The organism is Methanobrevibacter arboriphilus (assembly GCF_019669925.1).
Lineage (GTDB): Archaea > Methanobacteriota > Methanobacteria > Methanobacteriales > Methanobacteriaceae > Methanobinarius > Methanobinarius arboriphilus_A.
The window spans coordinates 1-57,671 of sequence record NZ_AP019779.1 but is presented as its reverse complement, the minus strand read 5'-3'; the positions used below and the strand labels follow the sequence as shown (position 1 = coordinate 57,671).

The 57,671-nt window shown below is 26.7% G+C and carries 44 protein-coding genes and 1 pseudogene; 6 read left to right on the top strand and 39 right to left on the bottom strand.

Annotation, left to right across the window (positions count from 1 at the left end):
* Window positions 1-278: 278 nt before the first annotated feature.
* From MarbSA_RS00225 to MarbSA_RS00205, 5 genes are all read right to left on the bottom strand, one after another.
* Complete coding sequence (locus MarbSA_RS00225) at window positions 279-980, bottom strand: ABC transporter ATP-binding protein (protein WP_221061588.1); 702 nt, start codon at window positions 978-980, stop codon at window positions 279-281.
* 19 nt (window positions 981-999) lie between these two features.
* Window positions 1,000-2,181, bottom strand: coding sequence for an ABC transporter permease (locus MarbSA_RS00220; RefSeq protein ID WP_348531737.1), 1,182 nt, complete (start codon window positions 2,179-2,181; stop codon window positions 1,000-1,002).
* A gap of 335 nt (window positions 2,182-2,516) precedes the next feature.
* Window positions 2,517-3,278: an MJ1433 family protein gene (locus MarbSA_RS00215; protein WP_221061586.1), complete on the bottom strand. Its 762-nt coding sequence runs from the start codon at window positions 3,276-3,278 to the stop codon at window positions 2,517-2,519.
* 63 nt (window positions 3,279-3,341) lie between these two features.
* Complete coding sequence (cbiT, locus tag MarbSA_RS00210; protein ID WP_054835428.1) at window positions 3,342-3,905, bottom strand: precorrin-6Y C5,15-methyltransferase (decarboxylating) subunit CbiT; 564 nt, start codon at window positions 3,903-3,905, stop codon at window positions 3,342-3,344.
* A 63-nt stretch (window positions 3,906-3,968) separates the two neighbouring features.
* Window positions 3,969-4,517 (bottom strand): UbiX family flavin prenyltransferase, encoded by a 549-nt coding sequence (locus tag MarbSA_RS00205; RefSeq protein WP_221061585.1) that lies wholly within the window; start codon window positions 4,515-4,517, stop codon window positions 3,969-3,971.
* Window positions 4,518-4,888: 371 nt separating this feature from the next.
* On the opposite strand from MarbSA_RS00205, the gene MarbSA_RS10290 reads away from it, so the two are divergent.
* Window positions 4,889-5,860 (top strand): transposase, encoded by a 972-nt coding sequence (locus MarbSA_RS10290; RefSeq protein ID WP_231624340.1) that lies wholly within the window; start codon window positions 4,889-4,891, stop codon window positions 5,858-5,860.
* Between the two features lie 258 nt (window positions 5,861-6,118).
* On the opposite strand, the gene MarbSA_RS00195 is transcribed toward MarbSA_RS10290, so the two are convergent.
* The 19 genes and pseudogenes from MarbSA_RS00195 to MarbSA_RS00105 form a co-directional block, all read right to left on the bottom strand.
* Complete coding sequence (locus MarbSA_RS00195) at window positions 6,119-7,366, bottom strand: HD domain-containing protein (RefSeq protein WP_042703772.1); 1,248 nt, start codon at window positions 7,364-7,366, stop codon at window positions 6,119-6,121.
* A gap of 286 nt (window positions 7,367-7,652) precedes the next feature.
* The gene (locus MarbSA_RS00190; RefSeq protein WP_054835244.1) at window positions 7,653-8,525 is read right to left on the bottom strand and encodes an Rpn family recombination-promoting nuclease/putative transposase; all 873 of its coding nucleotides are present in this window, start codon (window positions 8,523-8,525) and stop codon (window positions 7,653-7,655) included.
* A gap of 416 nt (window positions 8,526-8,941) precedes the next feature.
* Window positions 8,942-10,423 (bottom strand): IMP dehydrogenase, encoded by a 1,482-nt coding sequence (gene guaB, locus MarbSA_RS00185; RefSeq protein ID WP_042703770.1) that lies wholly within the window; start codon window positions 10,421-10,423, stop codon window positions 8,942-8,944.
* 96 nt (window positions 10,424-10,519) lie between these two features.
* Window positions 10,520-11,236: a (5-formylfuran-3-yl)methyl phosphate synthase gene (locus tag MarbSA_RS00180; RefSeq protein ID WP_042703769.1), complete on the bottom strand. Its 717-nt coding sequence runs from the start codon at window positions 11,234-11,236 to the stop codon at window positions 10,520-10,522.
* Between the two features lie 397 nt (window positions 11,237-11,633).
* Complete coding sequence (locus MarbSA_RS00175) at window positions 11,634-11,861, bottom strand: hypothetical protein (protein ID WP_042703767.1); 228 nt, start codon at window positions 11,859-11,861, stop codon at window positions 11,634-11,636.
* Between the two features lie 564 nt (window positions 11,862-12,425).
* Complete coding sequence (locus tag MarbSA_RS00170; protein WP_054835368.1) at window positions 12,426-13,736, bottom strand: LUD domain-containing protein; 1,311 nt, start codon at window positions 13,734-13,736, stop codon at window positions 12,426-12,428.
* A gap of 189 nt (window positions 13,737-13,925) precedes the next feature.
* A pseudogene (locus MarbSA_RS00165) lies at window positions 13,926-14,666 on the bottom strand ((Fe-S)-binding protein); the annotation flags it as partial.
* Window positions 14,667-15,146: 480 nt separating this feature from the next.
* Window positions 15,147-15,545: a DUF2304 domain-containing protein gene (locus MarbSA_RS00160; protein ID WP_042703763.1), complete on the bottom strand. Its 399-nt coding sequence runs from the start codon at window positions 15,543-15,545 to the stop codon at window positions 15,147-15,149.
* A gap of 204 nt (window positions 15,546-15,749) precedes the next feature.
* Complete coding sequence (locus tag MarbSA_RS00155; protein ID WP_054835367.1) at window positions 15,750-16,487, bottom strand: glycosyltransferase family 2 protein; 738 nt, start codon at window positions 16,485-16,487, stop codon at window positions 15,750-15,752.
* Between the two features lie 341 nt (window positions 16,488-16,828).
* The gene (gene ribC / locus MarbSA_RS00150) at window positions 16,829-17,287 is read right to left on the bottom strand and encodes a riboflavin synthase (RefSeq protein ID WP_042703758.1); all 459 of its coding nucleotides are present in this window, start codon (window positions 17,285-17,287) and stop codon (window positions 16,829-16,831) included.
* 294 nt (window positions 17,288-17,581) lie between these two features.
* Window positions 17,582-18,445, bottom strand: a complete 864-nt coding sequence (locus MarbSA_RS00145; protein WP_197272547.1) for an ATP-binding cassette domain-containing protein — start codon at window positions 18,443-18,445, stop codon at window positions 17,582-17,584.
* A gap of 392 nt (window positions 18,446-18,837) precedes the next feature.
* On the bottom strand, window positions 18,838-19,950 hold the full coding sequence (locus tag MarbSA_RS00140) for a DMT family transporter (RefSeq protein WP_221061583.1): 1,113 nt from the start codon (window positions 19,948-19,950) through the stop codon (window positions 18,838-18,840).
* Between the two features lie 272 nt (window positions 19,951-20,222).
* Entirely contained in the window at window positions 20,223-20,897 is a 675-nt protein-coding gene (gene cbiQ, locus MarbSA_RS00135) for a cobalt ECF transporter T component CbiQ (RefSeq protein WP_231493735.1), read from the bottom strand.
* 60 nt (window positions 20,898-20,957) lie between these two features.
* Window positions 20,958-21,254: an energy-coupling factor ABC transporter substrate-binding protein gene (locus tag MarbSA_RS00130; RefSeq protein ID WP_042703753.1), complete on the bottom strand. Its 297-nt coding sequence runs from the start codon at window positions 21,252-21,254 to the stop codon at window positions 20,958-20,960.
* A 21-nt stretch (window positions 21,255-21,275) separates the two neighbouring features.
* Window positions 21,276-21,974, bottom strand: coding sequence for a cobalt ECF transporter S component CbiM (gene cbiM / locus MarbSA_RS00125; protein WP_042703751.1), 699 nt, complete (start codon window positions 21,972-21,974; stop codon window positions 21,276-21,278).
* A 670-nt stretch (window positions 21,975-22,644) separates the two neighbouring features.
* Window positions 22,645-23,292 (bottom strand): orotidine-5'-phosphate decarboxylase, encoded by a 648-nt coding sequence (gene pyrF, locus MarbSA_RS00120; protein ID WP_221061582.1) that lies wholly within the window; start codon window positions 23,290-23,292, stop codon window positions 22,645-22,647.
* Between the two features lie 154 nt (window positions 23,293-23,446).
* A complete protein-coding gene (locus tag MarbSA_RS00115) occupies window positions 23,447-24,430 on the bottom strand; it encodes an ATP phosphoribosyltransferase (protein WP_221061581.1) in 984 nt (327 codons plus the stop codon).
* 266 nt (window positions 24,431-24,696) lie between these two features.
* Window positions 24,697-29,007, bottom strand: coding sequence for a DUF11 domain-containing protein (locus MarbSA_RS00110; protein ID WP_221061580.1), 4,311 nt, complete (start codon window positions 29,005-29,007; stop codon window positions 24,697-24,699).
* Window positions 29,008-29,506: 499 nt separating this feature from the next.
* Window positions 29,507-30,955 (bottom strand): MFS transporter, encoded by a 1,449-nt coding sequence (locus MarbSA_RS00105; protein ID WP_054835275.1) that lies wholly within the window; start codon window positions 30,953-30,955, stop codon window positions 29,507-29,509.
* 505 nt (window positions 30,956-31,460) lie between these two features.
* On the opposite strand from MarbSA_RS00105, the gene MarbSA_RS00100 reads away from it, so the two are divergent.
* Both MarbSA_RS00100 and MarbSA_RS00095 read left to right on the top strand, forming a co-directional pair.
* Window positions 31,461-31,625, top strand: a complete 165-nt coding sequence (locus MarbSA_RS00100; protein ID WP_042703744.1) for a TIGR04165 family Cys-rich peptide — start codon at window positions 31,461-31,463, stop codon at window positions 31,623-31,625.
* Window positions 31,626-31,680: 55 nt separating this feature from the next.
* Window positions 31,681-32,835: a TIGR04083 family peptide-modifying radical SAM enzyme gene (locus MarbSA_RS00095; RefSeq protein WP_221061579.1), complete on the top strand. Its 1,155-nt coding sequence runs from the start codon at window positions 31,681-31,683 to the stop codon at window positions 32,833-32,835.
* A gap of 5 nt (window positions 32,836-32,840) precedes the next feature.
* Here MarbSA_RS00095 and MarbSA_RS00090 read toward each other — a convergent pair whose 3' ends face one another.
* From MarbSA_RS00090 to MarbSA_RS00075, 4 genes are all read right to left on the bottom strand, one after another.
* A complete protein-coding gene (locus MarbSA_RS00090; protein ID WP_280636283.1) occupies window positions 32,841-33,581 on the bottom strand; it encodes a class I SAM-dependent methyltransferase in 741 nt (246 codons plus the stop codon).
* Between the two features lie 203 nt (window positions 33,582-33,784).
* Window positions 33,785-34,762: a UDP-glucose 4-epimerase GalE gene (gene galE, locus MarbSA_RS00085; protein ID WP_054835272.1), complete on the bottom strand. Its 978-nt coding sequence runs from the start codon at window positions 34,760-34,762 to the stop codon at window positions 33,785-33,787.
* Window positions 34,763-35,134: 372 nt separating this feature from the next.
* Complete coding sequence (locus MarbSA_RS00080) at window positions 35,135-35,905, bottom strand: MIP/aquaporin family protein (protein WP_221061578.1); 771 nt, start codon at window positions 35,903-35,905, stop codon at window positions 35,135-35,137.
* 214 nt (window positions 35,906-36,119) lie between these two features.
* Window positions 36,120-37,619 (bottom strand): DUF2193 domain-containing protein, encoded by a 1,500-nt coding sequence (locus tag MarbSA_RS00075; RefSeq protein ID WP_042703736.1) that lies wholly within the window; start codon window positions 37,617-37,619, stop codon window positions 36,120-36,122.
* A gap of 471 nt (window positions 37,620-38,090) precedes the next feature.
* Here MarbSA_RS00075 and MarbSA_RS00070 point away from each other — a divergent pair, with 471 nt between their 5' ends.
* Genes MarbSA_RS00070 through MarbSA_RS00060 form a run of 3 tightly spaced genes read left to right on the top strand, consistent with a single transcriptional unit; the run spans window position 38,091 to window position 38,932 of the window.
* Window positions 38,091-38,252, top strand: a complete 162-nt coding sequence (locus tag MarbSA_RS00070; RefSeq protein ID WP_156314629.1) for a hypothetical protein — start codon at window positions 38,091-38,093, stop codon at window positions 38,250-38,252.
* A 58-nt stretch (window positions 38,253-38,310) separates the two neighbouring features.
* Window positions 38,311-38,541 carry an AbrB/MazE/SpoVT family DNA-binding domain-containing protein gene (locus MarbSA_RS00065; protein WP_221061577.1) on the top strand — a complete coding sequence of 77 codons (231 nt, stop codon included), beginning with the start codon at window positions 38,311-38,313 and terminating at the stop codon, window positions 38,539-38,541.
* Between the two features lies 1 nt (window position 38,542).
* On the top strand, window positions 38,543-38,932 hold the full coding sequence (locus MarbSA_RS00060) for a type II toxin-antitoxin system VapC family toxin (protein WP_054835065.1): 390 nt from the start codon (window positions 38,543-38,545) through the stop codon (window positions 38,930-38,932).
* A gap of 638 nt (window positions 38,933-39,570) precedes the next feature.
* Here the strand turns inward: MarbSA_RS00060 and MarbSA_RS00055 are convergent.
* The 11 genes from MarbSA_RS00055 to MarbSA_RS00005 form a co-directional block, all read right to left on the bottom strand.
* Window positions 39,571-45,357 carry a beta strand repeat-containing protein gene (locus MarbSA_RS00055; RefSeq protein ID WP_221061576.1) on the bottom strand — a complete coding sequence of 1,929 codons (5,787 nt, stop codon included), beginning with the start codon at window positions 45,355-45,357 and terminating at the stop codon, window positions 39,571-39,573.
* A 630-nt stretch (window positions 45,358-45,987) separates the two neighbouring features.
* Complete coding sequence (locus MarbSA_RS00050; RefSeq protein ID WP_221061575.1) at window positions 45,988-47,169, bottom strand: NAD(P)/FAD-dependent oxidoreductase; 1,182 nt, start codon at window positions 47,167-47,169, stop codon at window positions 45,988-45,990.
* A gap of 51 nt (window positions 47,170-47,220) precedes the next feature.
* Window positions 47,221-47,385, bottom strand: coding sequence for a 4Fe-4S binding protein (locus tag MarbSA_RS00045; RefSeq protein WP_221061574.1), 165 nt, complete (start codon window positions 47,383-47,385; stop codon window positions 47,221-47,223).
* Between the two features lie 342 nt (window positions 47,386-47,727).
* Window positions 47,728-48,876, bottom strand: coding sequence for an RNA-guided endonuclease TnpB family protein (locus MarbSA_RS00040; RefSeq protein WP_221061573.1), 1,149 nt, complete (start codon window positions 48,874-48,876; stop codon window positions 47,728-47,730).
* Window positions 48,873-49,277 carry an IS200/IS605 family transposase gene (gene tnpA / locus MarbSA_RS00035; RefSeq protein ID WP_221061572.1) on the bottom strand — a complete coding sequence of 135 codons (405 nt, stop codon included), beginning with the start codon at window positions 49,275-49,277 and terminating at the stop codon, window positions 48,873-48,875. Before tnpA ends, MarbSA_RS00040 begins: the two co-directional genes overlap by 4 nt.
* A gap of 127 nt (window positions 49,278-49,404) precedes the next feature.
* On the bottom strand, window positions 49,405-50,025 hold the full coding sequence (locus MarbSA_RS00030; protein ID WP_221061571.1) for an ABC transporter ATP-binding protein: 621 nt from the start codon (window positions 50,023-50,025) through the stop codon (window positions 49,405-49,407).
* Window positions 50,026-50,078: 53 nt separating this feature from the next.
* A complete protein-coding gene (locus MarbSA_RS00025) occupies window positions 50,079-51,065 on the bottom strand; it encodes an oligopeptide/dipeptide ABC transporter ATP-binding protein (RefSeq protein ID WP_221062025.1) in 987 nt (328 codons plus the stop codon).
* Between the two features lie 49 nt (window positions 51,066-51,114).
* On the bottom strand, window positions 51,115-51,993 hold the full coding sequence (locus tag MarbSA_RS00020; RefSeq protein ID WP_081720110.1) for an ABC transporter permease: 879 nt from the start codon (window positions 51,991-51,993) through the stop codon (window positions 51,115-51,117).
* Window positions 51,986-52,978, bottom strand: a complete 993-nt coding sequence (locus MarbSA_RS00015; RefSeq protein ID WP_221061570.1) for an ABC transporter permease — start codon at window positions 52,976-52,978, stop codon at window positions 51,986-51,988. Before MarbSA_RS00015 ends, MarbSA_RS00020 begins: the two co-directional genes overlap by 8 nt.
* A 137-nt stretch (window positions 52,979-53,115) precedes the next feature.
* Window positions 53,116-54,735, bottom strand: coding sequence for an ABC transporter substrate-binding protein (locus MarbSA_RS00010; RefSeq protein ID WP_221061569.1), 1,620 nt, complete (start codon window positions 54,733-54,735; stop codon window positions 53,116-53,118).
* 1,445 nt (window positions 54,736-56,180) lie between these two features.
* The gene (locus tag MarbSA_RS00005) at window positions 56,181-57,665 is read right to left on the bottom strand and encodes a hypothetical protein (RefSeq protein WP_054834862.1); all 1,485 of its coding nucleotides are present in this window, start codon (window positions 57,663-57,665) and stop codon (window positions 56,181-56,183) included.
* Window positions 57,666-57,671 lie beyond the last annotated feature (6 nt).

Sequence of the window (57,671 nt, the reverse complement as noted above, 5' to 3'; positions counted from 1 at the left end):
ACATCCATATAAATTTCACTAGTAAAGTATTATTAATAACATTAAAAATAATATAAATAATAACAAATAGCTATTATAAACTTTATAAAAACTTTATAAAAATGGATTTTTCAATAGATAAAATGAGAATTTTCATATATTTTCAATATAAATATTATTTGATGAAAATTCTTTATTATCTATTAAACAGTTTTTCAACTGCATTTTTGACATTTGAGGTTTTTAGTTTTTAGGTCTTTATTTTTATTTATTTAATTCATATTTTCTGCTTTTATTTGCTAATTATTTGAACAATCTTCCATGATTTTACCATCACGGATTTTTATTGTTCTATCTGCCATATTGGCTACATATTGCTCATGAGTAACTATTATAAGAGTTACATTATTTTCTTCATGTATTTTTTCAAGCACATTTAATATTATGTCTCCTGTTTTTGAATCTAGAGATCCTGTTGGTTCATCTGCAAGAATTATCGATGGATTGTTTACAAGAGCTCTTGCAATAGCTACTCTTTGTCTTTGACCCCCTGAAAGTTTTGTGGGCATTTGCTCAAGTTTATCTCCTAATCCAACTGATTCTAATAGATTTTTTGCTCTTTTTTCTATTTCATCTTCTGAAACTCCGGTTCCAATGAGAGGAATCTGCACATTTTCAAATACAGTTAAATTTGGAATGAGATTGTGTAGTTGAAATACAAAACCGATTTTTTTAGATCTAAATTGACTTAAATCCTTGCTTTTGGTTATTTCTACCCCATCTATCTTAATTGTTCCAGAACTAGGAATATCAAGAGCCCCTAACATGTTTAAAAGAGTTGATTTGCCAGAACCAGAGGGGCCAATGATTGAAATAAAATCCCCTTTGTTTATTTCTAAATCAATTCCATTTAGAGCTTTTATCTTTCCATCATCGTAACTTTTAATCAGATTTTTGATATTTATGAATGAATTATTATTAATGGTATCGTCATTATTCATTAAATTCACCTCATCCTACCTATTCATATCTTAATGCTTCTGTTGGAGCTAACTTACTAGCCCTATATGCAGGATAAATTCCTCCAATGATTCCAACTAAGATAGCTACTCCAAATGCTAATATGAATGTGTTTGCTGTGTAAGCTAATGAAAACATATCTGATCCTGGTCCTGAACCTAATAGGCGAATTCCAATTTCTGACATTAATATTCCAAATATTGTACCAACAACTCCTGAAACTAAGGTTAAAACTAAGGTTTCTCCAAGTATCATTCCAAGAACTCTGTTACTTGTCCATCCAACAGCTTTTAAAACACCTATTTCTTTTGTTCGCTCGTATACGACCATTATCATAGTGTTTATTATTCCTATCCCTCCAATAAGAATAGCTAGCGCTGAAATAGCTAATGATGCCATGTCCAATATTCCAATTGCATTATTGAGCATCTCTGCTTGTTCTTCTGCTGTTATTGTAGATAAATCATCCCCATATTTCTTCTCAATATTCTCACTTATTGTGGTGTCGTTAGCTCCTTCTGTAGTTTTTATTAATATTTGATTTACATAATTACTATCTGTTATATTTTGAAGTTTACTCAATGAGGTATATGCCCCACTATCTGTCATAATACTTCCAGTTTCAAATATTCCTGTAATTTTGAAGTTTGTACTAGCTATTGTGATATTGTCTCCAATTGTTTTATTTTGACTTTCTGCAGCACTTTTACCAAGAATTACTTCATTTGTTCCTTCTTTAAAAAAAGATCCATTTACATCTTTAATTCCAACTAAACTTAGCTTATCTCTATTTATTCCATTTAGCGAAAGTCCACTCATTGGCCCAAATTCGCCTCTACTTCCACTATTGATGCCTTGTGATTCCGATGAACTTGTATCCGTAATACTGAGTACTCCTGCTACACTACTAACTCCACTGATATTTGCAAGTGTGTCTATATAGGATTCGTTTAATCTTCCTGAGGAACTCATTCCTCCAACATTACCTGATTCAGTTACAGTTATTTCTGCTCCACCACTATTTAGTGTGGTTTGAACTGATTCTTGCATCCCTCCCGTAATAAGGCCAAGAGCTACTATTGTAGCTATTCCAATAGCTATTCCAACAATAGAAAGAGCAGCCCTTGCTTTATTTCTAAAAGGGTTTCTTAATATTAGATTGATATATTTCAATTTTTCCACCTTCTTAATAAAAATCAAAGTTGATTTATTTTTTTTATATATTAATTAACCTTTTCAGTTCTTAATTTGAAAACAGTATTTAAATAGCTATTTCAAAATTTGGTGTTATTGATATGCAAATCATATACAAATCTTATTATAGAAAATTATATTATATATAATTTTGAAAATAATGGAAAATATTTTATATATCAATTATTATTATAATAATAAAAATAAAGCAATTAAAATCATTGAAAATAAAAAACTAAAAAAATTAAAATAACTATTACAAAAAATAAACCGCTATCTAAGAAAAAAAATAATATAAGACTTAAAAAATAATTATAAACAAATTAAGATTCATTTACATATATACTTGCATTATCATCAAAAGGATTTGTACGAACAGCAATAGAGAACATATAAGGATAATGCAGTTTTAGATAGTATAAATAATTAACCCATTCATAAATTAAACTAGAATAAACTCTATTAATATCATTAGTAAGATGTTTATAATCACTCTCTATAAGATCTCTATTAAAATCTCTTCTTTCAAGCTCTTCATCTAAGTGGAAAATAGCTAAAAGAAGATTTGAAAACGTGTCTTTTTCAAGTAAATTTGGATTTTCTAATAATCTTATTAAAAACCCCCTATTTTCAACAAGTAATTGTTTTAAATCTGTGAGAAATTCTTTACGTTGGTCAATATCTAAATCAAGATTAATTTCTAAATCTGTTTTCTTTAAATCCTTTAAAAAATTGTTAAATTCTTTATCAGACCAAACATTAAGATCTTTTAATAATTTGTTAATTTTTTCATTTTTATTAGAAATATTAATAAATTTAGATAAAAATTCAGTTCCAAATTCTGAAAAGAAGACACTCATAATCATGTCAAGCTTTTCTAGTATATTTTCTTTCTCTTTTTTATTAATTATTCCTTCAACAACAAGAACAACTACAAGAACATCTAAGGGCATAAAAGCAAAATCAATTACCAAGTAAAATATAACTTTTTCATGTTCATTTAAAGCAAAAAAAGCAAAACAATACATAGCTATAGATGTTAAAAGCAAAATTATCCCTAATTTAATTTTCCAGTTGATTTTCAATGTGATCCTCCTTCAATACTTATATATTAACTAATATTATAATTTAATTATTAACTAAAATTATCATTTAATCTTTGAAGAAATAATAGATATAGGATTTTCAGCTAACATCATCATTCCAAGACCGATAGATTTACCTCTTGAAATATTAACCTCAACGATCTTAGGTTCTAAGCCTAAGCTCTTTAGTTTTTTAATAGCAACATACTTTGTTTCAATTAAAATCCCTGTTACTATTATTCTACCATTTTTATTCAATTTTGAAAAAACTAATTCTAAAATCTCATCAAGATCTCCACCACTTCCACCAATAATAGCTATATCAAAGTTTTCTATTGATTTAAGTGCAGAAATAGCATCATTTTCTATTAAATCCACATTTTCAAAAACATCATGCTTTTTAATATTTTTAGAAGTTAATTCAATAGCATTCGGATTTTTATCAATTGATATTACTTTTTTAGCTATTTTTGCAAAGTCTGTTGTTATTCCACCAGTTCCACAGCCAATATCAACAACTATATCATCACTTGAAACTTCACTTTTGCATAATAGTAAACATCTAATTTCTTCCTTTGTAGGTCCAGGAACATCTTTAGAACTTATAAATTCATGATCTTCAATCATAAAATCATCTTCTTAATTATAGATATAATATTAATCTTATTTAATAATCTTATTAATTGAAAATTATTCCCATCGTTTAAACAATTCATTTTCAATATTTAATGAATCCAATATTTTACCAACTACAAAGTTTATTATATCATCTATATTTTCAGGATTATGATAAAATCCTGGCATTGCTGGTAAAATTATTCCACCTTCTCTACTTATTTCAAGCATATTTTCAAGATGAATAGATCTAAGAGGGGTTTCGCGAGGAACAAGGATAGTTTTTCTTTTTTCTTTTAATGCAACATCTGCCACTCTTGTTATCGCATTGTTACCATATCCATTAGCTATAGCAGATAAAGTTTTCATGGAACATGGAACAATCACAAGAGAATCAAATTTAAAAGAACCACTGTTTATAGAGGAAGTTAAATCATTTGGTTCATAGAAATAATTAGCTAATTCTTTTATCTCATCTAATTTTATTCCTAACTCATAATCAAAAATTAATTCTGCTGGTTTACTTACCACAACACCAGTTTCTATATTCAATTTTTTAAGTGCTTCAAGTAGTTTTAAGCTATAAATAACACCACTTGCACCAGTAATAGCTATAATTATCATTTTAACCTCTATTAAATTATTTATTATTAAGAATTATTTATATTAAGGATTATTTATATTAAGAATTATTATTAAATATGAACTTTAAATATTAAAAGATATTTATATTATTTATACTATTTATAATAATTATATAACTAAACAATAATAATTAAACAATGATAAATTGAATAATAATAAATTAAATAATGGCTTTGTAGAAATCCTAATTTTTCTTAAAATTTTAAATTTCTTTTTTTCAATATTATTCTTTAATTTTAAAATAAACTATTTTTCATTCTTTAAATATTTATAAAAAGTATTTAATTTTGTTAATTCGAATTTTGTTAATTAAAAAGATATAAATATTAAAAAGGAGAATATATATTAATATGAAACGCAAAAATACATATTCTCCATTTAATAATTTAATTTCAAGACAGTTAAATCTTTCGGATTTTAACTTTGAAAAACCTGTTCAAAACTGTATTAAAAGATTTAAAAATCAATTTAAAATTGATTTAAATGAAAATAAACTTATAAATTTTATTTTTTACACTTATAATCACGCTGAAGAATGTATAAATAAGTATTCACACTATTTTTCTAATCATTTATACACACAACCTACTTTATTCACTATTTTAGCAATGAAAATTTATTTAAAATTAACTTATCGTGAAATAAGCTTTCTAATAGACTTATCTGATAATTTAAAGAAATTTTTCCATATAAAAAGGGCACCACACTACACAACTCTTCAAAAATTCTTTAAAAGGTTACCTGCAAGAATTTTAAATAAAATAAATCAATTAATCCTGATTGAAAATGATATAAAACCAGAAATGATTGTTTTAGATGGAAGTGGGTTCACAAATGATAATGCAGATAAATATTATGCTCAAATACGCAAAAAAGAGCGAAAAAGCTACATTAAGAATCATATTGCAATTGATGTTAAATCTCGTTTAATATTAAACTATCAAACACAAAAAGGTCCAAAATACGATACACAATTTGCAATAGCTTCAATTAGAAAAATAAAAAAATATAAACCTCATTACATATTAGCAGACAGAGCGTACGACACAGAACCAATTAGAAAATGTATAAACGAAGAAATTGAAGCTTTTGACCAAATACCATTGAAAAAAAGAGCTAAAAAGGGAAAATATAGATTAAATAGCCCTACAATTTTTCGAAATAAAATTTATAGAAAAAGAAACAACGTTGAAAGTGTATTCAGCGTAATAAAAAGATTATTTGATGGAACAAATCAAAGTAAAAGTACAAAACTATCAATCAAAGAAACCAAACTTAAAAACACAATTTACAATATACACAGATCAATACAAATCAACTAAAAAAAGGATTTCTACAAAGCCTAAATAATTAAATAATTAAATAAATAATTAAATAAAATATCTTTAAGAATAATGAAATAAATTATTATCTTAAAGCTAATAATGTTAGTAATATTTCAATAATATAATTTAAATGATGAAAAATTTAAATAATAAAAAAGTTTAAACAATGAAAAGTAGTTTAATAAGCAATAATAATGGTAAATAATATTTTAAGTAATAATTCTAATTATTGTAAGCTAATAACAAAATAATTGTTTAATCAAATAATTTAGATTGTTCAAAATGAACTTTATCAAATTTATTCTCTGCTCTTTTTGGAAGATTTAAATAATTATCCAATTTAAAATTTTTAAATTTATCCTTATCTTCTTTTGGAACATATAAACAAATATCAGGATAATTGAATCTTGCACTTTGAAGTGCTTTAACAATACTTGAAATCTCATTAAGATGGAAAAGTTCATCACCAAGAGCGATTTGAGTTTTCATCTCATCAAATCTAGGATATTCTGGAATATTTAAAATAACGTAATCCCTATCAATGTCCATATCCTCACTAATCTCTTCCTCACACTTATCAAGAGCCCTTTTTTTTATATCAAAAATTTCAGGAGGATTTTCAAACTCATTCAATCGAGTTGAACATACACTTTTAAGTAAATTTCTATTATCTAACCTTGTTACAATATCTTTAATAAAAGCATTATCCTTAGATTCCTTTTCATCAACATTTCTACATATACAAAGCATATCAGCATCATCATATTTGTATATATCATTACTGCTAATAATATCTGCCTTGAAAACTTTTTTAAGACATCTTCTAAACATAGCATTAACAATACGAGTAGTATGGTGTTGATAAACGCTAGGATACATTTGATATCTAGCTACAAGTGCTTCTTCAGCAGCTTGTACACCTTTAATATCCAAAATAAGATATTGTTTAAGTTTTAAGTTAGCTATAATCCTATCAACATCTATTACTCCATAAGCCACACCAGTATAATGAGAATCACGAATTAAATAATCCATACGATCCACATCAAGTTCTCCAGAAATAATAGGTCCAAGAGAACCCTTACCATTAATAATATCAATAATTTCCTTTGAATCAAATTCTTTAGTTATTATATCATTTAATGAAGTTTCTTTAATAACTTTAGCTGTTAAAACTTCATGTTTAACACCTAAAACTGCCTCTGAAACATGAGAAAATGGTCCATGACCAATGTCATGAAGTAATGCAGCAATTCTAACTAAATTTTTATCATAATCAGATAATTCAAGATGATCTGCTAATTTAGATCCTAAAAACATAGTTCCTGTTGAATGTTCAAACCTAGAGTGATTTGCACCAGGATATATTAAAGATATAAATCCAAGTTGTTTTATTCTTCTTAATCTTTGAATTTGAGGAGAATCCATTACTTCAACTTCAAATTCATTTAATGGAAGATTTCCATGAACACTATCTCTCAGAAATTTAGTTGGATTAGACATTATAACACTTTTTAAATCTTCTCAATAAGTTTTAGTAAATTTTAATAAGTTTTTAAAATAAATCAAAATATAATAATAAATCAATGAACACTTAAATCAATATATTAAATCAATGAACTTCAATAAATGATTAACTCAATTATTAGTTTTATTAATAATATTTATGAAAATAAAATGTAATAAGTTTTTCTATGAAGTTAAGAAAAACATATAAAAAAATTCCATAAAAATAATAAAAAATAATAAAAAACAAGCATTCACTACTATAAAAAAATATAAAAAAAGACTACAACTTTTCAAGTTTAGCTATAGAAAGACCAGTAGTTTTAGCTATCTCTTCAATAGACATACCTGCTTCAATCAATTTTTTAGCTATATTTAACTCACCTTGCTCAATACCTTTTTTCTTTCCTTTCTTTATACCTTTATCTTCAGCATAAGCCATTTCACTTTCATATTTTAACTCGCGTTGACTTTCAATATTCATTTTATGCAAAAATTTTTCATTTTTTAACAATTCTTTTACTTTTTCATGAGCTAATTTAATTGCTTCATCTTTGCTCATAACCATTTCAACCATCTCAATTGTACTATTTTTATCCAAAAACACTAACCATCTATGTAAATGATTATTAAAATCAATCTTTTTTATCTTTCTAAAAGGAACAAGACTAATATTAATTATTTTTATACATTGACTATATTCACATTTAATGTCTGTTTTATCAATTATATTAAATTTTCGGCTGATTTTTTCATTTTCACAAAATTTAAACCCTAATATATTAATTTGAATATGTTCTTTTAAAAACCTAAATTTTCCTTCGTCAGCTGAATTAGAAAATTCTCTAGATATATAAAGTTGATTTCTCCTTTTAAAAAATTTTTCATTCTGCCTTTGAACTTCGATATTAATTATTCTACCATCTAATGCAACAGAGCGAAGATCGAGAATACAAGACTTTTTACCCATAATATTAGCAGGCAAAGATTTATTATCAACAATTTCCAACTCAGAAACTAAATTTTCATCATTTTCAACTAAAATAGCGTTGATTAAACTAGTCAATTGCCTTTCACATCCAGAACTTGCCATATAACCCATAAAAAGAAAATCATACAAAGGATCATAATTCCTAATTTCATTATTAAAGCTCAAAAACAAATCTCTCCATAAAAATTATTTTAAAACTATACTTAAATAATTATTTAACCAAAATAAATATAAAACCTTTACTAACACCAAAAAAGAAAATTTATCCCAAATAGCTAAGTTATAATGAAATAAACAAATTGTAACTAAAATCCAAAAATAAAATCCAAAAAAACTAATAAAAAACTAATAAAAAAACTAATAAAAGATAAATGATAAAAAATAATTAAATACAACCAACAATAATGGAAAAAATTACTAATTAAAAATTAATTATTCATAAAAAAAGATTAAAATTGAATAAAATAAATTAACAAAAAAAAGATTAAATAAAAAATAAAAAACAAAAATTAACACTAAAAATAAAACAAGAAATAATACTAAAAATAATAAAATAAAAATAGTAAAATAAACCCTAAAAATCAATCTAAAGTAGGATAATTAGGACTTTCATTAGTAATCAAAAGATCATGAGGATGGCTTTCTTTTATACCACTAGAAGTAATTCTAACAAATTTAGCTACTTCCTGCATTGATTTAATATCTTTAGCACCACAGTAACCCATAGATGCTTTAAGACCACCAACAAGTTGGAATACAACTTCATTAACAGTTCCTTTATAAGGTACAGCACCTTCAACTCCTTCTGGAACAAGTTTTGAATGTTTCATTGGACCTTTGATTTCTTGGAAGTATCTATCAGCTCCACCACCAAAACCACCAGTCATAGCTCCCATTGAACCCATACCACGATATTGTTTGTATTTTCTTCCATTCATAACAACAACATCACCAGGAGATTCATAAGTACCTGCAAGTAAATTTCCAAGCATGACTAAATCAGCACCAGCACCTAAAGCTTTAGCTATATCTCCAGAATAACGAAGACCACCATCAGCAATTACAGGAACACCATAGTCACTAGCTACATCAGCAACAGATGAGATAGCTGATAATTGAGGAACACCAACACCAGCAATGATTCTTGTTGTACACATTGAACCCGGACCAATTCCAACCTTTAAACCATCAATACCCTGAGCTATTAAGTCTTCTGCAGCCTCACTAGTTGCAATATTGCCCATAATAAGGTCAGCATCAAGATTCTCTTTCATTGTCTTTGCGAATTTAACAACATTCATATTATGAGCATGAGCACAATCAACAGCAATAATATCAGCACCAGCTTCATCAAGTGCCATAGCTCTTTCTAAATCAAATGGTCCAGCAGCAGCAGCTACTAAAAAGTTTCCATTTTTATCACGAGCAGCATTAGGATATTTTTTATGATTTAAAATATCACGAATAGTAACAATTCCCGCTAATTTACCATCACGAATAACAGGAAGTCTTTCAACCTTATTTTCATAAGCAAGTTCAAGAGCTTCAGATGGAGTAATTGGTTCTTCGATTGTTACAACATCAGAAGTCATTATATCTTCAACTTTTTTATCAGAATTATTATTTAAGAAGGGTTTAATATCCCTTTTACTAATAATACCAACTAATTTTTCATCTTTAATAACAGGAAGCCCACTAACTTCTTCCTCTTCCATGATAGTTTTAACTGTGGAAATAGATGAGTTTGGAGTAATAGTAACAACATCTTTAATTGTTAAATCTCCAGACATTTTTACTTTTTTAACCTCTTTAACTTGTTGTTCTAAGGTCATATTACGATGTATGACACCAAGACCTCCTTCTTGAGCTAAAGCAATAGCCATGTCTGATTCTGTTACAGTATCCATAGCTGAACTAATAATCGGAATATTTAATTCAAAATTCCTAGATACTTTAGCTTTAGTATCAACATCTTTTGCTTCTGTATATGATGCATTTGGAACAAGTAAAAAGTCATCATACGTAAACCCAAGTTCAGCTTCTTTTAATTTTTTTGAATACACTTCCCTCACACCTATTTATTATAAATAATAATCAATTTTTAACTTTAATATTTAAATGTTTAATTTTTCAATCAAAACCTATTAATTTCTTTATGACTAATCAAAGGAATTAACTAATTCTTTCAATTCAGCTACAGCAGTTCGACTGATTTTGCCATTATTTCTATCTCCACCAGTACAAGCAGCACCTCTAACACCAACAACATCACAACCAATATCATGAAGTTGTTTTAATTGTTCTTTTTTAACAGAACCTGCAAGAGCTGATTTTAAACCATAGCTATGAGTTTCCTCAACAAATTTTTCTAAATCATCAATATTTAAATAATCAAACAAAGTTTTGCCATCTTTAACTGCCGTATCCAACATAGCTAAATCACTTCCAGACTCTTTAGCTACTTTTGGAATATCCCATGGTGAAACTGCTCCAACTCTATGAGCATCCCCGTAACCAGATGCAACAACAGTAGCATCAGGATTATTACTCTTAACAGTTTTAACAACATTAGTCATAACTTCTAAAGCCTCATCATAATTAGATGTACCATACAATCCTACTTTAATATAATCTGCACCAGATGCTAAAGCACCCATCGCTGCAAGAGACACCGTTCCAGGTTTATAGGGAACATCTCCAAGAGTTGCACTTACTAACATATCATCAGGAGTCATTTTTCTAATTTCACTAATCACCCATGGGAAATTAGCTCCGAGAGATCCTTCTTTAGGATTTTTAACATCGACTATATCTGCACCGCCTTCAATAGACTCTAGTGCTTCTTCATTGTTTATAGGGCTTATTAATAGAAGCAATACATTTCCTCCATAAATTTACTTTCTAACTTAAAATAGCTAAATTAAAATGAATATATTTAAAAAATATCAATTTACATTATTTATTAAATCTATAATATAAAAACTTTTAGATTAAATAAATTAATAACATAATTTTATAAAAAAATAAGTTATTTTATGAAAATAAGTTATTTTATCAAATAAATCATTTATTAAAATAAATTATTTTATAAAAATTAGCTATTTTATAGAAATGAGTTATATTATAAAAATAATTTATAAAAATAATATAAAAATTCCTATTTAATAAATAACTAAACTTAATTATTAAACTTAAAAACATTAAGATAAATACACTCTATGATTAATAAATTAACATTAATTAATACTTAACTAAAAATCTTCAAAACATTAATTAAATGTTAAAAGACAAAAATTGGATATCATTCAAAGAATACCATAAAAAGTTGTCCTCATTAGTTTTAATTTCAATAAATCCAGTCTTTGTATTAATATTAATATAATTTATAGGACTATCAACCGTTAAAAGTTCAAATTTATCAGATGTTAAAGTTTGTCCTACTTTAAATGTCAAAGAGTCCTTTGAATTTTTTGTTTGGATTATTAAAGTATTAACTTTCATTTTAAATCTTCCTTTAGCATATCCTCATTATAATATTTATCTATTTTAATATATTATATAATAATATATTATAAAATATATTCTATAATTACATTATAATAAGCTATTATAAAATACAATATGATTACATTTAATAAGCTAATAAATATATTACAATTATTAATATTATATTAACTATTAATATTATATTATAATAAGCTTATATAATTTATAAGAAACTTATTAATAATTCTTAAGAAATTTGTATAATAATTGATTATAATAGATTATATATTTAATGATTTTAAATATTTAATTATTTTTAAATTGTTGCGAAATATACCATTAAAATTTAATTTTTCAATTAAAATCGCAACTTTTAACTAACATTATAATTTTTAATAATATTACAATTTTTTATTTAATATATATTTAATCCATATTTAATTTTTTATTTAATCTTTTATTTAATTATTATTCTATTTATCTTTTATTTAATAATACCTTTTTATTTTTTAATTATCTTTTTAACTATAATTTATTAATAAAGAATTTATATAAGTTTGATTAAATTATTACAATAAATTAATAAGGAGAACCTTTATTCTTAATATTATCCTTGAATTTCCCATGTTTTTCAGGATATAAACTCTTTTTAAGAGTTTCAGCACGAATATTTTCAATAATATCAGATGTAGAAATAGTTACAGGACAGTTAATTTTACAAAGACCACATAATGTACATTTATAAAGTCCAGAAGAAATACTAGTTTCAGTATCCTGAATAAACTTACTCATAGCTACTCCACGACCACCTAAATAATTATTAAAACCAAATTCATTACCTATAGCATTATAAACAGGACAAGTAACAATACAACTACCACAACCAATACAATAAAGACATTCAGCAATTGATTCAATAGCTTCTAAACGCCCATTGTCTAGAATAATGACAAAGACTTTTTCTGCACCATACATATTTTTAAGTAGCTTTTTCTCAATATCAGCAGTTTTTGAAGGTCCTGAAACAATATTAATATAAGAAGTTACCTTACTTCCAGTAGCATATATGGTTTCAAGTTTAGCTATTGAAATAGCGTCTTCAATAGTCCTAACAAGCTTTTCTATACCCACCACAATAATATGGGTCTTCATGAGAGAAACAAGAGATATATTACCTTCATTATGAACAAAAACTAAAGATCCATCTTCACAAGCTACTGCATTAGCTCCACTTAATCCAATATCAGCCTCAGATACTTTATTTAAAACATCCTTTTTCACAACTTCCATAATAGATTTAGGATCACAAGCAACATCTACATCCAACCCTTTGCTTACAATTTTTGAAATTTCTTCAACATTTAAATGGGATGCAGGGCCTGTTGGATGTGTAGGTTTATTATCTTTTCCTTTTAATTGTAATATCCTATCTCCCAAGTCTGTTTCAATAACATCAATACCTTTTGATTGAAGAAATTTAGAAGCTGCAATTTCTCCAAGAGTATTAGATTTAGATTTAGCTACAACAATTGAACTTTCATCATTAAAACTATCACCATCATTAAAATCATCATAATTATTAAAATCATTATTAATATTATAATTTGATTTATCATCCTTCAAATCTTCATTAATTTCAATTTTAATAACATCATAAATAATATTTCTAGCCTCTTCAGCATTGTCTGCAAAAGCATAATCAATGTCATTTTTTTTGAAAGATTCTTTAAGAGTTTCGATTAACTTCTCATTGTTATCAATAGAATCTTTTCTAATATCAATGACTTTTTCTTGAAGATTTTTAACTTGAGGATCGTTTAAAATATTTTTACGTTTATTATAAACAGTTTTAAATGAATTTCTCATTGATTCTAATTCATTTTCATTCATTTAAAGACCCTCCACTTTTTCATCAATCAATTTTTGTTTGTTTTTATCTTCTTTATTTTCCTCTTTTCTATTTTCCTCTTTTTTACCTTTCTCTTCTTTTTTATCATTTTTTTGTTTATTTTTCCCTTCTTCTTTAGATTTTTCATGTTTATCTTTTAACAATTTATCAATATTACCTTCAATACAAGCTAAAATAAATTCTGAAAGATCTAAAACTTCCATAGAAGAATTTTCATTTAAATTTAATTTACAAAAAGGACAAGAAGTTATTAAAATCTCAGCTCCAGTATCTTCCGCTTCTTCACCTCTTCTAGAAGCTATTAAATTTGAAATTTCTGGAAAAGCAGATTTGACTCCTCCACCAGAACCACAACATAAAGAGTTCTCACGAATATTTTCCATCTCAATAAGATTTGAAAAACTCTTTATAACTTCTCGCGGAGCATCAAATTCACCACTATGCCTACCTAAATGACATGGATCATGATATGTAACTGAAATATCTTTATTTATAAAAGAATCAAAATTATTACTATAATTATTATTACTATTATTATTACTATTATTATTACTATTAATATTACTATTAGTATTATTATTAATATTATTATTAGATATTATTTCATTAAGTAACTGTGAAATATGAATAACATCTAAATCAACCCCAATATATTCTCTATAATCTTGTTTTAATGTTTTATAGCAACCAGCACAAGAAACAACAATTTTTTCATCTTTTAGTTTAGGTAAATTCTTTTTCATCTGTTCTTTAGCATCAACAACAAAACCAGTTCTAAGAAGAACAGAACCACAACATTCTTCATCATTTAAAGTTTTAAAATCAATGCCAGCTAATTTTAAAAGTTTTTCTGTGGAATCAGAAATAGAATTTACTCTTTCACGAGCTGTACATCCTCTAAAATATAACATTATACATTCACCATACTCTCAAGATATTAAAATAATTAATAATTATAAGAATAATTATAAATCTATTAAAAATAGTAGAAAAATAAATTATTAAACAAATATATTAAATTAGATATATTAAGAAAATATATCAAAAAATATACTATAAAAATACATTATAAATACATTATAAAAATTTTATCAATTTATATTATATATTTTATTATTAATAGCTTTTTCTATTATAATACTACAAAAATTACAAAAAATAGAATTTTAAAAAATATTAAGAACAGTGAAAATAATGTTTAAAAATCAGATGAAATCTAATAATAAAAAACTAAGTTAAAAACAACAAATCTAATAAAAAACAATATATCTAATAAAGAAGCAAGAAATTTAATAAAAACAATATATCTAAATGAAATAATAATTAAATAAAGATTAAATAAAGATTAAGTAATAATTAAATAAAAATTAAATAAAAATTAATCAATAAAATCATTTTTTATCTTCATTTTCATCTTGATCTTGGTCTAATTCATAATTTAGTTCTTTTTCTATTGAAATTATTCTTACTAATTTTGTTATATCTTGATCTATTTTTTCAAGCTTTAAATAAATCCTAAATATTAAATAATAAGAACCAATAATTCCAAAAATAATTATTAAATCTAAACCTCTTCCAATACCAATAAGATTAGCTATATATGTACTAGATTCGGGCATTATAGCAAATATAGCCAATAAAACCCATAATACTACCCAAAGAATAAAAGTTGTAATAGAAGTTTTTTTCTTATGAAATCTATTAAAAACTAATAATATTGCTAAAATAGCTATAAACACAACCAATATCTGAAATAACCTTATATCTCCAAAAATAATTACACACTCCATTTATAAAACAACAGCATAATAGCATAATTTAATTTAAATATTTTAATATAATTTACCAATCAAATGTAAACTAATCAACCAAATATAACAAACTAATCATCTAAATAACAAATCAACCAACCAAAGATAATAATTTAATGGTCCAAATATAATAAATCGATCATCCAAATATAATAAATTGATCATCCAAATATAATAAATTGATCATCTAAATATATCCATTATCATTTTAAATAAAATTTTAAGTCCAACCATTGCATTGGTTCCTTTAGCTTGAGTTTCAGGAGTGTAAATAGTAGTAATTGTAACTTCCTCTAATTTAAGATGATTTCTTCTAATTTCCCTAATAAACTCTGAAGACACACCATAACCTCTTGATAACAAATTTAATTTGGGAATAACCTCTGCTTTGAAAGCTCTCAGACCAGATTGAGAATCTTTAACCTTTGTTCTATAAAACAAATAAGTCATGAGATTCATAACTGTATTTGCAAAATTTTTAGAATTGGGCATATCTTCAAATGGTCTTGATCCAATAACAACTTCTGCATTTCCATCTTTTAATGGTTTGCAAACTTTAACTATATCTTCCACAGCATGCTGACCATCAGCATCAAAAGTAACAATAAATTTAGCACCGTGAATTAATGCTCCAGTCATACCTGTCTTTAAAGCTGCACCTAAACCTCTGTTAATAACATGCTGATATATAAAAATATTATCTGGATATTTAGATTTAGAAGATTTAGCTATTTCATAAGTATTGTCACTAGAACCATCATCAACAAGAATGACTTTATATCCTAATTTTACAATTTCTTCTATAACTGAACCAACAGTTTTATCTTCATTGAAAGCAGGAACAACAACAAATATCCCATCAGTATCTTTATTAATTAAATGATTATTAGAAAAGCTAGAAACTTCGTTTTTATCTGTCATATTTGAATTACCATATCTGAATAAAATATAAATAAAATATAAATAAAGTATAGATATAGTATAACTGAAATATAAAATATATGATATATTTAGAATACTAATTATTTTAATTATATTATTGAATTAATTTGTTTTTATTACCTTGTTTTTAAATTATATATACTGAGTGTTTGCTTTTTAATATGTTATATAAATTATATAAATGTTATGATAGAAATAACTATAATTATTATTTTTATTATTTATATTGAAGATCGTAATAATGAATAATAAATATAATTTAATATTGATTATAATCTAAGGAGGGTTATAATTTAACACTATTTATAATCTAATGATAATTATAATGGACCAGCATCTTCTTTTCCTTCACGCATTCCCATTCCAGCTTCTTTTTGCATTTGTTTAGGAGTAAACATCATTTTTAGTAAGTTCCGAGCATGTTCACGAGATCGATTCTCGGCTAATTCTTTTAAAAGATCATCTTTTTCCTCTTCATCCTCATGAACAAAAACTTCTAAAATGTGAGTGTTAGTCATCAATTGAGCTCTAATAAGACCAGTAGATGCCTCATGAGCACACATTTTATCTTTTTCCATAGGGCCAGGCATTCCAAGAGCCATGACAATTTCACAATCTTCTTCCTCAATAAGTTTCTTAGAAGCTACTGGAAGATCTTTAATCCCAGGAACAGTCTTATGAATAATTTTTAAATCAGTAGCATTAGATTTTAATTCATCAATAGCTGCTCCACCCATATCAAAACGGGCAAAAGTAGTATCACAAACACCAATTCGCATAAATTCACCTAATCATAAATTTAATCATAAATTTAATTATAAATTTAATTATAAATCTAACCATAAATTTATTTATAAATTATTAAATATTTTATCATACTTATTAAGTATTATAATTATTATATTATTTTTATTAAATAATATATTTATTAAATATTCTTATTGAATATTCTTATTGAATTTAAATATCTCTATTAAATTCTATTAAATAATACGTTTATTAAAATTATTTATGTATCTATTAAAAATATTTATATACTTATTAAAATTATTTTCATCAAATTTTATATATTATTAAATATTAGACTTATCTTTACTAAATTTTCTCTTATCAATATATTTCAATAAATCTTTACGAGCTTCTCCAATAGTTAAAGGATAAGAATCAGAGATTTTAACATTATCTTCTTTTTCTAAAACTTCTAAAAGATGAGCTACTCTAGGCAATCTTAAATCAGCATCACGAATCAGATCAATATCATCAAAAACTTCATGAGGAGTGCCTTCCTTGATAATACTCCCATTTTTTATAACATTAACTTTGTCAGAATAAAGGGGAACCAAGTCAACATCATGAGTAGATATAATAATAGTCATACCATGGTTATTAAGCTCATACAATAATTTGAGCATCTTAGAAGCACCTTTAGGGTCTAAACCAGAAGTTGGTTCATCTAAAACCATTATTTCAGGATTCATAGCTAAAATTCCTGCAATAGCTACTTTCTTCTTTTGACCACCACTCAGATGATGCGGGGGTTTTTTTTCATATCCTTCCATTCCCACACGTTTAAGAGAATCAGTAACACGTTTTTTTGTTTCTTCTTGAGAAAGACCAATGTTAAGTGGGCCAAATGCAACATCTTCTTCAACAGTTGGTGCAAAAAGCTGATCATCAGGATTCTGGAAGACTATCCCTACTTTTTGTCTAGCTTTAAGTAGCCCTTTTTTATTATATTCTAATTTTTCACCATCAATAAGTATTTCACCATTTTCTGGTTCAAATATTCCATTAAAATGGAGGAAAAGGGTAGATTTTCCTGCACCATTTTTACCAAGTAATGAAACAATCTGACCTTTTTCTACATTGAAATTAATATTATCTAATGCTTTAGTGCCATCAGAATATAAGTAAGTAATATTCTTAGCTTCTATAATACTCATAGTCCCACCTGTTACTATTTCCTGTTACTATTTATAAAATATGTTTTATCTCCATATATAATTATTTAATCAAAATATAATTACTTAATTTAAATATGTTTACTTAATTCAAATATAATTACTTAATCAAAATATAGTTACTTAATTTAAATATGTTTACTTAATTCAAATATAATTATTTAATATACATATATTTATTAATCTAAATGTAATTATTAATCCAAATATATTACTTAATCTAAATATAAATACTTAATTTATATTAATTATTTAAAACATTAATCTATATAATCTAAAAGTTGATTTATAATAAATTTAAGATTAATTTATAGTAAACTTAAGATTGATTTATAGTAAATCTAAAAATTAATCTATAAAACTGAATTCTAATGATCATGTTTATGATGTAAATCTGGAAAATGATTATGTTCATGATATTTTTCATTGTGTACATGAGTATGAGTATGTTTTTTATTTTTATCTTTATCTTTATTATAAATTTCAAAGTCATTAGAATCATGTTTATGAACATGGTGCCCATCATCATGAGAATGAAGATGAACATGTTCAACTTTATTATGATAATGTTTATGATTATGAACAATATTATTAGTGATTAATACTGCAACAATCAATAATATAATAGCTATAATCAAATTAAATGTTAGTGGTTCACCAATAAATATAGAAAACATTATTCCCCAAAATGGAGCAGTGGCAAACAAAATTTGACTTCTAGTAGCTCCAAGATTTTGTGCAGAACTAACGAAAAATACAATACTTAAACCATAAGACACTAATCCTAATATTATTCCATAAAATATTAAGTTTAATGAAATCATTTGAGAAGCTATAATCATTCCAATGGTTAAATTAACTCCACCTCCAAAAATACCTTTAACAAAAGTGATAAACTCTGGAGAATATCCATCAACTATAGAAGTAAGCTGATTATCCAATCCCCATGAAAAACAAGCCAAAATGATGAAAATTATAGAAAATATATCACCAAATCCATTTCCCCAAGATACTATTAAACCAGCGATAAATGTGAGTAATAAACCGATTGAAGCAAATTTATCTAAATTGTCCTTAAAAAATATTAATCCTAAAATGGCTGTAGCTACAAGCTCCATATTTAACCATACAGCAGTTGAACTTGCACTATTATGAGAAAGACCTATCATTAAAAATAAAGGACCTAATATTCCACCAAAAAGAATTATAAGTAAAATTTTTATAAAGTTCTTATCAAATTTAACCTCTAAAAAAGATTTTTTAGAAGTATTTTCATCTTTAACTACATCCTTAGCTTTATAAAAATTATTAAAATTCTTAATTATACTAGGAATGATCACAATTCCTGATCCTAAATATAAAAGTCCAGATAATTGAAATGAATTTAAATCCGCCAATAAAAGTTTGCTAAATGGTGTTGCAATACCAAATAATAAACCAGCTATTAAGCCTAAAAAAACCCAATAGTTTTTAAAATTCAAATTTTCACCAAAATTTTTAATTTATAAAAATTACATAAAAAATTGCTTTATAAAAATTACACTATAAAAAAATTATCTTATAGAAATTATTTTATAAAAGTTACCTATAATCATAAAAGAATTATTTATTATATTTACTATTATTACTTATTAGTATTACTTTTTTTGAATTTATTTATAAACTAGTATTACTATTATTCTATTAAAAAGTATTATCACATTGAAAAATTAAAAATAAATAGAATATTAATTATTAATAAGAGATCAATTATTTAAGGATCATATTTAGGTAATTCACCATTATAACCTCTAGAATCTAATGCATATTGTAATTTCTCACCTTTATCAAGAGATCTAAAAAACAAATTAGATATTAAAAGACCTAAAGACCTATAAGAATTTTTAAACCCATTATACCCCATTCTTGTTTTTTGAGCATTTGTCATTATTTTAATCTGATCTAAAAAGACAAAAATAGAAGTATACATTAATAAAGCTATTTCAATAAAAATTTTAGGAATTTTAATTTTACTTAAATCATTTAATATCAGAGCAATTGGAGTAGTTAAAGACAAAAATCCAAGAGCAGAGAAACACGCTAAAGTCCTACAAAAAGTAGTTATTGCAAGTGATAAAGCATCTTCTCGAACAACAATACCTAAGATGCCAGTATTAAAAATTACAGTTCCACTACCAAAGAAAAATGCCATGAAAATACAAGTTATCAAAGCAAATCCAAATGGAATAGACATGAACTTAATATAAAATTTAAATGGGATTTTAGCTATTGTAAGAAGAGAAATTCCAATTAAAAAGGTTATAAAAAGAGAAACAATTGGTAAATTGACTATTAAAGCAAATATCATCAAAGAAATGGATATTATAAGCTTATAAGTACTTTTAACATCCCTTAAATTATTCGTATGAGCAATATAATCAATTTCCAATTTAAACAATCCCTATATTAAAAAATCCAAATATCACATTATATATGCGTATTTCTATGTTTATTCTTTTTTATTTTTAGAAGCTCCTCTCCAATAACCAATGAAATAACCAATGATTATTGCACCAATTGCAGCTTGAAGTGCAAAGAGTAAACTTTCTATTTCACCACTTGGAGGTTCCCAAAAAGAAGAAAACCATGGTTCATAACCAAGTTCCTCAATAGCTTCACCAGCAGCACCATCAGCACCACCAAAGTAACCTTGATCTTCTCCAAGCCCAGAATACATTACCATTGGAGCTATAGCAATAATAGCTACAAGAATTAATAAAATTATATCTCTATTTCTAGTACTCATAATATCAACATCACCATCAATTTAGCTATCTCCTGAAACTTCTGAAGATTTTTTAGAAGAAGAACTAATTTTTAAAGCATTTAATTTTTCAAGTAATCTTGGTTTATATTTAGTCAATTGATCCCAAATAACAACAGTTAACAATCCTTCAGCAATAGCTAATGGAATTTGAGTTATAGCGAAAATTCCTAAAAATGTAGTAAGAGCTGCTTGAAAAGTAGGTTCTGGGAAAGCCATTGCTAATTGGAATGAAGTTGTAACATAGGTAAAAAGATCTCCAAGGAATGCTGCAAAGAATATAGCTATAGCAGCAGAAATTCCTGATTTTGTAAATCCTTTATAAACTCCCCAAGCTACTAAAGGTCCAATAATACCCATAGAAAATACATTTGCTCCAAGAGTAGTTAAACCACCATGAGCTAAAAGTATTGCCTGAAATAGCAATACAATTGTTGCAAGAACTGCAGCTACAGCAGGTCCAAATATAGCTGCTCCTAAACCATTACCAGTAGGATGTGAACAACTACCAGTAACAGAAGGTATTTTCAATGACGAAAGTACAAACATAAAAGCACCACTAACTGCCAACAATGACTTAGATTCTGGTGTTTCCTCAGTTACTTTTTTGATTCTTATAATACCATAAGCAATTACAGGAATTGAAAGTATATACCAGAAAAGACACCAAAGTGGTGGTAAAAATCCTTCCATAATGTGCATAAAATATCTCTCCATATTATTTTTATTAAGCAAAAAATTTTATAGTTAAATTTAATGAAAAACATTGATAATCACAAATATCGAATTAAAATATTAGATCTTTTTAATGATAGAAATAACATTAAATTTAACTACATCATACAATATAAAACAAACTTTAATACTAATAAAGTTTATTTGATAATAATAATTTATTAATATATTATTTAAATGTTTTGATTTTTTAAAGCCAAATTTAATTAATTTAAATCAAATGGAAAAATATGCTTAATGTTATTGAAAAAGATGTAAAATTAAGAAAAAATAAAGAAATAAAGTATATAATAAAATAAAAATAGTATTAATAAATATTAATAGTAGATGAATACATGAATACTATATAATAAAAGTTATACAAATAAAATTAGTCTAATAAAAATTCCAATAAATAAAATTATGCTAAATTATAATAATAAATAAAATTAAAAAATTAAAATTAATATTAAAATTAAAAATAAAACTAATATTAAAAATAATATTAAAATTAATATTAGAATTAATATTAAAGTTGATACTAAAAATAATACTAAAAATAATATTGAAAATAATATTGAAAATAATATTGAAAAATCGTGATTATTTTATTAATAAAAAATAAATATAGTAATTTTAATGTTTTAAAAAAATATAACTATTTTAAAGAATTTAAAATACTTTCAATAGCTTCCTTAGGATTGTTTGAAGCATAAATAGATCTTCCAATAATTAAAGCATCAGCATATTTCAAAGTATCCTTAGGATCTCCACCTTGAGTACCAACACCGGGAGATATGATAAAAGAATCTTTTCCAACAATATTTCTAATTTCAGAAAGCCTATTAAGTCTTGTTGACGGAGCTACATAATTTTTAATCCCCATTTCAAGGCCCATTTTAGCGATATCATCAGCAACTCCTTGAAGAAACATCTGAGCCCCAGGATGAGACATTTCTGTTAAAAGAAAAACATCACCATTATAATTAGAGGCAACATCTAAACAAGCTTTAACACTATCCTCTCCAACAAAACCATGAGTTATAATAGCATCAGCACCAGCATTAAAAGTTAAATCAGCTATTTTAGAATTAGTTTCAGGAATATCAGCTACCTTATAATCACAAATAACATTGAAATCAAAATTATCCTTAAATATACCTATAGATTTAAGTCCTTCAGCTAACGTTAATGGATAACCAATTTTAATCGTGTTAATATAATCTGAAATTTCCTCAACAACCTCATAAGCTTCTAAAATATCCATTAAATCCATTGCTAAAATTATATTATTTTTAATATTCATAAAATACACCCTATTATTAAAATAGTAAGTTATTATTAAAAGAACTGATCTATTAGTTAAATGAACAAATTATTACTAAAATATTAATCTATTACTGAAATATTAAGCTATTATTTATATAATAAGTTATTATTTAAAAAATTATATTAATGACTCATTTTACATATTGTTTAACATCATTTCTAACAACAGAAGAAGCATTATATTTTTTTATACCGTTTAGCATTTCTGGAAACTTATTTTTTTCAATTAAAACATTAATCTGAGAAAATTTACTTCCAGAATTAATGGTAGGCTCATCAGAACAATAACCATTATCCACTAAAAAATCACTTACAACTAAAGCAATATCATTGTTAACATTAAATTTAACATCAAAGTATTTTCTAGCGGTAGTTGCACCATAAAGCTGTTCAAAAATCATTTTAGCTTTTTCCAGCTTTTCATCAACACAGCTAACACCTGCATAAAGACCAGCAGAGGAATGCATTATAGTTTCAAGCTCAACTAAACCAGCTTTCTTTAGACTGCTACCTGTTTGAGTATTATCTACAATAAGATCTGCGCCTTTAGCTATATATACTTCAGTAGCACCATCAGAGTTAATTATTTGAACCATATCATTTTCACCATCAACTAAACCTCTAACCTGAACAAGAGGAATAGAATCTCCAAAAACTTCTTTATACCCATCATTTTCCATAATATGCTTACGAGTAAGGTTCGGATACTCTGTAAAACAGAGAATAGGAGTTTTACGATCTTTATTAAGTCTAAAAAACTCACTTAAAGAGAAATAAGGAGAATCAACTGGAACAGCTACTATAAGACGAGTTTGGCCATAATCAAGGTCACCAATTTTTGTTATTCCTCCTTCATGAGAAACAGACTCTTCTTTAACCCAGTCTTCACCAACAATAGCAATATCAACCATTCCTCTATTGAGTTCAACAGGAGTACTTTGAGGACGAGTTAAAAATGCCTTAATTTCATCATCATTAGCAATATTAATTTCATAAGACTCGTTTCCAGGTTCATATCCACGAACTTCATACCCAGCATCTTTAAAAAGTTGATAGGTGTTTCCTCTATTTACATTATTTAAACTTCCCTTAGGAAGCCCTATTACAATCTCCATAAAATCTACCTAAATTTCTAAAAAATTACATAATATAAATTATATCTTATATAAAACATCTAATACAAATTGAATAAAAAGTAAATTGAATTAAATTAATTGAATATAAATTATATTACATAAAGTATATAAATTTTTATAAAACAAAATCAAAAAGAATTTCAAAAAAAAATTAAAAAATTAAAAAGTTAATAAAAATAAATAAAAAATAAAAAATAAAAAAAGTTAATGGAATAAATAAAAGATAAAAAATACTAAATAATAAGTTATTCTATTTTCCTATTAACAAATAAATAAAAGACAGCTAATATGAAAAGAATAGCCACTGGAATACCTGTATTTTTCATTTTAGTATAACCAATATTTGATTTTTTATCAGTACTTTGTGTTTTGTTATCTGTATTATTTTTTGTTTTATTATTCTCTAATACTAATATTTCAACATCAGCATTATTATTAGACAAATTAGTTTCAGCTTGATTGATTTTAACAAATACTGGAAAATCGACATATCCCCTTTCCATAGTTTTAGCAACGATTCTCAAAACAACAGATTTTCCAGGCTCTAATGAACCAATATCCCAAATTCCAGTTTTTGGATTATAAATTCCTTCAAATGCCTTGTAACCAAGAAGTTCAAGATTTTTAGGAATATTTATCTTTGCTTTAGCTCCAGTGGCTTTATTTACATCATCATTAGATACTTTAACAGTGTAGTAAACTTTTTTACCAATCTTAACTATAGAAGGATGAGCAGTAATACTAATAGAAACATCAAAAGTGGCTTTAGATATAATAGATATATTGGTTTTAGGTTTAGGATTAACATTCTTTTCTGTTGAATTAACACTTGCAAAGTTTGAAATATTTCCAATACCATTGACTTTTGCATTAATAATTAAGGATTTAACTTCTCCATCAGCTAAATCACCAATATTCCATAAACCAGTATTAGGATTATATTTATCTTTACTATTATCCGATATATAAATTAGTTTAGAGTTTAATTTATCAAGTACTAAAACATTTGTTGCATTATCAGGTCCATTATTTATAACTGTAATAATATATTTAATATACTCACCATTTTTAACCTTAGTGACATTTACACTTTTATTAATAGTTATATTAACAAGCGGATCTACTTTAGTTGTTACATTAACATTTGTATCTGGAGGAGTGTTATTTTCAAATGTAGTTACATTAGCTTTGTTAACAATATTTCCTGTACCATTTACAATAACGATTATTGTCAATATTGCAGATTCTCCAGAATTTAGATTCTCCAAATACCAAATTCCAGTATTCTCATCATATACCCCATCTCCATCAGCTTCAACAAAAATTAATCTTGGATCTAGCTTATCAAATACATAAACATTTGTGGCATTACTTGGGCCATTGTTGGTAACAACAAGGTTATATACAAGCCCATCACCAATATTTGCAGTATCATGACTTACAGTTTTATTTACAGTTACATTGACAGTTGGATTTGAAAAGATATCTACACTATCATTAGTTTTAGGATTAGTATTGTTCTCTTTAGATGTGACATTAGCAAAATTTGTAATATTACCTAAACCATTTACCATAACATCAATTATCAAGCTACGAGTTTCTCCTGAAGTTAGATTACCAATATTCCAAATACCTGTAATATAATTATAGTTACTGTCATCACTACTTGATATAAATCTCAATCTTTCATCTAACAAATCATATACAACTACTTCGGTTGCATTATCAGGCCCATAATTTATAACTGTAATTATATATTGAACATAGCTACCATCATTAACTACTGTGATATTTACAGTTTTATTAATAGTTATATTTACAACAGGATATATAGTGACATTGAACGTTATATTAGGATGAGGAACTATTGAAGTATTGGCAGTAACATTTGCAACATTTGGAACAACCCCTAAAGCATTAGCTTGAACAATAATAGTTAAATTTACAGTTTCATCAGATGAAATATTACCAATATCCCAAATACCAGTATTATTATCATAACTACCATTATCAGTTGAAGAACTAATAAATATTAGCCTATGATCAAGCCAATCATAAACTTTTACAAGATTTGCTTCATTAGGACCATTATTTCTAACAGTGATCATGTATTCAATATAATCTCCAATTTTAGCAGATGTAACATTTGCAGTTTTAGTTAATATTAAGTCAGAATAAGGAGGTACAGTTATATTATAACTTACAGTTGTATTAGGGTTTGTATTGTTCTCAGTTGAATTAACAGAAGCATAATTTGGAATAAAACCAGTACCATTAATTGTAACATTAATAGTTAAGGTTACAGTTTGACCAGCAGATAATGTTCCAATATTCCATATACCTGTAGAATTAGTATAATTACCATCAGAAGAGATAAATATTAATCTTGGATCTAATATGTCACTTACAAAAACTCCAGTAGCATTGTCTAGACCATTATTTTTGACAGTTATAGTATAAGTAATATTATCTCCATTATTAGGAGTAGTTACATTTGCAGTTTTATTTATAGTTATATTAACAGAAGGAATACCATCGATTCTCAAAGTAACATTTTCATTGTCAGAGTTAGCATAAATCATATAAATTGTTTCATTATTATAAACAATTATTGGATTAGAAGAATAAGAAGAATTCCTAATATCTCCACTTTGAGAGTAAATAACATAACTAACTCCAGTTTGATTAATTAATTCAACAGTAACATTAAATAATGGAAGTAAGTTTGGATTGTTTGCTACAGAATTATCATTAAGTGTAAAATTATATCCCATAATAACATGAGTTCCATGAGGATAAGATTTACTTGCATTGACAATTGTTTCAAAATCAAGAGAAGATAACTGAAGCACATACCAATATTTTAAATCAGTGTTATTCCCAAAATCATTTAATTGACCAGAAATATTATTTTGACCCCACCAATTATAATTTAAATCAAGCCAGTTACCCCAATTATAAGATCCATTAGTATTATTCAGTATTCGATTATAATTTATAGCATTTGAAACACTAGAATCAGTATAACCAAAGAATCCAATATCATTATTGATAATATTAGAACCTGTGACATTATTTCCACTACCAAAAATTTGTATACCAATACCAAAATTAGAAATATTATCTCTTATATTTTCAATATTACCATTTTTAAAAGTATTATATGAAGAATTTTGATGAAAAGCTATTCCTGCAACAGTAAAATTAGATATATTAATATTAGTCAAATTATTCCATTTTCCAGTGATTACTATAGCTGCACTATTATTAATACTATTAACACTACTACTAGAACTATCTCCTATGAATAAACCATTGTTAAAATTATTTCTATTTCCTTCAATAACCATTATTATTTCATTATTTTTATAGCTATTATTAATCCATTGTTTATTAAAATCGATGTTTGAATTATCAAAGCCTAATCCTAAAATAATTTCATTATAACTAAAATCATTGTTAGTAATATTGAATGAAGGCTGTGTTGTATAAATAGCTATTAAATTATCAAACATAGAATTAGATATAAATTTAGATCCATTTATTTTTAAGTTTAATCCACTATTATAGATTGAACCACCATAGTAATTAGGTGAATTAATTAATGTGTTATTTATAAAAGCCGAATTATTAATGGTAGTATTAGTATTTTGATTATAAATTGCCCCTCCTCTTTGTTCTGCAGTGTTATTAATGAATTCTGATCCTTCAATAATAGTATTATTACCTAAATTATAAATTGCTCCTCCATCTCTTTTAGCTGTGTTGTTTACAAAAGTAGAGTTTATTATTATAAATATATCATCACCATCAAAATCATGAAGGTATAATGCACCTCCACCACTAACAACAACAGAATTATTTATAAACGAGGAGTTGATTATTGTAATATTAGATCCATAAACATTATCCATTGCCCCTCCATGTTGATATGCACTGTTATTTATGAAGTTTGAATCTTTAATAATCGAATTATCACTTCCATCATTATATATCGCCCCTCCACTATATCCAGCATAATTATTAATAAACGTGGAATTTTCAACTAAAAAAGTACCATTACTGTGGATTGCACCACCACCACTTGCAGTATTTGCAGTATTATTTTTAAATACACAATTTTTAACCGTTAAAAAACCTTTGTTTGATATAGATCCTCCCTGATAATCTAAACCATTGATAAAAGTAATATTAATAAATGTTACATTAGCACCAGGTTGTATTTTAAACATATTACTTTTTCTTTGTGCATCAATTATTGCATTCTCACCAATGAAAGTTAAATTCTTAGATAAAACTATATTATAATCACCAGAGAGATTATATGTTCCATTTTTCAATTTTATATTATCTCCACTTGTAGCAACATTAACTGCATTTTTAATCGTGAGTTTTGGTGAAGAATTAGTTCCAATATTTGAATCCTTACCATCAGGACTCACATAAATTTCAGATGCAGCTGAAACAGTTGCTATTGATATAATCAATATAAAAAATATCAATGAAAAGATCAGAGTTTTACTAATAAAACTTTCATTAAATAACTTTCTGTTCATTTTAACACTTCTTTTAAAATCTATTCTTTAATATTAACAATACTAAAAATTAGTAAATTATTTTACAGATATTTACTATTCCAGATATACCCAGATATTTACTAAATTAACAATATTCCAAATAATAATCAAACTAATATTCTAAATAATAATATTATTCTAAATAATATTGTTCTAAATAATATTGTTCCAAATAATAATGTTATTCTAAATATTGCTAAATATATAATGAACATTCCCTATACAATTATTATAAAAAATATATAAATATATAGATATATCAAAATATTAAGGATTAAATTCAATATGAAATGAACGTTCACTATTATAATGTTGAATATAATTATATATAAATTTTACCATGATATCATAAAAATAATTAAAATAGATAAGTAAATTAAGAAGAATTAGAAATATTTAATAAAATAACACTGTTAAAATAAATAAAATAACTAAAAATAAATAAAAATAAATAAAATATATAAACTGACTAAAATAATTAAATTTTTAAAACTTTAAATTCTTTAACTCCAATCAAAGAAAAAATAATGCCTATCAAACAACCAAAAGCTAGTAAAATAGAAACAATTTGTGAACTTTCAATTAGCAAAGGATAATATTTAGGAATTATCTGAAGAGATCCCATTATAACTGCAAAAATAACAGTCAAAATCCCTAAACTTAAAGTTTCTCCTATAACTCTTGTTGTTGAAACAGTAGCTGATGCAATTGAGGCTAATTTATCTGGAAGAGAACTTACAACAATATTTGTATTTGGAGATATAAATATTCCATAACCAATACCTTCAAGAATAATAGTTAAAATAACAACCGATAAAGGAGTAGTTTCATTTAAAAGAGTAAGGATTATTAAAGCTATAAAAACTATACCTAAACCAAAACTTGCAATAAATTGAGGATTAAATCTATCAGAAAATCTTCCAGCAAAAAATGTAGATATCGCCATTGAAATTGGAGCTAACATTAAAATTAATCCAGTGGTTTGAGGATCAACATTATTTATGTATTGTAAATGATAATCAACAATATAAATAACAACAAATGTTGAGAAAGAACATAATAATGCAGCAATACTTGAATAAGTAAATTTTTTATTTTTCAAAATTTTAACTGGAAATAGTGGAAACTTTATATTTAGCTGCCATTTTCCAAAAATCAGAAACAATAATATTGATAATATTAGTAAACCTACTCCCTGTAAAGTATGCATTATTGTAAAACCATAGGTTAAAAGTGAAATAGCTAATCCAAAAATTAAAGCTCCAACATAGTCAAACTTATCATCTTTCATTAAAACCCATTCATTTGGAACTTTAAAGTAAGTAATTAAAATAGTTAATATTAAAAATGGTATAACAAATAAAAAAACACTTCTCCACCCAAAATTATTGGTTAAAAATCCACCAATAACATTAGCTGCAATAAGTCCAACATATGCAATAGAAGTAATGATTCCAATTCCTTTACCTCTTTCATTTAATGGTAAAGATTCAGTTACAATAGCTAAGGTTGAAACATTCAAAATTGCAACGCTTAAACCTTGTAAAGCTCTAAAAACTATTAAAATATCGGAAGAATTTGAAATAGAAACTCCAAAAGACCCTATTATAAGAAGTATTAATCCTATATAGAAAGTCTTTTTTAATCCAAATTTTGCTGATATTTTTCCAAAAGGTAGTGAAAAAATAGCTATAGATAGGAAAAATACCATAGCTATCCAATTTTGAGCTACAGCACTAACTGCAAAGTTTAAAGCCATAGTTGGTAATGCAACTGATATTACTGATACTGAAAAACCACACAAAAAATAAGAGAGTGCGGTTATGATTATAACATACTTATTCTTAGACAGATTACCTTTAGACGAATTATCTTGAATTTTTTTCTCAAATTCTATATAATTTGATTCTTTCAATCTTGAACTCATATAAATACCTTTATTTACTTAAATTAGCTTTCAATTTTATTTAAATTGAATTTTTATAATTAATATTTCAAAATATAATTTTGATAGATTAATTCTGGATAGATTAATTCTAGATAGATTAATATAACTATAATATATCATTTCAAAAATATAGTATGATCAATAGCAAAATAGTTAATATTTATCATTATTAATAATTATAAAAAAGATAATCTATAATTTATATTATTTAAATTTAACCTATTTTATGTTCTAATAAATTGTAATATGATTTAAAAAAATAAAATATAAGTTAAAAATAACTGATTAATCAAAATAATAATCACTATATCAAAAAACTTAAAAAAACTTATTGATAGTTTTAATTCTATTAAATAAACAATATTAAAATAAAAATTATAAATGAAAATTATAAATAAAAATTATAGATAAAAATATTATAAATAAAATATATAGTTAAAAAATTAGAAAAATTTATTTAAAATATAAGTACAAAAATAATAACATGAAATTAGAACAATTATTAGCAGAATGTCCAAAATGTGGTTCAAAAGACAAAACCGTTGAAAGAAAGTTTTTAGATGAACATAAAGCTCATGCAGAAATGAAATGTATAGTCTGTGATAAATGTGGATATGTCTTTGAAACAAAAGAAGACGAAAAAGAATAAATAAATCCTAAAAAGTTAAATAAAACAGGACAGTGCAAACAAGGACAGTAAAAATATGACTTTCCATGTAATGATTATACCAACTCTTGATTGTCCATCAAACTGTGAATACTGTTGGGGATCTAAAAAAGGCTCTGGAATGATGGAAATTGAGATAATAGAGCAGATTGTAAATTGGTTGGATGGTTTTAGAGATGATTACGTCCATTTTACATTCCATGGAGGAGAACCATTACTTGTAGGTTATGATTTTTACAAAAAAGCTTTACCAATGCTCAAAAATGCTACAACTCATAAAGAAGCTGGTTTTTCACTTCAAAGTAACCTATGGTTAATAGACGAAAAATTAGCTAAACTATTTGCTGAATACAATGTAGCTATTAGTACTAGTATTGATGGACCCCTAGAAATTAATGACCATCAACGTGGAAAAGGATATTTTGATAAAACTATGAAAGGATATAAAATAGCTACTGACAATGGAGTCAGAGTAAGCTTTATATGTACATTTACCTCATATTCTAAAGATTATGAAAAAAAAGTTTATAATTTCTTTTTAGAAAATGGTTATAATATCAAACTCCACGCAGCATTACCATCAATGAGAGGAGATAATGCAGATCCTTGGGCATTATCACAAGAAGACCATGGAAAATTATTAATCAGCCTTCTTGATAGATACTTAAATGACCTTGATAAGATTGAAATAAAAGACTTTGACCATATATGTAAAAGCTCATTTATGCGAAGAGGAACTCTCTGTACATTTGCAGACTGTATGGGAGATACTTTAGCTATTGGGCATGATGGAAGCATTTATCCATGCTATCGTTTTAATGGTATGGAAGAATGGGTAATGGGAAATGTTTCAGATAATCCTAATATGGAAGATTTAACCAAAAGCAAAGCTTGGAAAAAACTTGAAGAATTTAAAAGCTTTGTAGATGAAGATTGTGCAGAATGTACATATATAAAGTTTTGTAGAGGAGGTTGTCCGTATAATGGAATTGTAGCTACTGGAACAGCTAAATCAGTAGACCCTCAATGTACAGCATATAAAATGATATTTAAAGAAGTAAGTGATAGAGCTAACAAAGACTTCTTAAAATCATCTATGCCCCCACTAATGGGAAACTCTGAACAAACCCAAAATAAAAACAAAAATCAAAGAAATAAGTATAGTGTTATGGATCTTATGTTAAAAAGATAAGATAATTATAATTTTTTTAAAACTATGCCAATATATATTGAATATCTTGGTGTTAATTTAGATAGAAAAGAAGAGATAAATTTTGGAATATAATAATGACCATATCCATATATATCTAAAACTTCAAACCCATGATGAGTAGCTAAATCTTTTAAAGCAGGTGCTGTAAAAATTTTTACATGTCTCAATCCTGAAGACAATTCTCCAATTTTTGTACCGAATAAAGGATTTCCAACTTGGATATGGCTTGAATGAAAAGAAACTGGCTGCATCCCAAAAATCATAAGCCCTAAATTGTGAAATGATGTTATATTAGGACAACTTATAATTGCATATCCATTAGGTTTTAATAATCTATAAATTTCTTTAAAAAAATTATCAGTTTCCATCACATGCTCTATAACCTGATTTGAAACTATTAAATCAAAAAAAGAATTATCAAAAGGAATTCCACTGTCTATATTTGCTTTTTTTGCTAATACTCCATTATTTCTAGCATTTACAATTAAATCTTCAAGAAAATCAACTCCATAAGGAGTATAACCTATTTTATCAGATAGAATTTTTGTAAATATACCATCATTACATCCAATATCTAATAATTTATAATCTAAATTATGATTTTTAGCATTGCCCCCCCCCCCAAGTAATTTATTGCATTTTTGGATAAATAAATTTTGATTTTCTAGATATGCTTCATTAGAACGTTGAAAATTACTATTTTTTTCCCAAGTATCACCTTTTATAATATCACCTTCTATAATATTTTTATAAATACTACTAAAATTTTTATTAATATTTTAACATAGTGAAAATTCGCTATTTATAATGAATAATTAATTTATAATATTATATATTATATAAATTTTTCTAAATCAGATATTTTCAATAGTAAAAAAATAAAATTAGTAAAAATAAAACAATTAAAGTCAAAAATAAAATACTAAAATTAATCTCTATTTTTATGCCATTTCCACGAAGTTTCAACTATTTTTTCTAAATCTGAAAATTTAGGAGTCCAACCTAAAACATCAAAAGCTTTTTTAGAATCAGCTATTAATATATCTGGGTCTCCTTCTCTTCTATCAACCACTTCTTTTTTAATTTCAAATCCTGTAACTTTTTCACATACATCAATAACCTCCTTAACAGAAAATCCATTTCCATTACCAAGATTATAAACTTTTTCTATAGAATTCTCATTATAAAGGCTCTTAAATGCTTTTATATGAGCCTGTGCAAGGTCATTTACATGAATATAATCCCTAATACAGGTTCCATCAGGAGTATTATAGTCATTCCCAAATATATTAATTTTATCTCTTTTGCCTAAAGCTACATCTAAAACAAGAGGAATAAGATGAGTTTCAGGATTATGATCTTCACCAATTTCACATTCAGGATCTGCACCAGAAGCATTAAAATACCTGAGAGCAGAATACTTAAAATCATTAGAACTAGATTGTGACTCTTTTTCTAATGCAAGTTCAACCATCAACTTAGACTTTCCATAAGGATTGATTGGATTTAATTCATGTTCCTCTTTAATTGGAATATTCTTGGGAATACCATATACAGCAGCAGTTGAAGAAAATATAAACTTATTCACATTATTTTCTCTCATAACCTTCAAAAGATTTAAAGTATTTTTATAATTATTTTTAAAATATTTAGCAGGATATTTAACAGAATCACCTACTGATGTAAAAGCTGCAAAGTGCATTACTCCTTCAATATCAAATTTATTGAACACAGATCTAATAAACTCAATATCAGACAATTCTCCCTTCTGAAAATCTCCCCATTTAACAGCATAGCTATGACCGTTGATTAAATTGTCTAAAACAACTGTATCAAAGCTTTCTTTATGAAGCTCTTTATTAACGTGAGAACCTATGTATCCAGCGCCACCAGTAACTAAAATCATTATTTAAACACCAAAAATCTTATTAATTTAGAGATATATCTAATTCATTGTTATTTAAAATATTATTAATCATTATATTTAAATTATAATCTATACTATATCCTTGTTTTGATAAAATTTCATTTATTTTGCTCATATTTTTTAATAACAATCTAATTGTAAAATAAATATTATATAATTATAAATAATTTTTTATAAATAATTTTTCACAATATTTTCAAAAATTTGTTTAAAAAAGAATCATATATCTATAAAAAAGAAAAAATCAGAAAAACATTCAAAAATTAAAATCTATAAATATTAAAATTAATATTAAAATTAAAAAAATAGTTAAAATAGCAAATAAATAATAGCTAAAATAACTATTAAAGATTATTCTTGAAATGGTTGTGGTAATTCACACACATCAGTACCCTTAGCAATATAGGAATAAACTAAAGCTGCTACAATTGCTCCTAAAATAGGACCAATTAAATAAATTGGATAAAAAATCCAAAGATTTGCTCCACCAGCCAATAAATCAACTAGATAGGGTCCAAAAGTACGAGCAGGGTTAATTGAAGCACCTGTAAATGCCCCTAAAACTGTAATAACTGCTGCAACAGTAAAACCAATTGATATTCCTGCAAAACCAGGATCTGCTTTTTTATCAACAGCTACACCCATAATTACAAGCATTAAGAAAAATGTACCTATAAATTCAGCAAAAAATGCTTGAGAGTAGCTAACCCCTAAACCTGGAGCAGTTGCACCTAAACCACCAATTGTCACAGATTGCATACCTAAAATAGCCAAAAGAGCTAAACTTCCAAATATTGCTCCAATAAATTGACCAACAAAATAATAACAAGAATCTTTTAAAGATATATTTTTTGTAACCAAAAGGCCAATAGTAACCGCAGGATTTAAATGTGCACCAGATATTTTACCAAATAAATAAATACAAGCCATTACAGTAAGTCCAAAAACCAACCCAATTGCTATCCAATCTCCAAGGCCTCCAAGAACACCAATACCAACATTACCTGGATCAAAAGTATCTGTAATAAGTAGAGTAACAACAGCCGAACCTGTTCCAAAAAATACTAATAAAAATGTTCCAATAAGCTCAGCTAAGACTTTTTTTTCAATTCCACAGGTCATAAAACCACCTGAAAAAATATGAGCTAATATAGAAAAAATATAAATAATAAATTATAATTTAAATAATAAATTACAATTTAAATAATAGATTATAATTTAGATAATAAATTACAATTTAAATAATAGATTATTAAATAATAAACTACAATATTTCTTCTAATACCCCAAATCAACGATATTAAACATTTTAAAAAGCTATAATATTATACAAATATTATACAGCTTCTTTCCATTGACAATAATGATGTCTAAAGTCTACAAGAGCTGCTGAAGCACAATTTTTACAACCTCTTACAGGAGCTGCAGGATTATCTTTATGAAGAGCTATAATATTAGTCATTAAAGTAGCTGTTACAGGCTCACTAGTTAAAAGACAAGGATAATCAGCTAATCTCATAAGAGATGAAAATCTAACAGAAATTGCACATGCAGGATATGTATATCTCTGTGGATTCATAACAATATCATTAGTTCTAACTGGATCAAGATCAACTTCAAAACCATTTACAATAGGAGTTAAATCTTCATCTTCACTACTTCTCATTCTCCTTGCTTTATCAGTATATCCCCATCCTCTGTATATCATATCCATAAAATCACAATTATGAAGTTCTGCAGCAGCACCCCTATCTGGGTATTGCTGTACAAAGTTATGGAAACGTTTGGTTAGAAGATCAACAATCATCGGAGCATTAAATCCATCTAATTCAAGGATATATTCTACAGCTGCTGCAGAAGAGCCAGTAGCTAAAGATAAAACATCAAATTCAGATTTATAATTATTAAGATTCGCATTTAAAGTATTATCAATTACATCAGTTGTAGCTTCAATAATACCCATAATCATATCATCTTTACACATATTATAAGTTGATTGAGCTATATGATGAGAAATATCACCTACACAATAAGCTGGAACAGTGACAATATTTCCATAATGAACACCGTCCTCAACAGCAGCAATAGTAGTGTTTCTCATTTCTTTTTTATATTTTGACATGTATTTGCGAACATCAAAAGAAGTATGACCAGAATCATCCATCAATTCAGCCTGTGCATCAATAGGTGTTTCATAAATTTTCTTAATCATTGCAATTTCTTTTTTGACAGCTTCAGCAGCTGTTGTACCAGATTCAAGTTCATTAGAGAAAACTTCCCCAATACCATAAGAAGTATTCATTCCCCAAGATTTAGCAGCTAAAATAGCTTGTTTATGAGCTTCAGGGATTTTAGTTTCAAGTAATATTTGATTAACTACATTACTAGTACTACCAGGAATAAGAGCAAAATCAACTACACAAGTTGGACCATAAAATCCACCATATCTTCTAATTACTTCTTTTCCTATTAATGCTTCACAATCATCAATAGTAGATATGAAAGTTTTTAAGCTATTTTTAAATTCTTCATCTTCTTCACAAAGGATTTCAAGAATAGCTGGTGTTTGATAGTGTTCTACAAATGGGTCATCTTCAGGTCTAACAGTATCAGTCAAACTAGTTAATGTATTAAAATGTGTATTAACGGAATTTACATGAAGATCAATTACTGATTGAGCTTGTCCATCAATAGCTTTCATATCTCCGGCTACCTTAACATAACTTGCAGCATCTTTAACTTTAAATTCTTTACCTCTATTTTTCTTAACAGTACTAACATCTGCTCTTTGAGCAGCTATAGCCTCGTTTACCATTTTTTTGTATAGTTCTAACATTATGTCACCTCATTTTTATAAAGTTAAATTCATCATACAAATGTTGGTATGTTATTTATACATACTGTGATATATATTTGACTATTTTTAATAAAAAATTATTAATATTTAATTAATAGTATTACAAATAATTTGTATATTAAAACCTAAAAAATAATACTAACAATAATATTAAAAATATTATTAAAATGAAACTAAAAATACCTATAAAAATAAAAAGTAAAATAACCATTACAAAAAAAATAAACCACTATCTAATAATAAAAAAAAATTAAAAAATAAAGATAAATAATAGAGGATTTCCGAATATTAATTTTTTTATTTTTTTATTAAGTATTTTTTGTTAATCTTTTTCTTTATATTCTTCATAGTTTATTTTATATACATTAAATTATATACTTAGTTATATGTGTTAATATTAAAAGATTCAATAAGTTTAAAAAGAAAATTATTAAAAATGTAGTATTTTTAATGGAAAAAGGATTATTTAAGGTTGATTGGGCTGAAATTTTTCGAATTTTTAATAATAGCTTTGATTTTTTAGAAAATAAAGGTATTAAATTTGATTTTAATGACCCTGTAATTAAAAAACTTTTTAAAAAATCTTGTGATAATGAAAGTAATGTTAGCTAAAAATTAATTAATTATAAATATTTGATAAAACAATAATATATTTATAGGTGTGATAATTATGAGTGACATAGAATTGAAAAATAAAGAAGTTTTTATCCCAGCTAAGTTAAGAGATGATTTAAATATTAATGAAAATGATGATATAGATTTTAAAGTTATCAAAGATGGAATTATAATAAAGTTTCATGAAAAAAAAGATAGTTTAAGAGATATGATAGGAATAGCTGAGGCTCCTGAGCCTACTAATGCTGTTGATTTGAAACGGAAAGGACAAAGAGGAGAATATTAATTTGCTTTTCATTGATACAAGTTTCATCATTGGATTAACTGTTAATAATGACCAATGGCATGATGAGGCACTTAATTTATTTCCAAAAGTAGAAAAATCTAAAAGATATATTTCTAATGTTATAATACTCGAAACACTAAATGGATTAGTGGATATTATGGATGGAAAAGAAATTGAGAAAATGTATCATTTGTTAAATAATAATTATAATGTTTATATGGTTGATAAAGAGATTCAAAATAAAGCTATAAATATTTGTAAAAAGTATGATGGTTCTCTTGGTTATGCTGATTGTACTTCTATTGCTGTAATGGAAGAATTAGATATTCATGAAATTGTATCTTTTGATGAACATTTTGAGAATAAAGATAGTATTGTAAGAATACATTAATTATATTTTTTTGAGGATTTTTTTATAGAGGATTTCTGAATATTAATTTTTTTATTTTTTTTTATTAATTGGCTGTGCATCAATTACATTTTCGATGAACAAAGTTGTATATTCTTAATTTTAATTGAAAAATGTTTAAATTATTTAAAATATGCTAATATTGTTTATTTTAGTATATATACTAGTTGAACAAAAATAATTGGTGCACAATCAATTAAGTATTTTTTGTTAATCTTTTTCTTTATATTCTTCATAGTTTATTTTATATACTTTAGATTATATATGTAGTTATATGTGTTAATATTAAAAGATTTAATAGGTTTAAGAAGGAAATTATTAAAAATGTAGTATTTTTAAGTCACTGTAAAAAATTATAGTGAAAGTCATATAAAATTTGCATTAATTTTAGAAAAAGTGAGATTATCCATTTTTTTAGTTGGTCAAAAAATTTGTATTATTCTTATTGTAAATTATATTATTTTTGAAAATGATTTTATACTCTTTAAATTAAAGATAAAAAGTAAAATAACCATTACAAAAAAAAATAAACCAAGATTCAATAAAAAAAAAGATAAAAAAATATGGAAGGGGAAAAAGATAAATCCCTTCTAAATAATGTAAAATTTTAAATGTATTGATTAATCCTGTTTTCTTCTAAAACTAACTACAAAAATACCTATCAAAACTAAAACAACACTAATTACAGGAATTCCAGTCTTCTTCATAGAAGCAAAACCAAAATTACCAGTACCATTAGTAATGTTACTATTATTAGTATGGTTAGTATGATTGGTATGGTTAGTATTGTTATCCTTCACATTAAAGCTAAAACTATTAATGAAACCAAGATAATCACTGTTTCCATTAAAAAACACTTTAACACTAGTTTTACCTGTGTGGGTTGGTTTATATTTTAAACTCCAAAAACCACTAGAATCAGTTCTTAAAGTATAAACATTACCATTTACTGTAACAGTAATAGGAATATTAGCTAATGGATCACCGTTTTCATCATAAGCTTTACCACTAATTATGATAGTCTCACCCAATTTAACATTAGTAGGAATATTAACTATGGAATTAGTAGCTAACTTATTAACAGTGAAAGTCTTATTCTCAATGAATCCATCATAAAGATCATCACCAAGATAAATTAAGGATAAGTCAAAGACTCCAGCATGCTTTGGAGTGTAATTTAAACTCCAAACACCATCAGAATCAGTAGTCACATTAAAAGCTTCACCATCAATAATAAGTTCTAAATTAGCATCAGCTATCGAATTGTCATTCTGATCAGTTAAAAGACCAGAAATTGAAACTGCTTGATTAAATTTAACAGTTCCAGGAATATTAATAGAAGAATCACTAGCTAACTTAGCATTAAAACTAGTAGTATTAGTAAAACCTGTGTAATTATCATTACCAATCCAGCTAACATTAACAAAGAACTCACCATCATGATGAGGAGTATAAATAAGGTTCCAAGCACCAAAATCATTAGTAGCTATACTAAAAGTTTCACCCTCAATAGTAACAGTAATATTAACATTAACTATAAGATTACCATTCTCATCAGATAAAGTACCACTAATACTAGCATTAGTACCAATTTGAACATTATTCACAAGTATAGTACTGTTAGTACTATTTTTCAACACATTAAAACTACTAGTATTAGTAAAACTAGTATAATTACCAGAATCAGACTCAGTATAACTAACAGTAACAGTGTAAGTTCCTGTATGATTAGTTAAATGGCTTACAGTCCAATTACCACCATTAGAATCCACAACAACATTACTATACAATTTACCATCCACAGTAACATTCACACTACCAATAACAGTGTAATTAGCTAGCTGACCAGTAATAACTGCAGTATCACCAACATGAACACTAGAAGGATCCACAAGTATAGTACTGTTAGTACTGTTTTTAAACACAGCAAAACTAGTAGTATTAGTAAATGCTGTGTAATTACCAGAATCAGACTCAGTATAACTAACAGTAACAGTGTAAGTTCCTGTATGATTAGTTAAATGGCTTACAGTCCAATTACCACCATTAGAATCCACATCAACATTACTATACAATTTACCATCCACAGTAACATTCACACTACTTATAACAGTATAATTAGCTAAAACACCAGTAATAACCACAGTATCACCAACCTGAACATCATCCACAAGTATAGTACTGTTAGTACTGTTTTTCAACACTTCAAAGGTTGTAGTATTAGTGAAACTAGTATAATTACCAGAATCAGACTCATTATAACTAACAGTAACAATATAAGTTCCTGTATGATTAGTTAAATGGTTTACAGTCCAATTACCACCATTAGAATCCACATCAACATTACTATACAATTTACCATCCACAGTAACATTAACACTACTTATAACAGTATAATTAGCTAACTGACCAGTAATAGTAGCATTAGTACCAATTTGAACATTACCTACATTGATAGTACTGTTAGTACTGTTTTTAGACACAGTGAAATTTGTATTATTAGTAAAACTTGTGTAATTATCATTACCAAGATAATTAACAGTTACAGTAATGTTTCCTGTTCTGTTAGTAGTGTAATTAAGACTCCAACCACCAGTACTATTAATATTAACATCACTATAAACATTTCCATCAACAGTAACATTCAACAAATCAGAACCATTACCAGTATAACCCTCAAGTTGACCTGTAATAGTAGCATTAGTTCCAATTTGAACATTACCTACATTGATAGTACTGTTAGTACTGTTTTTATACACAGTGAAATTTGTATTGTTAGTAAAACTTGTGTAATTATCATTACCAAGATAATTAACAGTTACAGTAATGTTTCCTGTTCTGTTAGTAGTGTAATTAAGACTCCAACCACCAGTACTATTAATATTAACATCACTATAAACGTTTCCATCCACAGTAACATTCAACAAATCAGAACCATCACCAGTATAATTACTTAATTGACCACTAATAACAGCTTTATCACCAATACTAACATCAGAAACAATGATACTAGAATTTGTATTAAATGCTAGAATTGCATATTGATTATCTAAAGTTGCAGCAACTACTTGAGTACCAGAAGACACAGTAAAATTATCTTCAAATGAATCATCACGACTAGTATCATAACTATTACCATTAAAAGTACCATTCAAAGCAAAATAAGGTAAATTCTCAACACCGTCATTTTTTAAAGTAGTATTAAGCACTAAAAATGCGAATGAAACATTATCACCTGATTGAAGATTATCCAAACTAGTAAGATTAGTAATTCTCAAAATATAATGATTATTAGTATTAATACTTAAAGTTTTACCAGTTATATCATTAACACCCCACCAATTAAAATCAAAACTACTACCATTATCATAACCATTGAGATTCACTCCAACAGGAGCAATAATCCTATTATACTCGACAGTAACATTAACAAGAGAACCAGTCTTAAGACCACTGAAATTTAAACCAGTATTATTAGCAAAAATAGTATTACCACGAATAACAAAATCAGTCACATTAATAGGAACATTATAATGATTAACAAAATAAAAACCACTACCACCAGTAGCATTTATAGTATTATTCAAAAACATAACACCACTAACATTACCATCATAAGAACGAACATGCACACCATAGTCTGTTCCTATGATATTATTGTCAGTGAAGGATATATTAGTGTTGATGCTGCTGTCTACATGCAGAACAACACTATAGTTGTTTCCTATGATATTATTGTCAGTGAAGGATATATTAGTGTTGATGCTGTAAGTTGCACCCAGATCAACACCATCACCTGATGTACTTGTGATATTATTGTTGGTGAAGGATATATTGGTGTTGTTGCTTCTGAATACATTCAGTATAACACCATAGTCTGATGTTCCTGTGATATTATTGTCAATGAAGGATATATTAGTGTTGTTACTGTTGAATACATTCAGATAAACACCATAGTCTCTTCCTGTGATATTATTGTCAATGAAGGATATATTAGTGTTGATGCTGTAAGTTGCAGAAAGAGAAACACTATATGTTCCTGTGATGTTATTGTCAGTGAAAGTTATATTGGTGTTGATACTGCTGCTGTCTGCATACAGACCAACACCATCACCTGATGTACCTGTGATATTATTGTTGGTGAAGGATATATTAGTGTTGATACTGCCGTATGCCTCCAGACCAACACCATAGTCTCTTCCTGTGATATTATTGTCAGTGAAGGATATATTAGTGTTGATACTGCTGGATGCATTCAGATAAACACCATAGTCTCTTCCTGTGATATTATTGTTGGCGAAAGTTATATTGGTGTTGATACTGCTGCTGTATGCAGACAGAATAACACCATAAACTGATGTACCTGTGATATTATTGTCAGTGAAGATTATATTAGTGTTGATACTGCTGTTTACATCCAGACCAACACCATATGTTCCTGTGATGTTATTGTCAGTGAAAGTTATATTGGTGTTGTTGCTGCTTTCTGCATACAGGTAAGCACCAGTGTATGTTCCTGTGATGTTGTTGTTGGTGAAGGTTATATTGGTGTTGATACTGCTGCTGTATGCATACAGATAAACACCATTGCCTGATCTTCCTGTGATATTATTGTCAGTGAAGATTATATTGGTGTTTTTGCTGCTGTATGCATCCAGACCAACACCATAGCTTGATCTTCCTGTGATGTTATTGTTGGCAAAGGATATATTAGTGTTGATACTGCTGCTGGATGCAGCCAGATAAACGCCATAACCTGATGTTCCTGTGATATTATTGTTGGTGAAGATTATATTGGTGTTTTTGCTGCTGTATGCAGACAGATAAACACCATTGCCTGATGTTCCTGTGATATTATTGTTGGTGAAGGTTATATTAGTGTTGTTGCTGCTGTATGCAATCAGAGAAACACCTCGTGATGTTCCTGTGTTGTTGTTGGCGAAGATGTTGTTGTTGGCGAAGGTTATATTAGTGTTATTGCTGCTGTATGCAGACAGAGAAACACTATAATTTCCTGTGATGTTATTGTCAGTGAAAGTTATATTGGTGTTGATACTGCTGCTGTATACATACAGAGAAACACCATTGCCTGATGTTCCTGTGATGTTGTTGTTGGCAAAGGATATATTGGTGTTGATACTGCTGCTGTATGCAGCCAGATAAACACCATAGCCTGATCTTCCTGTGATATTATTGTTGGTGAAGGATATATTAGTGTTGATACTGCTGCTGTATGCACCCAGATAAACACCTCGTGATGTTCCTGTGATATTATTGTCAGTGAAGATTATATTAGTGTTATTGCTGCTGTATGCAACCAGATAAACACCTGATGTTCCTGTGATATTATTGTTGGTGAAGGATATATTAGTGTTGTTGCTGCTGTATGCAAGCAGATCAACACCATAGCCTGATGTTCCTGTGATATTATTGTTGGTGAAGATTATATTAGTGTTGATACTGCTGTTGTATGCAGCCAGATCAACACCAGATTTTCCTGTGATGTTGTTGTCAGTGAAGATTATATTAGTGTTGATACTGCTGTTGTATACATACAGAACAACACCATAGTATGTTCCTGTGATATTATTGTCAGTGAAGGATATATTAGTGTTGATACTGCTTCTGTATGCAAACAGATAAACACCAAATGTTGTTCCTGTGATGTTATTGTCAGTGAAGGATATATTGGTGTTGTTGCTGCTGGATGCATTCAGATAAACACCATGGTCTGTTCCTGTGATGTTGTTTCCAAAAAAAGTCAAATTACGTAAACCCTTAGAATTAACAAGAACACCATTAAAATTATTAGTATCATTACAACGTATACTATTATTAATAAAAAAAACAAAAGAAATAGCCATACCATTACCATTAACAAAAACAGCACCATAATTACCATTACTAAAAGAAGAAAAAATAACATTATCTTTAATCGATATATTCGTTAAATTATCACCAGAACTACTAATATTAATACTAATACCACTAGTAGTAATATTATTACCAGTAACAGTTAAATCACTACTATTACCAATAACAGCACTAGTATAACCAGTGATAGTTAAATTAATAAGCTTAACATTGGATGCAGTGATATTAAACAATATACCTGATCCATTTATCTTAACATTACCACTACTCTTACCTTGTATAGTAGCATTACGAGTAATATTAATCTGACCCAGAGAATACTCACCATCATCAAGATTAATAATCACTTCATCAGGAGTATTATTATCAATAACACCCTGAAAACTCTCATTTGTAATATTATCACTATTAAAATAATACTCATCTGCACTAACACTAGACACACTAAATAATAATAAAAAGCCTAGGACAAACAGAAATGAAATAAAACACTTATCTCTAAACAAAATACTTTTCATAATTTTATTTTTCATCATCTTTTTTTTTCACCTCCTGATCCAATCAATCAGATTATAATAAAAAATAGTAACATAGTAAAAAATGAGCACTCACTATGTTACAATATAATAATATAAAAATACTCCTATATAAATATAACTACCAAAAATCAAAAAACAATAGCTGCCCCCCCCCCCTTCCTCTAAACTAAAAATAAAAGAAAAATAAAAAGTAAAATAACTATTACAAAAAATAAACCAAGATATAACAAAAAAAAATAATGAGGGTAGGCCAAAATTCCATATTGCTTTGTCAAAACCTTAAGAAAATCCTTTGTTTGGGAAAAAAAGAAACTTTTTTTTTGAAAAAAGCTATTTTTGGCCAACCCTCATAATATAAAAAAATAAAGATAAAATATAAACAATTATAAATCTAAAAATAAGTAAAAGTAGGAAAAATAACTATATTTGAGGACAACTCATAATTACAAATTCAATGAACAAAAGTCTAAGTTTAGAAATATTTTTGAACAAAATATCATATAATAAAATTTTTTAAAAATTGTTCATTTTAGTATATATACTAATTGAACAAAAATAATTGTGAGTCATCCTCTATTAAAAAATAAAAATAATAGTAAAAGTAATAATAAAAATAAAAAAATATTATAATAATTTCCCTAATTTTAATAATGCTTTAGGAGAAACTTTTATAAGATTTTTAACAAGTTCAGTAGTACTTACTTTTTCAAATTCTACATCTTGGAAAGCATCAGCAACTGAATCAAGTTCTTCATCAGATAAAGAAAGAGCATAATCTTTAACTTTTAAATATTTATCAATTTCATGACCAATGTCATCCCTAATATTTTTATCATATTCTTTCAATCTATCTTTAGAAAAATCACCATCAGCAATAGCACTTGCAGCAACAATACCTGCATGCATTCCACCTTTCATACCACTAATGATTCCTCCACCAGTTAAAGGATTAACTTGACCTGCAGCATCTCCACAAACAAGGATATTATCATCATATATTTTTTTTGGCATTCCACCAACAGGATCTCCACCAATATTAAACTCAACAGCTTGAGCATTTTGAGTAGCTGGACAATTAGCTACAAAATCTTTTAAATGTTCATAAGGAGTTTTATCAGTGTCATTAGTTATTACAGCAAGTCCTACATTGGCTATATCATCACCTTTAGGGAAAATCCAAGCATAACCACCAGGAGCAACACTTCCAAAGTAGAATTCAATAACATCCTGTTTTTCCATTTCTACTCCAACCATTTCAAATTGGATTCCTGACTCCATATTAGTTGCCTTAGTAGCTGTTCTAAGTCCTGCCCATCTAGCTACTCGAGATTCTGGTCCATCTGCAGCAATAATTATATTAGCTTTTATCTCAAATAACTCACCCATATGCTCACATGTGACAACATAAGCATCTCCTTCTTTTCTCATTCCATGGGCAAGTGTTTTTATCTTAATTTCAGCTCCAGCTCTAGCTGCATCCATAGCCATATATTTATCAAATATTTTTCGCTCTAAAATATAACCTGCTTCTGGAAGCTCAATTTCATCAGAAGTTAACCATACATTAGTACCATTTGGAGAAACTAACCTAACCCCATCAAGTTCTTTAGTAACCCAACGTACATTAGGTTCAATTCCTAAATCTGCAAGTCCTGCTTTTGAAACCCCTTCAGCACAACGTTTTGGAGCACCAATCTCAGATTTTTTATCTATAACTATTACTTTAGCTCCACCTAAAGCAGCATGTTTAGCTGCTGATGATCCTGCAGGTCCAGATCCAATTACTAATACATCAGTTTTAATCATTTTATATCCACCTAATAAATATTAATCAATAATTGTAAATATATTGTTATATTATTCTTTTTCTAATGCTGTGATAGGACAAACCTTAACACAAGTGCTACAATCTCTACATTCGCTTTCATCAAAAATTAAAGTAGATTCTTTAACTTCAATTAAATTCCTTGGGCAAACCCCCGCACATTCTCCACAGAACATACACCAATCTTTTACTATCATTCTATCTCCTATAAATTTAATTATATTTATAATGTAAACCTTTATAATTATAAGTCAAAAAAAATATTATACATTACATATAGTTTTTTATAGTATATATAATTATTCGGATAACTGAACCATAAATACAGTAATTAACTTCCGAGATTTAAAAATTAAAGAACTGAAATATAATAAATAATTAAAATTGAATGAAAATATTTGACATACTCTCCGACTGATTATTTTATGAAGTTTCAGTCGGAGATTCTTGCTCTCTAACATTATTATTAATATGTTAAGCTACAGTTTCTTGTTTAGATAGAACTATTGTTCCATAGTGACACAATCTTAAATTCCCACTTATCCAGTGGTACATTCATTATTTATTCGGATAGCTTCATTAAGAATGTTAATAGATGCATTAATATCCCTATCATGTTTTGTTCTACATTTTGGACATGTCCATTCCCTGATAGCTAGTGTTAAATCTTCTTTTTTATATCCACATTTGTTACAAAGCTTTGATGATGGAAAAACTTTACTTATTTGTATACATTTTTTATCATACCATTCAGCCTTGTATTTTATCATATCAACAAGTCTTGACCAAGATATTTGGCTTATACTATGACTTAATCGCTTATTTTTTATCATATTTTTCACTGATAATTTTTCTAAACCGATTAAATCAAAAGATTTAATTAATTCTGTGGATAGTTTCTGATATTCGTCATTACGAATATCAAAGACTTTATTATACAATTTTTGTAATTTCTGAACAATTTTTTTCCAGTTGTTAGAACCTTTTACTTTTCTTGATAATTTTTTATTTAATTTGGCTATTTGGTGTTCTATTTTAGTTAGGCGAGTGATTGGTTTTCTCTTTTCGCCGTTACTAAAAATCATCAAATCTTTTAAGCCTAAATCAATACCAACATTATCTCCAGTTTTTAACATTGGACTTACTGGAACATTTTTACAGTTTAGTACTGCAAACCATCTGTTATTTTCACATTTGACAGTACAACTAAGTATATCTCCTTTAATCTTTCTATTATCTCTGTATCTAATTAATCCAAATCGTGGTAATTTTAATTTATTGTTTTCAAACCGTATGCTATTGTTATTGTTCTTTAAACGGATACTTTGTATGGGATTTTTCCGTGATTTGAATCTTGGAAACTTATTTTGGTGCTTGAAAAATCGAACCATACTGTCTTTGAATATATCACAAGTCGATTGTAAGCTGGTACTTTCACTATCTTTTAAGAAAAAATACTCAGCTTTAAGCACATTCAACCAATTATTAAGTGTCGAACGATTAACTTTAGGTATATAGTTATAGGGATTGATTCTTGGATTATTAACAACTAAACTAAAAATTAACTGATTATAGTTGAGTAATTGATTGAATACAAATCGATTGTATCCAAAATTTTTGTATAATTTATCCTGCAATGATTTATTTGGATATATCCTAATTTTATAGGACTTAACTATTGTTTTCATAGTCTTTTTTGATTTTGTATGTATTTTGTCACTGTTTTTAAGTTAGCTCCACTCGTTGTAGATATGAAGTACCCTATTTTCCAAAAAGCTTCCTTCCAAAGCTTTTTCCTAATTTCAGGATATTCTTTTTTAATCAAACGACTACTGGCCGATTTATACGCATTTACGAATTTTAATAATTGAGTTTGAGGTTTAGCTTTGAACAACAAATGTACATGATCTGATTCAAAATTAGATTCTTCTAAAACTATATCAAAGTTAGAAGCATTATTATTAAAAATTTCAATCAATCTATTGAAGATTTCAGGAGTGATAACTTGTCTTCTGTATTTAATTACAAGCACCAGATGATATGTCAACCTATATACTGAATGTTGATTCTTATCTAAATCATGACTCATAGCTACTTATATATATTTTAAAGTATTTAAAACCTTTGCTTCAAACAATGCTACTGAAATTCATCTATGACTGAAATATTTTATGATGTTTCAGTCATAGTATTCTTTCAGATCTAAGATAAAAAAATTAAAAATTATTTATATCATCTAAATAAACGACTTCATCACATATTTTTTTAATTAGATCCTTATCATGGCTAACAACTAACATTCCTATGTTTTTCATTCTTACTAAATCTATAACAAGATTCCAAATTTGAACTTGAGTAACAGCATCCAACATTGTTGTCATTTCATCAGCTATTAAAAACTTAGTATTAGGAGAAAGAGCTCTAAGAACTGAAAATCTCTGAAGCTCTCCCCCTGAAAGTTCATTAGGCCATCTATTAAGCCAAGATTTCTGTATTCCAAATTTTTCTATAATATCCTCGTCCACATTCCAAGATTCATATAAAATATCCTTCATTTTCCATTTTGGATTCATTGTTTGTTCAGGATGTTGGAAAATTAATTGTACAGGATTATATTCATTTTTTGAAATATTTAAACCATTAATTTCAACTTTACCTTCAAAGTTTTTATTATCAATATACCCTGCTAAAATTTTTGAAAGAGTAGATTTCCCACTACCACTATCTCCAACCAAACCTTTAATCTCACCACTCTTTATATTTATGTTTAAATCCTTTAAAATCCATCTTTTACTAGAATCATATTTGAAGCTTAAATTTTCTCCTTTTAATTCCATTAAATTACCTCACTAGAATATAATAAAAAAGTTAATAAAAAATTAATGAAAAATTAATGAAAATAGTATCTAGAATATTTTCTATGACCTCTATGACATCGTACCTTTTTACCTTGAATATCTTGAAGTTCAGGGTTTAATGTTTTACAACAATCTGTAGGATGATCACATCTATCATAATAAACACAACCTTCTGGAATTTCACCATGTATTGGTTGATGACCTTCATACAAATGAAAACCGTTTTGAGGAAGAGCCTTATAAAGTGCACGTGTGTAAGGATGCACTAAATTTTCACCATCCCCTGAAAAGTCTTTTGCATTAACTATTTCAATAACATATCCTGAATAAAATATAACTATCTTATCAGCAACATTTAAAGCAGCATTAATATCATGAGTAATTAAAAGAACACCCTTTCCATCATTTGCCATTTGTTTAAGGTAATTTAAAGTTTCTTCAATAGCTTTATCATCCAAGCCAGGAGTAGGTTCATCTGCAATTACCAAATCAGGATTTTGAATAAGGGCTGTTGAAACCAAAACTCTCCTTGCCATTCCTCCAGAAAGTTGAAATGGGTATAAATCATCAACTTCCTCACCTAAACCATATTCTTCAAAAACTTTTCTTTGATGAATTTTTTTAGTTTTTTTATCTTCTTCATCAACAGTTTCACCAATAACCTGATCAGAAACTTTCATAAGAGGATCTAAATAATTAACTGATTGTGGAATTAAAGCTATTTCACTCCCCCTGACGTTCTCTTTAAGATTTTGATCTAAATTTTTCCCTTTAAAACTCATTTCTCCAGTGAGAGTTGCATTTTTAGGCAGTATTCCTAGAATTGCATGTGCAAGTAAACTCTTTCCAGAACCACTAGAACCAAGAATAGCTACTATTTCCCCAGTGGAAATATCTAATGTTAAATCACTGATCACTTTGAGTAAATTTTGTCTTAATCCTCTAGTATATTGAAGAAATGAAATTGAAATATTTGAAACTGATAATAATTCTTCTGATTTTTCAGAATTTTCATTCATATCATTCGATATAGTTTTATTTTTAATATTTAACAATTAAAAACCTCCCTTACTCATGTGCATTTGTAGGATCTAATAATCTTTGCAAATTATCCCCAACTAAATCAAATGAAAGAACAATTATTAATAGAGATATACCTGGGAAAAATGCTAACCACCAAGCTCCTGTAGCTAAATATTTCATTGATTCAGCAAGAATCACTCCAATAGCTGGTTCATGAGGAGAAAGTCCAAAACCAAGGAAAGTTACACTGGCTTCATGCATAATTGCATGAGGGAAAACCAAAATCACACCTAAAAATATTTGAGTTAATACTAATGGAAGAATATGGTATTTAGCTATCCACCATTTTGATTTACCAAAATTCTTTGAAATATGAACATAATCAGATGTATTAATCTGTTTTACTTCTGCTCTAAGAACCCTTGTTAATGAAGTCCAATGAGAAACACCTACACCTATAATTACACCAACAGCTCCTCCGCCTAAACTTATTGAAACCAAAATAATCAACAAAAGATGAGGGATAGATGAGAAAAGATCAACTAACCAACTTACAAAAGTATCCAAATACTTGTTCATACTTGACATTAGACCTAGAATAACTGCTATAATCATACTAATAATAGATGCAAAAGCACCAATCATTATACTAAGACCTAATCCTTTCATTGTTCTTGTAAACATATCCCTACCCATCCAATCAGTACCAAAAATATGTTCAAATGAAGGAGGTTGATTAATTGCACTAAAATTAGTTGTAATATTAGCTACATTAATAAATAAACTATTTATAACAACAGCTAAAAGTAACATTGAAGTTAAACTAATAATCAAAATAGTTTTTGTTCTTAAATTCATCTTTAAAGGAGAAGTATAAAACTTTCTAATTGGCTTATCAATAGGATCACCCGCAGGTTTATTCATTAGATTCACTCTCCCTAATTCTAGGATCTACAAATTTATAAATAACATCAGCAATTGTATTTCCACAAAAAACAAAGATTGTTGAAAAAATTACAATACCTAAAAGTAAAGGAACATCACTTCTAAGACCTGCAGCAACAGCAGCTTGACCTATACCGGGATAAGAAAATACTTGTTCCACTAAAACAGCCCCTCCAAACAACTCACTAAAAGATAAAAATTGAATAGTAATAGCTGGAAGAAGAATATTTCTAACTCCATGACGTTTAACAAGAGACCAGCCTTTTTCACCTCTAGCTTTTGCAAAAATTATAAAATCACTAGACATAATATTATTAAGTTTATCTCTTGTAAAAAGAGCAATTTGAGCAATTCCGATTACACTGAGAGCAGTTGCAGGAAGAATTAATCTATCTAACCAATCCCAAAACGTCACATTTTCAGATAAAACTCCTACAGGGACTCCTAAACCTGTTGGGAACCATCCTAAGTATACTGAAAATACCATAAGCATCAAAAGAGCTATCCAAAAGGTAGGTGCTGAAAGAAGGATATAACAATATATTTTAACAAATTTATCAATCCAACTTCCTCTATACATTCCAGCTAATGTACCTAAGGTAAAACCAAGAACTCCAGAAATCAGCCAAGAAACAAACATTAAAACTAAAGATGCTTGAAATCTATCTCCAATAACTTCTAAAACAGGAACTCTATAAATAAGAGAAATACCAAAATTTCCTTGAAAAACATCAAGAGTCCAATGTAATGCTTTTTCCCAGACTGGTACGTTTACACCCCAAAATTGCTGTAAATTAGCTAATTGTTCACCACTAACAGTCATTTCCCCTATATAAGCACGAACTGGATCGATTGGAGAAATATCTATAAGAACAAAACTAATAATAGCTACAGCTATAAGAAGAATAATTAATCTAATTGCTTTATATCCCAAAAAAATAGCTAATTTTCTATAGTTAAACAACAAATCACCATTTTATAAAAAATTGATTAATTAAAGAATTATTTTTAAGAATCATTGAAGATTTATATTAAAAATTCTTAATAATTAATTCTTAATAATTCTCAATTAATCATTAAACAATACTCACAGAAATTAAATTAACCTGTTTGATTTACACGTTTCCAGTCATAAATATTTCCAAAAATATCTCCACCATGAGGTTGTATTGTGGTAGTATTCTCAGATATATCAAGAGAATTATCAACAAAATAAGGATAATCTACAAATACTGTCCATAACCATACAGCATCACCTTTTGGAGATATTCCATTTGATCCATCCCATGAAACCATTGACCAATCATTATAAGATGATTCAAGATTAGAAGAAGATAAAGCAGATTCCATATGTTGATTTACAATAGGATTATCGTAAAATGCAGGATTATCATAATTATTACCAGCAAATCCACCATAATACTGATGATACAAAGAAGATGGATCTAAACCTCCATATCCCCATACAACACCATTAGAAAGTTTAAGTTTATCAATCTCATCCCAACTTTTACCTTCAACATTAACTTCAATTCCAAATTTTTTAGCTTGTTCAGAGACACTTACTGCAATGGATTGTCTTGTTGTATCATCAGAAGGATAATAAACAGTGAAAGATGCTTTTTGACCATCTTTTTCCAAAATTCCATCACCATCAGAGTCTTTCCAACCATCAGATTCAAGTATAGATTTAGCTTTATCTATATCTCCATCTTCAATAATTGCTTCAGTGTTATTCCAAGGGAGTTGATATCCAATACCATCAAAAGATTTATTACCATGTCCTTGTAAAGGTCCATCAATAATAGTTTGACGATTAATTCCATAATTTAAAGCTTCTCTAATAGCTTTATTAGAAGTCACATTATTTCCAATAGAAACACCATCTTCAGTTTTGTTACCTGTATCTGGAAGATATGGTAAAGATATTCCTCTTGCATCAACAGAATCAAGTATAATTGAAGACATATTACTGATTTTTTCATTAGAATAAGACAAAGGCACTTCAGCTATATCAACTTCACCTTTCTTTGCAGCTGCAAATGCTGCATCTCCTGTTAAGAATAATATTGTTAACTTTTTAAATTCTGGTTTTTTACCATAATAATCATCATTTAATTCTAAGATAACCTGTTGACCTTTATCCCACTGAACAAATTTATAAGGACCAGAACCAATTGGATTTTGTCCATAAGTCTCATTATTATAACTTTCAGAAGGCACGATTCCAAGAGTAGACAATTTTGATATAAAAGTTGAATCAGAGTTATTCAAGTAAAATTCAACTGTACTATCATTTACAGCTGTTGCATTAACCATATTAGATAAATCAATATCTCCCCCAACTTTTTTAGCTTCATTATATGTAAATGCAATATCTTTTGCTGTTAGAGAACTATTATCATGAAACTTAACTCCATCTCTAATATTTACAGTATATGTTTTACCATCACTACTTACAGTATGATTTGTAGCTAAATCATTGACTAAACTCATATTATTATTTCTTTTAAAAAGAGTACTCTGAATTAAAGGTTCAGAAGCTGAAGCCCAACCCAAAATAGGATTAAAACCAGTTTCAGGTTCACCACCATGAGCTCCAACTGCAGTTACCAACTCATCAGGATTTCTTTCAGTCGATGAATTTCCAAGGACTAAACCTCCTGCTACAATACCAATAACTATAATAATAGCTATAATCATTATATGTTGCTTTTTCATATTTTTTCCTCAATTTTCATTAAATATTCCTTAAATTATTCTTCAAATAGCTAAATAGTAAATTTAATTTTCAAATCTCTAAAGAAAGTTTTTTATAAATTTATCTAAATAGAACTTTTTAGCTATATTATAAAAAAATATAAATAAGAAAAGTATAAATAAGAAAATAATTTATATAAAAGCTATTAATAGTAATACTTTTTATAAAAAAATCCTAGAAATAGTATTACTAATATTAACTTTATTAAGATTATTTTTTATTTATAAAATTAAATTATAGAAATTGATATAAATACTTTTCTAAAAATTCGTAATACTTTTTTCTTTATTTTCTAAATAAAGTATTAATTATTACTTAAATTAAGAAAATACAAGAAATAGTAATAAAAACAAATATTAAAATTAAAATAATTGATGTTTGAGGTATTAAATTAGTATACTAAGAATAATTATAAAAAATCTTATAAATGATTATAATAATCATAGATTGCTATAAATCAAATATTAATATTATACAATAATAATTAAAATATTAAATTATTACTGTTTTGTAATAATTAGAAAAATTAAAAAATTAAAAAATTGATAAATTAATAAATTTAGTAAATTTAATAAGCTATAAATTAGTAAATTTAATAAAGTTAATAAATTTAATAAAATTAATAAAATTAATAAAAGTAATAAAAGTAATAAAAGTAATAAAATCAATATAAAACTCTTAATTAAATATCTAATTAATATTTAATCAATACCATAAGATCGGGTAATATAAATAAAAAAAATACTAAAATCAAGCGATATTCTTAAAAAATAAAAAAATTTTGAACGAAGCTTTTTAACTAATTTTTAAATTATGACACATTAATAACTATATTTTAACACTTTTTCATCAATATTTCCAAAAATTTTATGTAATAAATTTCATAAAAAATCAATGAAAAAGTAATACTAAAATTGATTTTAGTAAGATTTTTATCTATAGATATAATTATAAAAAAGAAATATAAATACTTTTCTAAAAATTCGTAATAATTAAACTTAGATTTAGCTAAAAAAGTATTAAATATTACTAAAGTTTCAAAAGGACTATGATAAGTAATAATTAATACCAATAAAATAGATGAAAAATCAGAAGTTGATAAAAAATAAAAACAAACATAATAATATAAAAAAATGAGGATGACTCACAATTATTATTATTTTTTGTTTAATGAGTATATAAAATAAAATGAATAATTTCTAAAAAATTGTGATATATATTTTTTTGTTCAAAAATATATTAAAATTCATAGTTTTGTTCATTGAACTTGTAATCATAAGTCATCCACAAAAAAGAAATAAAAGAAGAGAAATGAAAAAGTGAAAGGAAAAAAATTAAATCTTCTTCTTAAATAAAATAAAAAAGATTCAAAACATAATCCTTTTAATATATAAATCAATTACTTTTATACATTTCTACTTACGCCAAAGTTTAACAATGCTTTTCCAGTAGGTGGGATTTTTTTAATTTCAAACCTCACTTGATTATTCTTAACAAAACTACTCACACGTGCTGATTTTTTAACATAATTCAAAATAGTTTTACCAAGCTTAAATCCTAAAGACTTAGAAGCCTTAAACTTCCCAAAATTCTCATAAACATAGCCATTTCTCAAAACAATCAGATTTGAGTTTAAAGCTTTAACTGCAGCTTTTTTAACCAAACGAAGACCACCATAACTCCCAATATCTTTTTTCATCTTACGAACAAGCTTATACTTAACCTTCACAAGAGCATTAGAAGCAAGACCAGTAATATAAACAGTCACAATATTAGTCTTCTTATCAAATTTAAGTTTCACAGGCCCTGAACCTCTAAGATAAGACAATGAATATTTTTTACTGAATTTAAAACTAAAAGTCTTAGATCCCACTGCATTACCAAAATTCCTATACTTCAAAGACTTTATATAAAACTTACTAGTCTTAACCCTCTGAGAAACAACACCTTTCTTAAATAAATGAATATCCGCTTTTTTCACATTAATAACACTGAATTTTGTATTGTTTGTAAAACCTGTGTAATTCTCATTACCAGTCCAACTAACAGAAACACTAACATTACCAAAACGACCAGCAACATAAACTAAAATCCACTTACCACTATAATCAGTAGTCACATAATATAATTTACCACCAACAGTGACATTCAGCCCAATATCACCTAAAACACCACCATTTTCATCAAAAACAATACCACCAATAGTTATAGTCTCATCCAACTTAACATCACTAGGAATAACAATACTAGAATTAGTACTGTTTTTAAACACCTCAAAGACTGTACTATTACTAAACGCAGTATAATTACCATTACCATTAAAACTAACAGTTACAGTAATGTTTCCTGTACGATTACTCAAATAAATTAAATTCCAACCACCATTACTATCAATAATAACATCACTATAAACGTTTCCATCAACAGTAACATTCAACAAATCAGAACCATCACCAACATAACCCACAAGCTGACCACTAATACTAACATCAGAACCAACCTGAACATTACCCACAAGAATAATACTATTAGTACTATTTTTCAACACTTCAAAGTTTGTACTATTATTAAAACTTGTGTAATTATCATTACCAGAATAATTAACAGTCACAGTGATGTTTCCTGTACGATTAGTCAAATAAGTTAAATTCCAACCACCTGTACTATTAATAGTAACATCACTATAAAGATTACCATCCACAGTAACAGCAATAGGAATATTAACTAATGGATCACCATTCTTATCATAAACCTTAACACCGATCATAGTCTCACCCACTTTAAAATCACCAGAAATATCAATACTGGAATTAGTACCATTCTTCAACACTTCAAAACTTGTACTATTACTAAAACTGGTATAATTATCATTACCCAGAATAATTAACATATTCAT

Bases quoted from the DNA above. Each gene is read 5' to 3' on its own strand.
- MarbSA_RS00115 (WP_221061581.1), bottom strand. From the start codon at position 24,430: ATGGAGATTGTAATAGGGCTTCCTAAGGGAAGTTTAAATAATGTAAAT.
- cbiT (WP_054835428.1), bottom strand. From the start codon at position 3,905: ATGATTGAAGATCATGAATTTATAAGTTCTAAAGATGTTCCTGGACCT.
- MarbSA_RS00160 (WP_042703763.1), bottom strand. From the start codon at position 15,545: ATGGAGTGTGTAATTATTTTTGGAGATATAAGGTTATTTCAGATATTG.
- MarbSA_RS00225 (WP_221061588.1), bottom strand. From the start codon at position 980: ATGAATAATGACGATACCATTAATAATAATTCATTCATAAATATCAAA.
- tnpA (WP_221061572.1), bottom strand. From the start codon at position 49,277: ATGAGTCATGATTTAGATAAGAATCAACATTCAGTATATAGGTTGACA.
- MarbSA_RS00040 (WP_221061573.1), bottom strand. From the start codon at position 48,876: ATGAAAACAATAGTTAAGTCCTATAAAATTAGGATATATCCAAATAAA.
- MarbSA_RS00105 (WP_054835275.1), bottom strand. From the start codon at position 30,955: ATGAGTTCAAGATTGAAAGAATCAAATTATATAGAATTTGAGAAAAAA.
- MarbSA_RS00110 (WP_221061580.1), bottom strand. From the start codon at position 29,007: ATGAACAGAAAGTTATTTAATGAAAGTTTTATTAGTAAAACTCTGATC.
- MarbSA_RS00080 (WP_221061578.1), bottom strand. From the start codon at position 35,905: ATGACCTGTGGAATTGAAAAAAAAGTCTTAGCTGAGCTTATTGGAACA.
- MarbSA_RS00030 (WP_221061571.1), bottom strand. From the start codon at position 50,025: ATGGAATTAAAAGGAGAAAATTTAAGCTTCAAATATGATTCTAGTAAA.
- MarbSA_RS00055 (WP_221061576.1), bottom strand. From the start codon at position 45,357: ATGAAAAATAAAATTATGAAAAGTATTTTGTTTAGAGATAAGTGTTTT.
- MarbSA_RS00010 (WP_221061569.1), bottom strand. From the start codon at position 54,735: ATGAAAAAGCAACATATAATGATTATAGCTATTATTATAGTTATTGGT.
- MarbSA_RS00155 (WP_054835367.1), bottom strand. From the start codon at position 16,487: ATGACAGATAAAAACGAAGTTTCTAGCTTTTCTAATAATCATTTAATT.
- MarbSA_RS00095 (WP_221061579.1), top strand. From the start codon at position 31,681: ATGACTTTCCATGTAATGATTATACCAACTCTTGATTGTCCATCAAAC.
- MarbSA_RS00205 (WP_221061585.1), bottom strand. From the start codon at position 4,517: ATGATAATTATAGCTATTACTGGTGCAAGTGGTGTTATTTATAGCTTA.
- MarbSA_RS00020 (WP_081720110.1), bottom strand. From the start codon at position 51,993: ATGAATAAACCTGCGGGTGATCCTATTGATAAGCCAATTAGAAAGTTT.
- ribC (WP_042703758.1), bottom strand. From the start codon at position 17,287: ATGCGAATTGGTGTTTGTGATACTACTTTTGCCCGTTTTGATATGGGT.
- MarbSA_RS00175 (WP_042703767.1), bottom strand. From the start codon at position 11,861: ATGAAAGTTAATACTTTAATAATCCAAACAAAAAATTCAAAGGACTCT.
- galE (WP_054835272.1), bottom strand. From the start codon at position 34,762: ATGATTTTAGTTACTGGTGGCGCTGGATACATAGGTTCTCACGTTAAT.
- pyrF (WP_221061582.1), bottom strand. From the start codon at position 23,292: ATGAATATTAAAAATAATATAATTTTAGCAATGGATTTAATGGATATT.
- MarbSA_RS00045 (WP_221061574.1), bottom strand. From the start codon at position 47,385: ATGATAGTAAAAGATTGGTGTATGTTCTGTGGAGAATGTGCGGGGGTT.
- MarbSA_RS00005 (WP_054834862.1), bottom strand. From the start codon at position 57,665: ATGTTAATTATTCTGGGTAATGATAATTATACCAGTTTTAGTAATAGT.
- MarbSA_RS00130 (WP_042703753.1), bottom strand. From the start codon at position 21,254: ATGAGTACTAGAAATAGAGATATAATTTTATTAATTCTTGTAGCTATT.
- cbiM (WP_042703751.1), bottom strand. From the start codon at position 21,974: ATGCACATTATGGAAGGATTTTTACCACCACTTTGGTGTCTTTTCTGG.
- MarbSA_RS00100 (WP_042703744.1), top strand. From the start codon at position 31,461: ATGAAATTAGAACAATTATTAGCAGAATGTCCAAAATGTGGTTCAAAA.
- MarbSA_RS00070 (WP_156314629.1), top strand. From the start codon at position 38,091: ATGGAAAAAGGATTATTTAAGGTTGATTGGGCTGAAATTTTTCGAATT.
- MarbSA_RS10290 (WP_231624340.1), top strand. From the start codon at position 4,889: ATGAAACGCAAAAATACATATTCTCCATTTAATAATTTAATTTCAAGA.
- MarbSA_RS00075 (WP_042703736.1), bottom strand. From the start codon at position 37,619: ATGTTAGAACTATACAAAAAAATGGTAAACGAGGCTATAGCTGCTCAA.
- MarbSA_RS00170 (WP_054835368.1), bottom strand. From the start codon at position 13,736: ATGAATGAAAATGAATTAGAATCAATGAGAAATTCATTTAAAACTGTT.
- MarbSA_RS00195 (WP_042703772.1), bottom strand. From the start codon at position 7,366: ATGTCTAATCCAACTAAATTTCTGAGAGATAGTGTTCATGGAAATCTT.
- MarbSA_RS00065 (WP_221061577.1), top strand. From the start codon at position 38,311: ATGAGTGACATAGAATTGAAAAATAAAGAAGTTTTTATCCCAGCTAAG.
- MarbSA_RS00025 (WP_221062025.1), bottom strand. From the start codon at position 51,065: ATGAATGAAAATTCTGAAAAATCAGAAGAATTATTATCAGTTTCAAAT.
- MarbSA_RS00050 (WP_221061575.1), bottom strand. From the start codon at position 47,169: ATGATTAAAACTGATGTATTAGTAATTGGATCTGGACCTGCAGGATCA.